45 protein-coding genes and 1 riboswitch (1 of these 46 cut by a window edge) are annotated in these 43,696 nt (G+C 75.1%); of the genes, 20 read left to right on the top strand and 25 right to left on the bottom strand.

The features are described 5' to 3' along the window. The 3 genes from ACFTZA_RS05995 to ACFTZA_RS06005 all read right to left on the bottom strand — a co-directional run. Positions 1 to 857: the 5' portion of a carbohydrate ABC transporter permease gene (locus ACFTZA_RS05995; protein ID WP_378191825.1), read on the bottom strand. It extends 124 nt beyond the left edge of the window; 857 of the gene's 981 nt are visible here — the first part of the coding sequence; the start codon lies at positions 855 to 857; the stop codon falls past the left edge of the window. 59 nt (positions 858 to 916) lie between these two features. Beyond that, entirely contained in the window at positions 917 to 2,179 is a 1,263-nt protein-coding gene (locus ACFTZA_RS06000) for an extracellular solute-binding protein (protein ID WP_378191827.1), read from the bottom strand. Positions 2,180 to 2,281: 102 nt separating this feature from the next. Beyond that, positions 2,282 to 3,313 carry a LacI family DNA-binding transcriptional regulator gene (locus ACFTZA_RS06005; protein WP_378191829.1) on the bottom strand — a complete coding sequence of 344 codons (1,032 nt, stop codon included), beginning with the start codon at positions 3,311 to 3,313 and terminating at the stop codon, positions 2,282 to 2,284. Positions 3,314 to 3,526: 213 nt separating this feature from the next. Here ACFTZA_RS06005 and ACFTZA_RS06010 point away from each other — a divergent pair, with 213 nt between their 5' ends. After that, on the top strand, positions 3,527 to 4,129 hold the full coding sequence (locus tag ACFTZA_RS06010) for a shikimate kinase (RefSeq protein ID WP_378191831.1): 603 nt from the start codon (positions 3,527 to 3,529) through the stop codon (positions 4,127 to 4,129). 3 nt (positions 4,130 to 4,132) lie between these two features. On the opposite strand, the gene ACFTZA_RS06015 is transcribed toward ACFTZA_RS06010, so the two are convergent. The 3 genes from ACFTZA_RS06015 to ACFTZA_RS06025 all read right to left on the bottom strand — a co-directional run bounded on the left by ACFTZA_RS06015 (position 4,133) and on the right by ACFTZA_RS06025 (position 7,101). Further along, on the bottom strand, positions 4,133 to 5,005 hold the full coding sequence (locus ACFTZA_RS06015; RefSeq protein WP_378191833.1) for an RNA polymerase sigma-70 factor: 873 nt from the start codon (positions 5,003 to 5,005) through the stop codon (positions 4,133 to 4,135). Further along, positions 5,002 to 5,640, bottom strand: a complete 639-nt coding sequence (locus tag ACFTZA_RS06020) for a carboxymuconolactone decarboxylase family protein (RefSeq protein ID WP_378191835.1) — start codon at positions 5,638 to 5,640, stop codon at positions 5,002 to 5,004. The genes ACFTZA_RS06015 and ACFTZA_RS06020 overlap by 4 nt, the downstream gene beginning before the upstream one ends. A 102-nt stretch (positions 5,641 to 5,742) precedes the next feature. Then, positions 5,743 to 7,101, bottom strand: coding sequence for a glycerophosphodiester phosphodiesterase family protein (locus ACFTZA_RS06025; RefSeq protein WP_378191837.1), 1,359 nt, complete (start codon positions 7,099 to 7,101; stop codon positions 5,743 to 5,745). A 167-nt stretch (positions 7,102 to 7,268) separates the two neighbouring features. Between ACFTZA_RS06025 and ACFTZA_RS06030 the strand changes: the two genes are divergently transcribed. From ACFTZA_RS06030 to ACFTZA_RS06040, 3 genes are all read left to right on the top strand, one after another. Then, positions 7,269 to 7,868, top strand: coding sequence for a sulfite oxidase-like oxidoreductase (locus tag ACFTZA_RS06030; protein WP_378191839.1), 600 nt, complete (start codon positions 7,269 to 7,271; stop codon positions 7,866 to 7,868). Continuing rightward, positions 7,861 to 8,688, top strand: coding sequence for a ferredoxin reductase (locus ACFTZA_RS06035; RefSeq protein WP_378191841.1), 828 nt, complete (start codon positions 7,861 to 7,863; stop codon positions 8,686 to 8,688). Before ACFTZA_RS06030 ends, ACFTZA_RS06035 begins: the two co-directional genes overlap by 8 nt. Before the next feature lie 235 nt (positions 8,689 to 8,923). After that, positions 8,924 to 10,261 carry a serpin family protein gene (locus ACFTZA_RS06040; RefSeq protein WP_378191843.1) on the top strand — a complete coding sequence of 446 codons (1,338 nt, stop codon included), beginning with the start codon at positions 8,924 to 8,926 and terminating at the stop codon, positions 10,259 to 10,261. Between the two features lie 15 nt (positions 10,262 to 10,276). Here ACFTZA_RS06040 and ACFTZA_RS06045 read toward each other — a convergent pair whose 3' ends face one another. Further along, positions 10,277 to 11,116 (bottom strand): NAD(P)H-binding protein, encoded by an 840-nt coding sequence (locus ACFTZA_RS06045; protein WP_378191845.1) that lies wholly within the window; start codon positions 11,114 to 11,116, stop codon positions 10,277 to 10,279. A gap of 49 nt (positions 11,117 to 11,165) precedes the next feature. Further along, on the bottom strand, positions 11,166 to 11,594 hold the full coding sequence (locus ACFTZA_RS06050; RefSeq protein ID WP_378191847.1) for a Rid family hydrolase: 429 nt from the start codon (positions 11,592 to 11,594) through the stop codon (positions 11,166 to 11,168). A 95-nt stretch (positions 11,595 to 11,689) separates the two neighbouring features. On the opposite strand from ACFTZA_RS06050, the gene ACFTZA_RS06055 reads away from it, so the two are divergent. Both ACFTZA_RS06055 and ACFTZA_RS06060 read left to right on the top strand, forming a co-directional pair. Continuing rightward, positions 11,690 to 12,199 carry a MarR family winged helix-turn-helix transcriptional regulator gene (locus ACFTZA_RS06055; RefSeq protein WP_378191849.1) on the top strand — a complete coding sequence of 170 codons (510 nt, stop codon included), beginning with the start codon at positions 11,690 to 11,692 and terminating at the stop codon, positions 12,197 to 12,199. Between the two features lie 156 nt (positions 12,200 to 12,355). Beyond that, the gene (locus ACFTZA_RS06060; RefSeq protein WP_378191850.1) at positions 12,356 to 13,000 is read left to right on the top strand and encodes a nucleoside/nucleotide kinase family protein; all 645 of its coding nucleotides are present in this window, start codon (positions 12,356 to 12,358) and stop codon (positions 12,998 to 13,000) included. 47 nt (positions 13,001 to 13,047) lie between these two features. On the opposite strand, the gene ACFTZA_RS06065 is transcribed toward ACFTZA_RS06060, so the two are convergent. Continuing rightward, on the bottom strand, positions 13,048 to 13,623 hold the full coding sequence (locus tag ACFTZA_RS06065) for a pyridoxamine 5'-phosphate oxidase family protein (protein ID WP_378191852.1): 576 nt from the start codon (positions 13,621 to 13,623) through the stop codon (positions 13,048 to 13,050). 83 nt (positions 13,624 to 13,706) lie between these two features. Between ACFTZA_RS06065 and ACFTZA_RS06070 the strand changes: the two genes are divergently transcribed. After that, entirely contained in the window at positions 13,707 to 13,910 is a 204-nt protein-coding gene (locus tag ACFTZA_RS06070; protein ID WP_378191854.1) for a DUF2945 domain-containing protein, read from the top strand. A 4-nt stretch (positions 13,911 to 13,914) separates the two neighbouring features. Next, a complete protein-coding gene (locus ACFTZA_RS06075; RefSeq protein WP_378191856.1) occupies positions 13,915 to 15,528 on the top strand; it encodes a phytoene desaturase family protein in 1,614 nt (537 codons plus the stop codon). Here ACFTZA_RS06075 and ACFTZA_RS06080 read toward each other — a convergent pair. Beyond that, on the bottom strand, positions 15,525 to 15,971 hold the full coding sequence (locus ACFTZA_RS06080; RefSeq protein ID WP_378191858.1) for an SRPBCC family protein: 447 nt from the start codon (positions 15,969 to 15,971) through the stop codon (positions 15,525 to 15,527). The two genes, ACFTZA_RS06075 and ACFTZA_RS06080, sit on opposite strands and share 4 nt — an antisense overlap. 109 nt (positions 15,972 to 16,080) lie before the next feature. Here ACFTZA_RS06080 and ACFTZA_RS06085 point away from each other — a divergent pair, with 109 nt between their 5' ends. Beyond that, positions 16,081 to 16,923, top strand: coding sequence for an SDR family NAD(P)-dependent oxidoreductase (locus tag ACFTZA_RS06085; protein ID WP_378191860.1), 843 nt, complete (start codon positions 16,081 to 16,083; stop codon positions 16,921 to 16,923). Here the strand turns inward: ACFTZA_RS06085 and ACFTZA_RS06090 are convergent. After that, the gene (locus ACFTZA_RS06090; RefSeq protein ID WP_378191862.1) at positions 16,890 to 17,339 is read right to left on the bottom strand and encodes a hypothetical protein; all 450 of its coding nucleotides are present in this window, start codon (positions 17,337 to 17,339) and stop codon (positions 16,890 to 16,892) included. The two genes, ACFTZA_RS06085 and ACFTZA_RS06090, sit on opposite strands and share 34 nt — an antisense overlap. A gap of 116 nt (positions 17,340 to 17,455) precedes the next feature. Between ACFTZA_RS06090 and ACFTZA_RS06095 the strand changes: the two genes are divergently transcribed. Both ACFTZA_RS06095 and ACFTZA_RS06100 read left to right on the top strand, forming a co-directional pair. Next, on the top strand, positions 17,456 to 18,538 hold the full coding sequence (locus tag ACFTZA_RS06095; protein WP_378191864.1) for an App1 family protein: 1,083 nt from the start codon (positions 17,456 to 17,458) through the stop codon (positions 18,536 to 18,538). A gap of 84 nt (positions 18,539 to 18,622) precedes the next feature. Beyond that, a complete protein-coding gene (locus tag ACFTZA_RS06100; protein WP_378191866.1) occupies positions 18,623 to 19,270 on the top strand; it encodes a hypothetical protein in 648 nt (215 codons plus the stop codon). A gap of 53 nt (positions 19,271 to 19,323) precedes the next feature. Here ACFTZA_RS06100 and ACFTZA_RS06105 read toward each other — a convergent pair whose 3' ends face one another. The 4 genes from ACFTZA_RS06105 to ACFTZA_RS06120 form a co-directional block, all read right to left on the bottom strand. Then, positions 19,324 to 20,508, bottom strand: a complete 1,185-nt coding sequence (locus tag ACFTZA_RS06105; protein ID WP_378191868.1) for a hypothetical protein — start codon at positions 20,506 to 20,508, stop codon at positions 19,324 to 19,326. A gap of 107 nt (positions 20,509 to 20,615) precedes the next feature. Continuing rightward, a complete protein-coding gene (locus tag ACFTZA_RS06110) occupies positions 20,616 to 21,059 on the bottom strand; it encodes a hypothetical protein (protein WP_378191870.1) in 444 nt (147 codons plus the stop codon). A 114-nt stretch (positions 21,060 to 21,173) separates the two neighbouring features. After that, complete coding sequence (locus ACFTZA_RS06115) at positions 21,174 to 21,833, bottom strand: response regulator (protein WP_378191873.1); 660 nt, start codon at positions 21,831 to 21,833, stop codon at positions 21,174 to 21,176. After that, entirely contained in the window at positions 21,830 to 23,134 is a 1,305-nt protein-coding gene (locus ACFTZA_RS06120; protein ID WP_378191875.1) for a sensor histidine kinase, read from the bottom strand. The genes ACFTZA_RS06115 and ACFTZA_RS06120 overlap by 4 nt, the downstream gene beginning before the upstream one ends. A gap of 147 nt (positions 23,135 to 23,281) precedes the next feature. On the opposite strand from ACFTZA_RS06120, the gene ACFTZA_RS06125 reads away from it, so the two are divergent. Next, positions 23,282 to 24,010 carry a ZIP family metal transporter gene (locus tag ACFTZA_RS06125; protein WP_378191877.1) on the top strand — a complete coding sequence of 243 codons (729 nt, stop codon included), beginning with the start codon at positions 23,282 to 23,284 and terminating at the stop codon, positions 24,008 to 24,010. 18 nt (positions 24,011 to 24,028) lie between these two features. Here the strand turns inward: ACFTZA_RS06125 and ACFTZA_RS06130 are convergent, their stop codons facing one another. Then, the gene (locus ACFTZA_RS06130) at positions 24,029 to 24,673 is read right to left on the bottom strand and encodes a lysophospholipid acyltransferase family protein (protein WP_378191879.1); all 645 of its coding nucleotides are present in this window, start codon (positions 24,671 to 24,673) and stop codon (positions 24,029 to 24,031) included. A gap of 99 nt (positions 24,674 to 24,772) precedes the next feature. Continuing rightward, positions 24,773 to 26,224 carry an amino acid permease gene (locus tag ACFTZA_RS06135; protein WP_378191880.1) on the bottom strand — a complete coding sequence of 484 codons (1,452 nt, stop codon included), beginning with the start codon at positions 26,222 to 26,224 and terminating at the stop codon, positions 24,773 to 24,775. Positions 26,225 to 26,421: 197 nt separating this feature from the next. On the opposite strand from ACFTZA_RS06135, the gene ACFTZA_RS06140 reads away from it, so the two are divergent. Then, a complete protein-coding gene (locus ACFTZA_RS06140) occupies positions 26,422 to 27,636 on the top strand; it encodes a cation:proton antiporter (protein WP_378191882.1) in 1,215 nt (404 codons plus the stop codon). Between the two features lie 47 nt (positions 27,637 to 27,683). Here ACFTZA_RS06140 and ACFTZA_RS06145 read toward each other — a convergent pair whose 3' ends face one another. Further along, the gene (locus ACFTZA_RS06145) at positions 27,684 to 28,013 is read right to left on the bottom strand and encodes a cupin domain-containing protein (protein ID WP_378191884.1); all 330 of its coding nucleotides are present in this window, start codon (positions 28,011 to 28,013) and stop codon (positions 27,684 to 27,686) included. 38 nt (positions 28,014 to 28,051) lie between these two features. On the opposite strand from ACFTZA_RS06145, the gene ACFTZA_RS06150 reads away from it, so the two are divergent. Continuing rightward, the gene (locus ACFTZA_RS06150) at positions 28,052 to 28,918 is read left to right on the top strand and encodes an AraC family transcriptional regulator (protein WP_378191886.1); all 867 of its coding nucleotides are present in this window, start codon (positions 28,052 to 28,054) and stop codon (positions 28,916 to 28,918) included. Here ACFTZA_RS06150 and ACFTZA_RS06155 read toward each other — a convergent pair. Further along, the gene (locus ACFTZA_RS06155) at positions 28,816 to 29,721 is read right to left on the bottom strand and encodes an NAD(P)-dependent oxidoreductase (protein WP_378191888.1); all 906 of its coding nucleotides are present in this window, start codon (positions 29,719 to 29,721) and stop codon (positions 28,816 to 28,818) included. The two genes, ACFTZA_RS06150 and ACFTZA_RS06155, sit on opposite strands and share 103 nt — an antisense overlap. 85 nt (positions 29,722 to 29,806) lie before the next feature. After that, the gene (locus ACFTZA_RS06160) at positions 29,807 to 30,370 is read right to left on the bottom strand and encodes a TetR/AcrR family transcriptional regulator (protein WP_378191890.1); all 564 of its coding nucleotides are present in this window, start codon (positions 30,368 to 30,370) and stop codon (positions 29,807 to 29,809) included. A gap of 114 nt (positions 30,371 to 30,484) precedes the next feature. Here ACFTZA_RS06160 and ACFTZA_RS06165 point away from each other — a divergent pair, with 114 nt between their 5' ends. Further along, on the top strand, positions 30,485 to 31,327 hold the full coding sequence (locus ACFTZA_RS06165) for an alpha/beta fold hydrolase (protein ID WP_378191892.1): 843 nt from the start codon (positions 30,485 to 30,487) through the stop codon (positions 31,325 to 31,327). A 45-nt stretch (positions 31,328 to 31,372) separates the two neighbouring features. Here ACFTZA_RS06165 and ACFTZA_RS06170 read toward each other — a convergent pair whose 3' ends face one another. Further along, on the bottom strand, positions 31,373 to 32,671 hold the full coding sequence (locus tag ACFTZA_RS06170; RefSeq protein WP_378191894.1) for an NYN domain-containing protein: 1,299 nt from the start codon (positions 32,669 to 32,671) through the stop codon (positions 31,373 to 31,375). Between the two features lie 110 nt (positions 32,672 to 32,781). Between ACFTZA_RS06170 and ACFTZA_RS06175 the strand changes: the two genes are divergently transcribed. After that, positions 32,782 to 33,615, top strand: coding sequence for an alpha/beta fold hydrolase (locus ACFTZA_RS06175; RefSeq protein ID WP_378191896.1), 834 nt, complete (start codon positions 32,782 to 32,784; stop codon positions 33,613 to 33,615). Here the strand turns inward: ACFTZA_RS06175 and ACFTZA_RS06180 are convergent. Genes ACFTZA_RS06180 through ACFTZA_RS06190 form a run of 3 tightly spaced genes read right to left on the bottom strand, consistent with a single transcriptional unit; the run spans position 33,603 to position 37,936 of the window. Next, positions 33,603 to 34,502, bottom strand: coding sequence for an SRPBCC domain-containing protein (locus tag ACFTZA_RS06180; RefSeq protein WP_378191898.1), 900 nt, complete (start codon positions 34,500 to 34,502; stop codon positions 33,603 to 33,605). The two genes, ACFTZA_RS06175 and ACFTZA_RS06180, sit on opposite strands and share 13 nt — an antisense overlap. A gap of 18 nt (positions 34,503 to 34,520) precedes the next feature. Continuing rightward, positions 34,521 to 35,159 (bottom strand): hypothetical protein, encoded by a 639-nt coding sequence (locus ACFTZA_RS06185; RefSeq protein WP_378191900.1) that lies wholly within the window; start codon positions 35,157 to 35,159, stop codon positions 34,521 to 34,523. Positions 35,160 to 35,182: 23 nt separating this feature from the next. Beyond that, entirely contained in the window at positions 35,183 to 37,936 is a 2,754-nt protein-coding gene (locus tag ACFTZA_RS06190; RefSeq protein ID WP_378191902.1) for a hypothetical protein, read from the bottom strand. 192 nt (positions 37,937 to 38,128) lie between these two features. Next, positions 38,129 to 38,231: riboswitch (SAM riboswitch) on the top strand. Between the two features lie 4 nt (positions 38,232 to 38,235). Between ACFTZA_RS06190 and ACFTZA_RS06195 the strand changes: the two genes are divergently transcribed. Together ACFTZA_RS06195 and metE are read left to right on the top strand one after the other, a co-directional pair. Beyond that, positions 38,236 to 39,294: a methylenetetrahydrofolate reductase gene (locus ACFTZA_RS06195; RefSeq protein WP_378191904.1), complete on the top strand. Its 1,059-nt coding sequence runs from the start codon at positions 38,236 to 38,238 to the stop codon at positions 39,292 to 39,294. Between the two features lie 32 nt (positions 39,295 to 39,326). Then, positions 39,327 to 41,870, top strand: coding sequence for a 5-methyltetrahydropteroyltriglutamate--homocysteine S-methyltransferase (gene metE, locus ACFTZA_RS06200; protein ID WP_378191906.1), 2,544 nt, complete (start codon positions 39,327 to 39,329; stop codon positions 41,868 to 41,870). Between the two features lie 89 nt (positions 41,871 to 41,959). Here metE and ACFTZA_RS06205 read toward each other — a convergent pair whose 3' ends face one another. Continuing rightward, the gene (locus ACFTZA_RS06205) at positions 41,960 to 42,214 is read right to left on the bottom strand and encodes a hypothetical protein (RefSeq protein WP_378191908.1); all 255 of its coding nucleotides are present in this window, start codon (positions 42,212 to 42,214) and stop codon (positions 41,960 to 41,962) included. A 96-nt stretch (positions 42,215 to 42,310) separates the two neighbouring features. Between ACFTZA_RS06205 and ACFTZA_RS06210 the strand changes: the two genes are divergently transcribed. Beyond that, entirely contained in the window at positions 42,311 to 42,703 is a 393-nt protein-coding gene (locus ACFTZA_RS06210; RefSeq protein ID WP_378191909.1) for a VOC family protein, read from the top strand. A gap of 435 nt (positions 42,704 to 43,138) precedes the next feature. Next, a complete protein-coding gene (locus ACFTZA_RS06215; RefSeq protein ID WP_378191911.1) occupies positions 43,139 to 43,645 on the top strand; it encodes an FBP domain-containing protein in 507 nt (168 codons plus the stop codon). Positions 43,646 to 43,696: the final 51 nt, after the last annotated feature.

The following is a 43,696-nucleotide window of genomic DNA, read 5'->3' on the forward strand; positions in this document are numbered from 1 at the left end:
TCGCGGTAGGACCACACGGCGAACGTCGTGGAGGCGTTGCCCGGCCCGCCGGTCGTCATGACCCAGATGACGTCGACGACCTTGAGCGTGTAGATGAGGCCCAGCAGGATCGTGATGGCCGAGACCGGGCGCAGCAGCGGCAGCGTGATGCTGCGGAACTGGCGCCACGCACCCGCGCCGTCGAGCGACGCGGCCTCGTAGACGTCCCCGGGGATGTTCTGCAGGCCGGAGTACAGGATCACGAGGTTGAACGGGATGCCGAGCCACACGTTCGCGATGGTCACCGCGAGGAGCGCCGTGTCGGGCGACGTCAGCCAGTTGATCTGCTCGACGCCGAACGCGCCGAGGACCGAGTTGACGATGCCGTTCTCGCTGCTGAGCATCCACGCCCACGTGGACGCGGACACGATGAGCGGCAGGAGCCACGGCACGAGGAACAGCGCGCGCAGCACGTTCGAGAGCCGGAAGCTCGACCGGAAGAACACCGCGAGCGCGAGCCCGATGACGAACTGGAACGCGATCGACACGAACGTGAAGACCACGGTGTTCCACAGGGCCGTGGGGAACGTCGACGACGCGAACACGTCGGCGAAGTTCTCGAAGCCCACGAACTCGGCGTTGCCCTGGACGAACGCCCGGATGTTGTAGTCGTGCAGGCTGAGGTCGATGTTGCGCCACAGCGGGTACGCGTAGAAGAGCACCAGGTAGACCAGCAGCGGGGCCGCGAAGCCCACTGCCGCCCACTGGCTGGCGTTCGGTCCCCGCCGGCGGCGGCGCCCCCTGGGGGCGGCGGGCGTGGTGCCCGCCGCTCCCAGGGTGCTGTCGCTCGTCCCGACGGCGGTCGGGATGGTCGTCATGACTCGTCCTTCACTGAGGTGGTGTGATCGCTCACATCACGCACGAGGTGCGCGTGAGGTCAGCTCGTGGCGGCCTCGGCCTCGGCCTGCGCGGTCTCGAGGGCCTCCTGCGGCGTCGCCGCACCGGAGAGCGCGTTCTGCACCGCGCCCCACAGGGCCTCGGAGATCATCGGGTAGTCCGTGCCGAGGTTGTCGCTCGTGCGGCCCTTGGCGCTGCGCACGGCCTCGACCCAGGTCTCGAGCTCCGGGTTCTCCTCGAGGAGCTGCTCCTGCCCGGCCTCCGTCGGCGGGATGTAGTAGGCGAACGTGGTCGCCGTCTCGACGAAGCCCTCGGGCGTCGTCATGCACTCGACGATCTGGCGCGTCACGTCGTAGCGGTCGGTGTCGTCCTGGACCGGGGCCACGATGAACTCGCCGCCCGTCGGCGCGGGCGCGACGCCGCCGTCCTGGGCCGGGAGCTGGATGACGCCGGTCTCGAACCCGGCCTCGGCCGCGCTGTTGACCTGCCACGTGCCGTTCTCCACGAACGCGAAGTTGCCCGTGAGGAACTCCTCCCACGTGGTGTTCTGCGAGTTCTGGATCACCGTGTTCGGCGCGTAGCCCGCGTCGAGCCAGCCCGTCCACAGCTCCAGCGCCTCGACGGCCTCGGGAGAGTCGAGCTGGGTGAGGTCGGCGCCCGCGCCCCAGAACCAGGGCAGGAACTGGAACGAGCCCTCCTCGGTGCCGATGCCGGCGAAGGTGATGCCCTCGTGCCCGGCCGCGGTGACCGCCCCGAGCGCCGCGTTGAGCGACTCCCAGTCCGTGATCGACGCCGGGTCGACGCCGGCGGCCTCGAGGATCTCGGCGTTGTAGTAGAGCGCGAGCGTGTTCGCCCCGATCGGGATGCCGTACGCGTCGCCGTCGACGACACCGGCCGCGAGCAGGTTCTCGTCGACGTCGCCCGTGTCGAGGCCGAGCTCGTCGACCGTGGTGAGCATCCCGGTGTCCGCGAGGGTCGAGACGGCCGGGTTGTCGATGAGGATGATGTCGGGCGACGTGCCCTCCTGCGCCGACAGCAGCGCCTGGTTCGTCAGCGCCGTCGTGTCGTACGCGGTGCGCTCGATGGTGACGCCGGCGTCCTCGCCGCACTGCTGGACGCGCTGCTCCCACTCCGAGGAGCCGTCGTGCTGGGGGTACGGGTCCCACCACGTGTACGTCGAGTCGTCGCCCGACGCGCTGTCGGTCGACCCGCCCGACGAGCAGGCCCCGACGAGCGCCAGCGTGGCGGTCGTGAGCACGGCGGTCGTCGCGAGGGCGACGGGCTTGCGCCTCGTGTTCTGCATCTGTGGTTCCTCCTTGAACGTGACCGTCCGACGTCGGGCGGCCTGGCGGTGCGAACGGCCCGCTCCCTGGTGTGGCGGACCTACCGGTCGGGGTGAGGGGGCCTAGGCCCCCGGGACCCGGGGCGGCGCCCCCGTGCTGCCCCGGTCGACCAGCTCGGGCGAGACGAAGCGCACGACGTGCGGTTCGTCGGGCCCCACCTCCCCCTCGATGCGTCGCACGAGCTGGCGCACGGCCATGCGGCCGAGCCGGTCGGGTGCGGACTCCACCGAGGAGAACGGCAGGGAGAAGGTGCGGGCGAACTCGTCCGAGTAGCGCCCGACGACGGACAGGTCCGCGGGCGCGGACAGGCCGCGCTCGTGCAGGACCGTGGGGAGCGCCGCGGCGGCGGCCTCGTTGTTCACGAGGAGGCCGGTGGCGCCCGGGTGGGCGTCGAGCAGCGCGTTGAGATCGCGCCCGACGTCGGGCTGGTGCGACGAGCCGAAGGCCGCGTGCAGCGTCACCCCGCGGGCGCGCGCCGCCTCGAGCGCGGCGTTCTGCAGACGCCACACGTACGCACCGCCGCGCTCGACGACGTGCTCGGGCTGCGACACGAGCACGAGCTCGCGGTGCCCGAGGCGGTGGAGGTGGTCGACCATGAGCCGGCCGGCCTCCTCGAAGTCGAGGTCGAAGACGTCGACGCCGGTGCAGTCGGCGGGCAGGCCGACGAGTGCGCCGGGCTGGGGCGCTGCGCGCAGGATGGGCAGGCGCTCGTCGTCCTCGGCGACGTTGAGGAGCACGACGCCGTCGACCATGCGCGAGTCGGTCATGCGGCGCAGCGCGCGCGTCCCGTCCGCGTCGGTGGCGAGCAGGATGTCGTAGCCGTGCTCCCGCGCGGTGTCGGAGACGCCGAGCATGTACTGGAGCATCGCGGGCGCGAACTCGTCGGGAAGGAACTGCGCGAGGAGGCCGATGACCATCGTGCGGGTGGTCGCGAGGGCGCGCGCACCGGCGTTGGGCGTGTACCCGAGCGAGCGCACCGCGTCCTCGACGCGCCGGCGCACGTCCGCCGAGATCGCCCTCTTCCCCGAGAGCGCGTACGACGCCGTGCTGCGCGAGACACCCGCGATGCGGGCGACGTCACCGATGGTGGCCACTGTGCCTCCTCTTTGCGAACCGGTTCGACAGTAGTGCGCTCTCTCGAGAGCGCGCAAGCATCGACCGGGCGAGGAAACATCACGATCTGGCAACTCCGGCGTCGAACGGGTTCGACGACTTCCGAACGGATCCGACGCCGAGCGAGCCCGTCGGCGGGACGACGACGCAGGTCACGGGCACTGACAGCGCCGGTCGCGTGGGAGCATCGGGCCGTGCCTCTCCGAACGCCCGCCGCCGTCCTCGTCGGGCCGCCCGCGGCAGGCAAGACGACGATCGGCGAGCTCGCCGCGGCGCGTCTCGGGGTGCCGTTCGTCGACGTGGACGAGGTGGGCGACCGCTACTACGCGGAGGTCAGGTGGAGCGTCGCCCGGCTGGTCGAGCGCGTCGGCGTCGTCGGCCGCCTCGCCGCGGAGCGCGAGTGGGAGCCGGCTCGCGCGCACGCGGTCGGCCGGGTCGTCGCGGAGCACCCCGGTGCCGTCGTCGCGCTGGGGGCCGGGCACACGAGCTACACCGACGCGACCCACCTCGCGACGGTGCGCGCCGTGCTCGCCGACGTCCCGCACGTCGTCCTCGTGCTGCCCTCGGCAGACCGGGACGCCGCTCTCGACGAGCTCCGGCGGAGATCGGTCGCGACGAAGGGCACAGACTGGGTGCGCGACGGGCACGACCTGCTCGCCGCGTGGCTCGACGACCCGGGTACCCGCTCGCTCGCGACCGCCACGCTCGTCACCCGCGGCCGGACGCCGGACGCGTCCGCCGCGCAGTTCGCGAGGTGGGTCGCAGCGCCGGCCGGAGACCGGCTCGACGACCGTTGACGGCTACCGCGCGAGCGGCGCCTCCGCGTCGAGCCGCGCCAGCTTGTCGGGGTTGGCGACCCCGAAGAGGCGCGTGATGCGGCCGCCCTCGACGACGAGGCCCACCGCGGCGGCGAGCGTGCCGTCGACCGCCACCCGCAGGCCGACGGCGCCGTTGAGCCACGTCGGCTCCATCGTGACGGCGCCACGGGCCTTGCCGAGACCACCGACGAGGTAGCGGGCGATGCGGTCCGGCCCGACGAGCGGGCGACGGGCGGCGCCCGCGATCCCACCGCCGTCGGGCACGAGCACGACGTCCGGAGCGAGCACGTCCATGAGCGACTGCACGTCACCGCTCTCGAGCGCGGCGACGAACCGGTCGACGACCTCCCGCTGCTGCGCGCGGTCCACCCGGACGCGCGGGCGCCGCGCCGCGACGTGGTCCCGCGCCCGGTGCGCGATCTGCCGGACCGCGGCAGGCGACCGGTCGACGGCGTCCGCGATCTCGTCGTAGGGCACGTCGAAGACCTCGCGCAGCACGAAGACGGCGCGCTCGGCGGGGCGGAGCGTCTCGAGCACGGTGAGCAGCGCGATCGAGACGCTCTCCGCGAGCCCGACGTCGTCGGCCACGTCGGGGCTCGTGAGCAGCGGCTCGGGCAGCCACTCACCGACGTAGTCCTCACGGCGGCGCGCGACGGTGCGCAGGCGGTTGAGCGCCTGCCGCGTGACGACCCGCACGAGGTACGCGCGGGCGTCGCGCACCTCGTGCTGGTCGACCACGGCCCACCGCAACCAGGTGTCCTGCACCACGTCCTCGGCGTCGGCGGCCGAACCGAGCATCTCGTAGGCGACGGTGAAGAGGAGGTTGCGGTGGGTGACGAACGGGTCGTCGCTCATGCGGCCAGCCTGTCACCCGCGCCGTCCTGCGCGCCGGTCGAGGGACGCGCGAGCGGCGCGAGACCGCACGACGCCGCGAACTCCTGCGACCGGATCCCGAGCGAGACGTTGGTGCGCGCGTTCATGTTCATCACGCCCACGCGGGCCGAGAGCTCGAGCAGCCCGGCCGCTCCGAGCTCGTCGAGCAGCACGGCCGACATCTCGTCGGTCACCGACGGCGGGGTCGTGCTCATCGCCTCGGCGTACTCCAGGACGTGGCGCTCCACCGGCGAGAACACGGCGGACTCGCGCCACCGCAGCACCTCGCGCGCCTTCTCCTCGTCGAGCCCGCGGTGGTGCGCGAGGAAGTAGTTGAGGTCGAGGCACGCGCCGCACCCGACGGTCGCGGCGGCCGCCATCACGGCGAACGTGCCGAGGTTCTTGTCGAGGTGCCCCCACCTCTCGCTCTTGCGGCCGATGCTCATGAAGTCCCTGAGCAGCGCCTTGTGGTGCCACATCACGCCCAGCGACTCGGGGACGTCCCCGAGCATCCTGCGGCTGAACGCTCTGACCAGCGCGCCGTAGAGCCCCGTGATCTCGGTCGCGGGCACCCGTGCGGCGCCGGTCGTGCTCGTCGTGCTGGCCGTGCTGGTCATCGTTCCTCCCGGTGTCCTGGTGCGTTCGGCATCAAGACACCGGGCGGGCCACGCGTGTGACACGCACGGGCCGCCCGGTCGAGGACGGCAGGTGGGTGGGGGTCAGCAGGAGACGCCGTCGTACGTCACGGTGCGCGCCACGTCGTGCCCGACGCCGCCGCCCGGCGACGCGGTGACCGCAACCTCGCCCGCGGGCACGCTCGTCGTGCGTGCGGCGACCGTGCCGTAGGCGGCTGCGTCCGGCCGCACGGCGGTCCGTCCTACCTCGCCGTAGGCGGTGTCGAGGCGGACGTCGACGGGCGCCGGCTCGCCGTTGACGGCGTGCACCGCGACGTACGCGCGCCCGTTCAGGCAGCGCGCGTCCGCGACGAGGTCCACGAGCTCCGTCTCGCCGGCCCAGGTGCGGCCCTCCGGGAGGTCGTAGCCGCGGTCGGCGAGGACGTCGCGCAGCACGTCCGGCCGGTCGGTGATGAGGCCGTCGACGCCGAGGTCGACGAGGTGCTCCATCGTCGCGCGGTCGTCCACGGTCCACGGCACGACGCGGATCCCGGCGGCGTGCGCGTCGGCGACGAGCTCCGCCGTCGTGAAGGGGACGTACCCGGGGTCCTCGATCGAGCCGTTCTGCGGGTCGCCGTGCACCGGGGAGAGCGCGTCGGCCCCGAACGAGTCGACGGCCGCGACGAGGTCGCCGTCGAAGTCGTCGATGTCGATGCCGCCGAGCCACGGCGACGCCCCGGGCATCCCCACCTGGAGGAACTGCTGGCCGTTGGTCAGCGCGACGACCGGCAGCTCGGGCATGACCTCGCGCACGCGCATGAGCGCGCCCCAGTCGAAGCTCTGGATCGTCACCTGGTCGGCCATGTCCCACTCGCGCACGAGGCCGGTGACGACCTGCACGAACTGCTCGCGCGGCGCCGTCTCGTGCGGCGCGCCGGCCTCGACCTTGGTCTCGATGTTGAGCATCACGTCCTCGGCGTCGTGGTCGCGCACGAGGTCGAACACCTCGGTGAGGAGCATCATCCGGGCCCCGGGCGACGGCTGCTGCTCCGGGAACTGCGGCTTCGTCACGGACCCGCAGTCGAGCGTGCGCAGCTGGGCGAGCGTGAGGTCCTTGACGTACCTCCCGACGTACGGGTACTCGGGGTCGCCCGGCGTCGCCGGCGCGGTGTCACGGCACACCGCGGCGTTCGTGCGCCGGTCGTGCGTGACGACCGCCTCGCCGTCCTGCGTGATCTGCACGTCGAGCTCGAGCGTCGTGACGCCCATGCGCAGCGCCTCCGAGAACGACGCGACGGAGCTCTCCACGTGGAGCCCGACGCCGCCGCGGTGCGCCTGCACGTCGAACGCCGGCAGGTCCGACCCGGGCGGCGGCGTGGCGGGTGCGGCGCTCGACGTGGCAGCGGTGCCGCAGGCGAGCAGGGCCGCCAGCGCGGCGGCCAGGGCGGGGGTACGACGGTTCACGGGTCCGTTCCTTCTCCGACGACGGGCACGCGACCGCGTGCCGCGCGAACGACGCTAGGACCGACAGGTGGCGCCCGGTCGAGCGGGAGCCGACGGACAGGTGAACACGGTGCTGGTCCTCCCGTCCGACCGGTGACGCGGCGCCGGGCGCGGGTCTACCGTGAGCCATGGCCACCCTCACCCCCGGCTTCCACGGTCGCCCGCGGCCCCAGGGCGTCGCCCTGCCCCCCGGGCAGTACGTCGAGACCGGCTTCCCGGTCCTCTCCGCCGGCCCCACCCCGCGCGTCGACACGGACACCTGGCGGCTCGACGTCGTCACGGAGTCCGGCGAGGCCCGCTCGTGGACGTGGGCCGACCTCATGGCGCTCCCGCAGGACGAGCCGACGGTCGACATCCACTGCGTGACCCGCTGGTCGAAGTTCGGCACGACGTGGCGCGGCGTCTCGCTCGACACCCTGCTGGCCGACGTCGAGTCCACCGCGGACTTCGCGATGATCGGCTGCTACGGCGGGTACACGACCAACCTTCCGGTCTCGGAGCTGCTGGGCGGCAAGGCGTGGATCGCGCACACGTTCGACGGCGCACCCCTGCACCCCGTGCACGGCGGTCCGGCCCGGCTGCTCGTGCCCCACCTGTACTTCTGGAAGTCGGCCAAGTGGGTCAACCGCATCACGCTCATGCCCATGGACGAGCAGGGGTTCTGGGAGCAGCTCGGGTACCACGACCTCGGCGACCCGTGGCGCGAGCAGAGGTACCAGGGTGACTGAGGCGGTGGTCCCCGGCTCCGGGACGGAGGCCGGTGCGGACACCGGCACGCGTCTCGGCGCGCGCTACACGATGCCGTCGGGCTGGCGGGTCGCCCGGCTCGTCGACGCGTGGTCGGAGAGCCCGACGGCGCGGACGCTCGTCCTCGAGGTGCCCGACTGGCCGGGGCACCTCGCCGGGCAGCACCTCGACCTGCGCCTGACCGCCCCCGACGGGTACACCGCCGAGCGCAGCTACTCGATCGCCGGGCCGGCGAGCGACGCCGCGGCGTCGGCCCGCGTGGAGGTCACGGTTCAACGGGTGCCCGACGGCGAGGTGTCCGGGTACCTGACGGACGCGTTCACCGTCGGCGACGCGATCGAGGTCCGCGGGCCCGTCGGCGGCTGGTTCGTGTGGTCGCCCGAGCGGCACGCCGGGACGCCCGTCCTGCTCGTCGCGGGCGGGTCGGGCCTCGCCCCGCTCATGGCGATGGTCCGCACGCGGCGCGACGACGGGGACCGCACGCCGTTCCGCCTCGTGTACTCCGTACGGACGCCGGACGACCGGTTGTACGTCGACGAGCTCGGCCGTCTGGCGCGCACGGGCGACGGCCTTGAGGTGCACGTGGCGTTCACGCGCGCGGCACCGCTCGACGCGCGGCGCGAGCCCGGCCGGCTCACCCTCGCCGAGCTCGCCGCATGGGGCTGGCCGCCCGAGCTCGAGCCGGCGTGCTTCGTGTGCGGCCCGACGGGCTTCGTCGAGGCGGTGTCGCGCACCCTCGTCGCGCTCGGGCACGACCCGGCGCGCGTCAAGACCGAGCGGTTCGGCCCGGCGTCGGACTGACGCCCCGTCCCGCCTCGGCCCACCCGGTCCCGCGAGGTAGAGGGTCTCCGTCGAGATAGAGGGTGATTCCCCTCTATCTCGACGGAGACCCTCTATCTCGGCGCGGGGCTGGACGGCGGCGCGGTCTGGCCGCGGGCCTCGCGCAAGACCTGCCCTGGTCGCCACACAGTCCGTGCAGAGCCGTGCCGACGAGACCCGCTCCGTCGGCGCGGGAGGCGCGGACGAGGGGACGGTCATGGCATCCAGGACGGAACCGGTCGCGCATGCCCGACGTGTACCGGCGGGGCGCGCACGGGAGGCCCTCGCGGTCGCCGCGGCACTCGCGCTGCTCGCCGCGTGCGGTGCGCCGCGGTCGACGCCGCCCGATCTGCCGATCGAGACGGCCGACGTCGAGCGGCACGTCGTCACGGTGTCCGACGCCGGGGCGGTGCCGGACGTCGTCGCCGCGACGGACCACGTGGGCGCCACGATGCTCGGGTCCGCGCCGCGTGAGGGGAACGTCGTCGTGTCGCCCGCGAGCGCCGTCGTCGCGCTGTCGATGCTGGCGGAGGGGGCGCGCGGGGAGACCGCCGCCCCGCTCGACGAGGTGCTGGGCGCCATCGGGCCGGAGCGCACGGCGGCGGTCGGCGCGCTCCTCGCCGCGCTGCAGGAGCACGACGGCGACCCGGCCGCCGTGCAGGCCACCGAGCTGCCCGAGGAGCCGCTCGCGCACGTGGCGAACCAGGTCGTCGTCGACGACCAGGCGGAGGTCCACGACACGTACCTCGAGGCGCTCGGCGCCGGGTACGGCGCGGGCGTGCTGCACACGGACCTGGGCACCGACGCCGGCGTCGCGCCGCTCTCCGACTGGGTCCGGTACCACACGGGCGGACTCATCGAGGAGTCCGCGATCGAGCCCGACCCGCTCCTGAGGCTCGTGCTCCAGAACGCGACGCTGTTCGCGGCGCGCTGGGAGGAGCCCTTCGAGGACTCGGAGACGTCCCCGCAGCCCTTCACGCTCGCGTCGGGCGAGGAGGTGCAGGCGGAGGCGCTGCGGCAGACGAACGACGCCCGGTACGCCGAGGTCGACGGGTGGCGCGCCGTCCGCCTGCCGTACGTCGACGCGTTCCACGCCGACGTGCTCCTCCCACCGCCCGGCACGGACCCGGCGTCGGTCACCGCGGAGACGCACGCCGCGCTGCGCGAGGCCCTGGACGGCGCGGCGTCCGTCCCGGTGGACCTCACGATGCCGACGCTCGACGTACCGGCCGAAGAGCCCATGGACCTCACCCCGGCCCTGACCGCACTGGGCCTCGGCGGGCTCTTCCGAACCGCGCCGACACCGGACCTGAGCGGCATCAGCGACCAGGAGCTCTACGTGTCCCAGGCGTGGCAGCAGTCGGTGCTGCAGGTCGACGCCGAAGGCACGGTCGCGGCGTCCGTGACGGAGATCGGCGTCAGCGAGGCCGCTGCCGCGGTCGACACGCTCGAGCCGGTCGTGCTGCGCGTCGACCGCCCGTACGTGTTCTCCGTCGCGCACTCGGACACCGGCTGGACGCTGTTCACCTCGGCGATCCGCGACCCCCGCCACTGAGGCCGGCGACAGCGGCTACAGGACGGACCAGGCCCCGGCCGCCGCCGCGTCCGCGAGGAACGCCTCCAGGGGACGCGCCGGCCGGCCCGTCAGGCGGGGCACGTCGTCGGTGACGACGGCGAAGTGCCCGGCACGCACCCGCTCGTACGTGAGAGCGGTCAGCTCGCGCTCGAACCCGGTCAGCCCGTCCAGGGCCTCCTGCGTGCCGAGCTCCGTGTACGTGACCGGCCGGCCGAGCGCCGCGGACAGGAGCTCCGCCGTCCGGGTGTGGAGCACGGCCTGCGGGCCGGACAGCTCGTACGTCTTCTCGGCGTGCTCCCGGTCGAGCAGGGCGAGCTCGGCGACCTCGGCGATGTCGCGCACGTCGGTCCACGCGACGGGTGCCTCCGCGTGCGGGAAGGCGAGCTCCCCGCCGGCGATCTGGTCGCGCAGGAACCGGGGATCGGTCATGACCTGCATGAACCAACCGGGGCGCAGGAGGGTCCAGGACCGCCCGCTCGACCGCACCGCCTGCTCGACGCGCGCGGACCAGCCCTGCGGCCCGGACTGCTCCGGGTCCCGCTCGGAGAGCAGGACGACGTGGGTCGACGCCGACGTCGTCGCGAGGTAGGCGGCGACGAGCTCGGGGGCGTCCGCCCGGAGCGGCACGACGACGAAGACGGCGTCGACGCCCGCGTTCGCGCGGGCCCACCCGTCCGGCCGGTCCCAGGAGAGCTCGACCGGGACGACGCCGTCACGCGTGACCCGCGCGGGGTCGGTGCTCCCGCCGAGGAGCTCGACGTCGTCCCGCGGCGCGAGCCGGTCGGCGAGCGCCGACCCGGTCTTCCCGCGGACGGAGGTGATGAGGATGCGCATCGTGCCTGTCCTTCCGTTCGGATCGTGGTGGTCGGGTGCGGCGGGGCGGTCAGGAGCCGGTGCCCTCCGGCACGATCGCCGTGACCCGGATCTCGACCCGCATGCCGACGGCGGCGAGGGCGGCGACGCCGACGGCGGTCCACACGGGCGCACGGTCGCCCATCCGCTGCCGGAGCTGGTCGACCATCGCGGCGGTGTGCTCGTCGCCGACCTCGTCGGCCCGGGTGGGGACGTGGAAGCTGTCGACGGCGACGACGTCGCGCCAGCCGGCGCCCGCCTCGGCGAGGGTGCGCTCGACGTTGTCGAAGGCGCGGGCGATCTCCTCCCCCAGGTCCTCGGGGAAGCGGAGCTCGTCGTCCCAGCCGCCCTGCCCGGAGATGTGCACGACGTCGCCGATGCGCACGGCCTGGTGGTAGTGCCGCTGCTCCCGGAACGCGTCGCCGTAGCCGGGGGTGCAGAAGAACTGGGGCGTGACCATGAGGAACTCCTTCGGTTGTCACTTCAGGCGTGAAATGACCGTAGCACCACATGACTTCATCTGTGAAGTGTCGTCGCGCTGCTAGAGTCGCCCTCATGGCGGATTCGACCCAGGACCTGGAGGTCGGCGCCGTCTCCGAGGACGAGCCGCGCTGGCTCTCGCCGAGCGAGAAGGAGGCGTGGACCGGAGCGGTCTCGCTCATGCTCCTGCTGCCGAGCCGCCTGGACTCCGCCGTCCAGCGCGCGGCCGGGCTGACGCTGTTCGAGTACCTGACGCTGAGCCACATGTCGGAGGCGCCCGACCGCCGTCTGGTCATGAGCGAGCTGGCCTACCTGACCAACGGCTCGCTGTCCCGGCTGTCCAACGTGATGAAGAAGTTCGAGGCCCGCGGCTGGGCCTACCGTCAGCCCGACCCGGCGGACGGCCGGCGGACGATCGCCGCCCTCACGGACGAGGGCTGGGCGAAGGTGGTCGAGGCGGCGCCCGCGCACGTGCGGTCCGTGCGCGAGCACGTGCTCGACCCGCTGACGGCCACCGACCAGCGGGCCCTCGCCCGGATCGCGGCGAAGCTGCGGACGCGGCCGGAGGACTTCGCGGCCTCCTGAGGCATCCCTTCGGCGGCCAGAGTGCCGAACCCGGGGTCGTACGTCAGGGGCGGCTCCGCCTGACGCACGACCCGGGGTTCGGCACGTGGCCCGCACGGCGCGAGACTGGACTCATGACCGCCCGCCCTGCCGACGCCGAGCACCCCGAGCCCCGCCGTGCCGCCTGAGGTCGCCGACCTGTCCGCGCTCGTGGCGCGCGTGCGCGCGCTCCAGGACGGGGCCGACGGCGGCCGGGTCGTCGTCGGGATCACCGGCAGCCCGGGCGCGGGCAAGACGACGCTCGCGGTCCGGCTCGCCGACGCCCTCGGACAGGAAGCCGTGCACCTGCCGATGGACGGCTTCCACCTCGCGAACGCGACGCTCGGCCGCCTCGGCCGCCACGACCGCAAGGGCGCGCTCGACACGTTCGACGGCTGGGGCTTCGTCGCCCTGCTGCGCCGCGTGCGCGAGGAGACCGGGCACACCGTGTACGCGCCGTCGTTCGACCGCGAGGTCGACGAGCCCGTCGCCGGGGAGATCGCCGTCGAGCCCGCGCACCGGGTGGTCGTCGTGGAGGGCAACTACCTCCTCGTGCCCGACGAGCCGTGGGGCCTCGTGCGCGACCTCCTGGACGAGGCGTGGTTCTGCGCCGCGGACGGCGACGAGCGCGAGCGCCGGCTCGTCGACCGGCACACCCGGCACGGGCGCACCGTCGAGGCCGCGACGGCCTGGGCGGCCGAGGTCGACGGCCGCAACGCGCTGGTCGTGGAGGCGACGCGCGCCCGCGCCGACCTCGTCGTCTCCGGCGCGATCCCGGTCTGACGACGCCGACGACGCCCCGCCGGCACGGGGCGTCGTCGGTCGCGTGCTCAGCCCGGCGGCAGGGCGCCGTCGAGCACCCACCGCATCGCCGCGTGCTCCGCCGTGCGCTCGTACGCGAACACGACGTCGGGCCGGACCGCGAACACGGACGCCTCTCCCCCGTCGCCGTGGTGGAACGACCCGTCGCGCACGGTGAACGCCCAGTCGTCGCCGTACTTGCAGCGCCACCGCTCGGCGAGGCGCAGCAGCGCGGCCTCCTCCGTGACGCGCTCGGCCGATCCCTCCACGACGACGTCGAGCGCGTCGACGTACGCGTTCGTGCCGGTGGTCAGCACGACGTGCGGGTTCTGCGCGAGGTTGCGCGCCTTGCGCTCCTGCGGCCCGGTCGTCACGTGCAGGCGGCCGTCCGCGACGACGGTCATCAGCGGCGTGACGTGCGGGCGGCCGTCGGGTCGGACGGTCGAGATCCACGAGATCTCGGCGCTCTCGAGCACGCGGCGCACGGTCGACCACGGCACTGGCCGCGCGCCGGGCGAGCTGTAGCCGGGGATCAGGGTCCCGGCGGGTCCGTCGGGCGCGGCCGGGGCGGTGGCCGGGGTGGCGGGCGTCGGGTCGGCGGTCATGTCCGGTCCTCTCGGGGTCGACGGTCGGTCGTCCCTGCTGCGACCGGCGCGCGAGCGCGAACTCATCGGCCTACGGTCGGGCGATGGGCATCTCTCGTGGGGACCACGTCTCGTGGAACACGTCCCAGGGCCGCACGACCGGCCGGGCCGTCGAGAAGCGCACGGAGCGCTTCCAGCACGACGGGCAGGCGTTCGTGCCGACCGACGACGACCCGTACTGGATCGTCGAGTCCGACAAGAGCGGGGCGCGCGCGGCGCACAAGGAGTCCTCGCTCGAGAAGGCCTGAGCCGGTGCGCACCGTCGACGCCGTCGTGATCGGCGCGGGTCCGAACGGGCTCGTCGCCGCGAACGCGCTGGTCGACGCCGGGTGGGACGTCCTCGTGCTCGAGGAGCAGGACACCCCCGGCGGCGCCGTCCGGACGGCTGAGGTCGCCGCACCCGGCTACCGCACCGACCTGTTCAGCGCGTTCTACCCGCTCGCGGCGGCGTCGCCCGTCGTGCGGGGACTCCACCTCGAGGAGCACGGGCTGGAGTGGACCCACGCACCGTCCGTGATCGCGCACGCGCTCGACGACGGCCGGGCCGCCGTCCTGCACCGCACCCCCGAGGACACCGCGGCCGACCTGGAGACCTTCGGCGCCGGTGACGGTGACGCGTGGCTGCGCCTCGTGGACGGGTGGGACCGCATCCGCGACCCGCTGCTCGACGCCCTGTTCAGCCCGCTGCCGCCCGTGCTCCCCGCCGTGCGCCTGCTGCGCCGGCTCGGCCTCGCCGGGTCGCTCGACCTGGCCCGGCTCGCGACGCTACCGGTGCGCCGGTTCTCCGACGAGACGTTCCGCGGCGAGGGCGGCGGCCTGCTGCTGACCGGCAACGCCATGCACGCCGACGTGCCGCCCGACGCCGGCGGCAGCGGCGTCTTCGGCTGGCTGCTCGTCATGCTCGCCCAGGACGTCGGCTTCCCCGTGCCCGTGGGAGGCGCCGGGGCGCTCGCCGACGCGCTCGTCGCCCGCGTGCGGGCGGGCGGCGGCGAGGTCGTCACCGGCACCCGCGTCGACCGCGTGCACGTCGCGAGGCGCCGGGCCGTGGGCGTGCGCACCGCCGACGGCGAGCACGTGCGCGCCCGTCGCGCCGTCCTCGCCGACGTCGTCGCCCCGTCCCTGTACCGCGACCTGGTCGGCACCGAGCGGCTGCCCGCCCGGCTCGTGCGCGACCTGGAACGGTTCCAGTGGGACCACCCGACGTTCAAGGTCAACTGGGCGCTCGACCGTCCGCTGCCGTGGACGGCCGACGGCGCGCGCGGTGCCGGCACCGTCCACCTCGGCGTCGACCGTGCGGGCTTCGTCGACGTCGCCACCGACCTGTCCCTGGGCCGGGTCCCCCGTCGGCCGTTCCTCGTGCTCGGCCAGATGACGACCGCCGACCCCACCCGCTCCCCCGCCGGCACCGAGTCCGCCTGGGCGTACACGCACGTGCCCCACGGGCTCGAGTGGACGCACGACGCCGTCGCCGAGGAGGTCGACCGCGTCGAGGCCGCGCTCGCACGCGTCGCGCCGGGCTTCCAGGACTCCGTCGTCGGCCGGCACGTCCAGAGCCCCGCGGACCTCCAGGCCGCCGACGCCAACCTCCAGGGCGGCGCCATCAACGGCGGCACGTCCGCCATCCACCAGGAGCTCTTCTTCCGCCCCACCCCGGGCTTCGGCCGCCCCGAGACCCCCTTCGACGGGCTGTACCTCGCGAGCGCCTCCGCCCACCCCGGCGGCGGCGCGCACGGCGCGTGCGGGTGGAACGCCGCCCGGGCGGCGCTCGCCGCGAACGGCCCCACGGGCACGGTGCGGCGCGCGCTCAACCGGACCGCGTGGGACCGGCTCCTGGGCGACGGCGGGCGGCCGCGGCCGGTCGCCTAGCGCCCTGCGCGGCCCTCGGCGGCGAACGCCAGCCGCCGGAGCGTCTCGGTGTTGCGCGGCGTGAGGGCCGCGCTGCGCAGCGGCTTCGGCACGAACCGTCCCGGCCCGCGGCTCGCGTCCTCGTCGAGTCGGACGGTGCACTCCGCGCCGGACGGGGACGGCACGACGGTCACGCGGACGCGCGCCTCGCCGAGCGGCCAGCCCCGGGCCTGCATCTCGATGCCGCGGTCCGGGTCCCACCCGCGCACCACCGTCTCGTCGTCGAGCAGGAACGGCCAGGCACCCACCGAGTGGTGGATGCGCGACCCGGGCGCCGGAAAGGCCTCGTCCACCGCGCGGATGCGGGACGTGCCCACGACCCAGGAGGCGTAGGTCCAGCCGTCCGCGAGCACGTCGAGGACGGCGCTCGCGGGGGCGTGGACGACGCGCGAGAGGCTCACCATGGCTCGACGGTAGCGACGCCGGGCGCGCTGGCAACCGGCGGGCACCTGCCGGGCGTGCGGGACGCTCCACGGCTAGCGTCGAGCAGCAGCCCGCCCCGGGAGGATCGTCATGGCCGTCGCCCCCAGCCGGCCGCTCGCCGTGCTCACCGGCGCGACGGGCGGCATCGGCCGCGCCCTCGCCGACACGTTCGTGCGCCACGGCTACGACCTGCTCGTCACCGCGCACGACGACGGCGTCCACGCGCTGCCCGCCGAGCTCACCGCTCCCCCGGCGCACCGCCTGTCCGTCGCGACCGCTGCTCGTGGCGACGCCGTCGTGACGGCGGTCCAGGCCGACCTCACCCGCCCCGACGGCGTCGCGCACCTGGTGGACGCCGTGCGCGCCGCCGGACGGCCCGTGGACGTCCTCGCGCTCAACGCGGGCGCCGCGCAGGGCGGGGCGTTCGTCGAGAGCGACCCCGAGGGCGACCTCGACGTCGTCGCGCTGAACGTCACCGCCACGGTCCGCCTCGCGAAGGCGCTCGTGCCGGCGATGGTGCGGCGCGGCGCGGGCCGGGTGCTCATCACCGCCTCCACCGCCGCGGCGATGCCCGGCCCCTGGTTCGCGACCTACGCCGCGTCGAAGTCCTTCCTCGTGTCCTTCGGGGCGGCGCTGCGCCACGAGCTGCGCGGCACCGGCGTCACGGTGACCACGCTCCTGCCGGGACCGACCGACACCGCCCTGTTCGTGCGCTCCGACATGGGGGGCACCCGCGTGGGGCGCGGTACGAAGGACGCGCCGTCGACGGTCGCGGACGCGGCGTTCCGCGGCCTGGTGGCCGGACGCGGGACGGTCCTGGTGCGGTCGTTCAAGCCCGTCCTGCAGGTCGTGGCGGGCGCGCTGGCCCCGCGGCGCCTCGCCGCGGCGGCACAGGCGCTCTACACCGCGCCGCCCCGCGGCCCCGCCTCGTGACCCGGCTCGCCGTGCGTGCGGCGCTCCTGCTTCATGCGAGCCTCGAACAGGTGCCGGACGCCGCCCGCCAGCTCGTCGCGCGCCCGGCGCTCGTGCTCGCGGAACGCCGACCAGTAGCCGTCGTCGTAGTCCTCGACCAGCTGGAACGTCCACCGGCCGCTCACCACGTTGCGGCCGACGAGCTCGCGCTCGACCCGGTCCGCGACCTCGCCGTGGCCGGCTGCCCGCAGCTTGTCGACCGCGTCGCCGAGCGCGAGGTCGGCCTCGCCGGTGAGCTGGTGGAACGTGTACAGGTGCCCGCGTGCCCGCTCCGTCGTCTCGAGCGCCTCGCTGAGGGCGCCGAGCGCCTCGACGGTCGCGTCGTCGACGCCCTCCGGGGTCGGGCGTCCGGGCAGGTCCTTCGCGTCGTCGGTCACGCCGTCACGCTAGGTCGGCGGTGCGCGCCGCGCACCCGGGCACGTCCCCGGCCGCGGGCCGCCACCGCCTGTGACAGGGTGGAGCCCCCGCCCCCGACCGGAGACCGCACGCCCCCATGACCGCGACCTCTACCCCTCCCGCGCCGACCGTGACGACGGAGCCGTCGCCGACCCAGCGACCGCACCGCGCCGCCCGTGTCGAGGACCGGGTGCGCGCCGTCGTCTCCCGGTTCCAGAAGGCGCGCGGGTGGCGCCCGCGCGTCGAGCCGTTCACCGGCTACGGCAGCGAGCGCCGCGTGCGGGTGCTCGGCCGGGCCCTCCTCGCGAACCCGGCGTACGACCCGGCCACGACCGCCGACCGCCGGGGGTGGCGCTACTTCTTCACGGCGCCCGCCCCTCGCGAGGAGGTGCGCGTGCACGTCGGCGACGTGACGGTCGACGTCGTCTCCGACCGGGGCGGCTACCTCGACGTGACGGTCGACGTCGCGCTGCCCCCGGGCTGGCACGACGTGACCTTCCGCCCCGCCTCGGGCGAGGTCGCGGTCGGGCGCGTGCTCGTCGTCGGGGACGGGCGGCGGCTCGGAGTGATCTCCGACATCGACGACACCACGATGGTGACGGCCGTGCCGCGTCCGCTGCTCGCGGCGTGGAACACGTTCGTGCGGCACTCGAGCGCGCGCGTGCCCGTCCCCGGAATGGCCGTGCTGTACCAGGGCATCGCGGCGGCGACCCCGGGGACGCCGTTCGTGTACGTGTCGACGGGCGCGTGGAACACGGCGGCGAACCTGCGCCGGTTCCTCCAGCGGAATGCGTACCCGCCCGGCCCGCTGCTCCTCACCGACTGGGGGCCGACGAACACGGGCTGGTTCCGCAGCGGGCAGCAGCACAAGAACACGTCGATCGACCGGCTGGTCCGCGAGCTGCCCGACGTCGACTGGCTGCTCGTCGGCGACGACGGGCAGCACGACCCGGAGATCTACACGCGCGCTGCGCGGCGTCACCCCGACCACGTGGCGGCGATCGCGATCCGCCAGCTCACGCCCGCCCAGCAGGTGCTGTCGCACGGGACGCCGATGCCGGCGCCCGCCGAGGACGCGGACCGCGTGCGCCGCGACGCACCCGTCCCCACGGCGCAGGGAGCGGACGGCGCGGCGCTCGCCCGGTCGCTGACGGAGGCCCTCGCCGGCTACCGCCGCTGACGCCCGGGACACCCCGTCCGCGTCCGGTCCCCCGCAGACGGCCGGACCCGTGCGACCAGCGGGGCGCGGTGGGACGCTGGTCGCATGAGCACCGGACCCGTCCGACGCAGCACCGAGGCGCTCGGCGACGACGCCGTCGCCGCCGCCACCGGCCAGCCCCGGGCGACGTGGTTCGCCCTGCTCGACGCGCAGGACGCGACGTCGTGGACGCACCAGGACATCGCGGTCTGGCTCGCGCGCGAGCAGGGCGTCGACGGCTGGTGGGCGCAGTCGCTCACGGTCGCGTACGAGCAGGAGCGCGGGATGCGCGCACCGGGCCAGCGGTCCGACGGGACGTACGAGGTCAGCCCCAGCCGGTCCGTCGCCGGGACGACGGCCGACGTCTACGCCCTGGTCGCGGACGACGGGTCGCGTGCGCGCTGGCTCGACCCCGCGCTCGCCCTCGTCGGCGCCGGCGAGCGCCTCGAGGTCCTCGGCGCGACCCCGCCGAAGACCGTCCGCCTCGCGTGGCCCGCCGGGGCGCTCGGCGCACCCGCGGACCGGGACGGCCGTGTCACGTTCACGCTCTACCGGCCCCGGCGGGCCGACGGCACACCCGCCGGCACCGTGCGCGTGACCGCGCAGCACGGCGGCCTGCCGACGGGGGACGACGTCGAGGCGCTCAAGTCGTTCTGGTCCGCGCGGCTGGAGGCGCTCGCGGCACTCGCCGCGCAGGCCGCCCCGCCGGGGTGATCCGGCAGGGTGGTCCGCGCGGGGCGGCACGGCGGAGCGCCGCGAGCGGGACGTCAGCCCCTGCCGCACACGGCGCACGTCCCGCGGCGGCGGAGCCAGTACGCGTACGTCGCGGCGCCGAGCGCCACGGACCACAGCGGCCACAGCAGCGCGGGCCCCACGGCACCCCACGAGTCGGCGGTGAGCGCGAGCTGCCCGCCCTCGAGACCGACCGCGACGAGCGACAGCCCGGCGGGCAGGACGGCGACCGCCACCACGGTCGCGGGGACGACGGCGAGCAGCACCGGGACCCGGCGCCCGGCCAGGCCGGGCATCCAGCGCGGGAACACCTCGCCCCAGCGCTGGTAGAGGCCGAGCGTGAGCACGGCCCCGACGAGCGCGAAGCCGCCCAGGCCGAGCGCCGCGATCCAGCCGTCGCCGCCCGCGAGCTCCGCGACGTCGTCGGGCGAGAAGCCGAGCGGGATGCCGAGCACCCACGCGATGCGCGTCACGGCGTAGAGCGTGGGCACCGCGGCCGCGACGAGCGCGGCGGCCCGCCCCCAGCGTGCGGCGGACGCGGGCGAGGTCCACGACGGGTCGTCGCCGTCCGGGTCGCGGCCGCAGGACCCGCACGCCCCCGCGCCGCGGCGCACGAACCGCGCCGTGGACGCCGCGAGCAGCGCGCCGCCGGCGAGGACGGCGACCTGGAGGACCGTCCCCGGCGTCACGAACTCCTGGAACGCGGCGCGCAGGCCCGGGTCGAACGGCGCCATGACGAGCGTGACCGGCAGGTACCCGAGGCGCGCGAGGATCGACGCGTCGACGAGCACGACGGCCCCGGCCAGGACGACCGCGACCGAGGCGACCGTCGTCGTCCTCGCGGCACGGGCCACGCGGTGGCGCCGGCCGCCGAGCCACGTCCAGGCCGCGAGCGCCGCGCCGACCAGGGCGAGGACGGCGACCCACGGAGTGAGCGTCTCGCCCGGCAGCGCGTGCAGCGCGCCGAAACCGGTGTCGCTCGCGGCACCGACGGGGAGGGTGCCCCCGAGCAGCGTCACGACGAGCGTGAGCGCGCCGCCGACGGCCCACCACGCGGCGGCCGAGGGCGCGACCCACCTGCCACGTCCGCGGTGCGGGTGCGGCGGTGCGTCGCCGGGCAGGTGGGAGTCGGTCGTGCGGGAGCCGCCGGGGGCAGGCGCGGCACGGCCGGCCGCACGGTGAGGGATCGGGGGTGTCGGGGGTGGGGTTCGAGTGCTCATGGTCCGACCCTCGCGTCGTCGAGCGTCGCGCGGATCCCCCGGGCCGGTGACGGACCTCCTCCGCGCGGGTGAGGTGCACTCTCACCCGCGGGTCGCGGCGCAGACCGTCAGTCGCGCCGGCGTGCCCGGCGCAGCGCGGCGAACGCGCCCGTGGACCACAGGGCCCACGCCACGAGCACCGGCTGGAAGAACAGGCGCGCAAACCGCTTCTCGTCGGTGTCGAGCCCGAACCCGTCCTTGCCCTCCGCCCACTGCGCGAGGTTGCCGGGGAAGATCGCGACGAAGAACGCGGCGGCGACCAGGCCGACCACGACCTTCCACCGCGGCAGCACGACGAGCGCGCCGCCCAGGACGATCTCGACGGCTCCCGACGCGAGCACCGTGACGTCCTCGTCGAGCGGGAACCAGCCCGGCACCTGCGCCTGGAACTCCTCGCGCGCGACGGTGAGGTGGCTCGTCCCGGCGCCGACGAGCGCGAGGCCGAGCGCGACCCGTGCCAGCGTGGCGGGCACGGACGTGCGGGCGGGGCGGGTCAGCGTGGTCAGGTCCATCGCCCGATCGTCGCACCGCGGGGCCGGGCCGTCGACGTGTGCGCGGGGACGGACCCGTCGTGCGCGACCGCGACGCAGCTCGACGCGCGACTCCGTCCCGGGCGAGCAGGATCGTCAGCCGGCCCGGACGAACCCCGACTCGTACGCGCGGACCACGGCCTGCGTGCGGTCCCGCACGCCCAGCTTGGCGAGCACGTTGCCCACGTGCGTGCGCACGGTCTCCACGCCCAGGTACAGCTCTCCGGCGATCTCGGCGTTCGACAGCCCGGTCGCCATGAGGCGCAGCACCTCGCCCTCGCGCTCGGTGAGCCGCGCGGCGCGCAGCTCGTCGCCCGCGGGCGGACGCGCGGTCGCGAGCCGGCGGACCGCGTCGGGGAAGAGCAGCGACTCGCCCAGCGCGACGACGCGCACCGCCTGCACGACCTCCTCCGGCCGGGCGCGCTTGAGGAGGAACCCGTGCGCGCCGGCGCGCAGCGCGTCGAGCACGTGGTCGTCGTTCTCGAACGTCGTGACGACGAGCACGCGCGGCGCGCGCTCGCGCGCGAGCAGCGCCTGCGTCGCGGCGATGCCGTCGATCCGCGGCATGCGCACGTCCATGAGCACCACGTCGGGCCGTGACGCCGCCACGAGCGCCGGCACCTCGGTACCGTCCCCCGCCTCGCCCACGACCGCGAGGTCGGGCTCCGCCTCGAGGATCGCGCGCAGGCCGGTGCGCACGAGCGGCTCGTCGTCGACGAGCAGCACCCGGATCGCCGTCTCCCCCGCCGTGCTCACGGACCCGATGCTCCCAGGGGGAAGGTCGCCCGCACGACCCACGTGCCGGCGTCGGCCCCCGGGCCGGCGACGAGCTCGCCGCGCAGCAGCCGCACACGCTCGCGCATCCCCGGTATCCCACGCCCTCCACCGGGTGCCGGACGGCGCACGCTCGCCCCGACCGGGTTCGTGACCTCGACCCGCAGCCGCGCGGGCGGACCGCCCCCGACCGCGACGGCGACGGTCACCACCCCGCCCGGCGCGTGCCGCAGCGCGTTGGTCAGCGCCTCCTGGACCACCCGGTACGCCTCCTGCGACGTCGCGCGCGGGACGTCGTCGAGCCCGCCCGGCGCCGGGACTCGGCGCACCTCAGCCCCGGCCCGGCGTGCGTCGTCGAGCAGCGCGTCGAGGTCGCCGAGGGTGCACGCGGGCGCCCGGCCGGACGCGCCGGCACCGGGCGGCCCCGACCCCGCCCGCAGGAGACCCAGCACGTGGTCGAGGTCCGCCATCGCGGACCGGCCGGTCTCCTCGATCGCGGCGAGCGCACGACGCGCGCCGTCGGGGTCGGTCGCGAGGAGCCGCGACGCGGCCGCGGCCTGCAGCGTCGTGACGGTCAGGGCGTGACCCACCGAGTCGTGGAGCTCGCGCGCGAGCCTCCCGCGCTCGGCCTCGCGGTCCGCCGCGGCCTCGAGCTCGGCGATCCGCTCGCTCTGGTCCGGCCCGAGCAGCGGCCCGGCGGCCTGCCGCAGGAGCGCACGCGCCCCGACCGTCACGTACGGGAGCGCGACGAGGAGCAGGACCGCGACGACGGCCCACGCCCAGCGCGGCACCACCTCCCACGGCCGCCAGTCCGTGAGCAGCACCGGCTCGACCCCGGCCGCGGACAGCACGAGCTGTGTCGCGACGGGCACGGCCAGCAGCACCACGACGAGCACCACCGCGCCGAGCGCGAGGTGCAGCCCGTACCAGGCGGCGGCCCGCCAGCGCGTGGGGGCGGTCGGCGACGACGCGGCGTCCGGCACGGGCACGTCGACGTCGAGGAACGTGCGCACCGCGGCGATCTCGAGCGCCCGCACCGGCGCGAGGAACGGCGGCGTCGCGGCGATGGCCGCGGAGACCACCGCGAGCACGGTCGTCGCCACGCGCGGCGTCTGCGCCGAGGCGAACATCTGCACGAAGCCGGAGACCAGGACCAGGTACGCGCCCGCGACGACGCCACCGATGACGAGGTAGACACCCGCCCGGACCGTCGCGGCGCTGCGCAGCGGTGCGACGACCGCCCGCCAGGCGCGGCGCGATCCTGGCCGTTCCCCGCGCGTCATGCCCCCCATCCTGGCGGGACGGCGCTGCGGGCGCCTCCCCCTCCCGGGTGAGCGGGCGACGTCGGACGCTGCGGCGTCCCGCTCCCGGCCACCGTGCGGTCCCGTACCACCGTGCGGTCCCGCCGTGGTGCTGCTCCACTGGGGTGCGTGGAGGGCTTCTGGTGGGGACTGCTCGCGAGCTCGTCGCTGCTGCTCGGCGCCGCGCTGGTGCTGTGGCGACCACCGGGCAAGCGGCTCGTCGGGCTCGTCATGGCGTTCGGCGCGGGCGTGCTCATCAGCGCGGTCGCGTACGACCTCGTCGAGGACGCCTCGGGCCGGGCCAGCGGCTGGGTGCTGCTCGGTGGCCTCGCGGCCGGCGCGCTGACGTTCTTCGTCGGCGACCTGCTCATCGACCGGCTCGGCGGCGCGGGCCGCAAGCGGTCGACGGGCGTCCAGGCGCAGGGGCAGGGCGGCGCGATCGCGCTCGGCACGGCGCTCGACGGCGTCCCGGAGTCCGTGGTGCTCGGCTCGACGCTCGTGGGTGGCGGTGGCGTGAGCGTCGCGATGCTCGCGGCCGTGTTCCTGTCGAACCTGCCGGAGGCGATGTCCGCGACGTCCGGGCTCGTGCAGGCCGGCACGTCCAGGCGGCGGCTGTGGCTGCTGTGGGGCGGCACGACGGCGGTCTCGGCGCTCGCGGCCGGCGTCGGCTACCTCGCGCTCGGCTCGGCGTCGGGCGCGACGGTCGCCGTCGTGCAGGCGTTCGCGGCGGGCGCGCTGCTGACGATGCTCGTCGACACGATGATCCCGGAGGCGACGGAGTTCGGCGGGCCGGTCACGGGGCTCGTGACCGTGCTGGGGTTCGCGACCGCGTTCGGCCTGAGCGCGGTCAGCGGCTGAGCCGCGCGGGGCACCCGGTCAGGCCGCGAGCTCCTGGCCGCTCATGCGGTGGATCGAGGCCATGACCTCGTCGGTCAGCTCGCGCCGTGCCTGTGCGGGCGTCGCGCCGGCGGTGATCTGGCGCGCAGGGTCGATCGGCCGCCCGAAGTGCACCTGCACCCGGTGGATGCGCGGCAGTCGCGAGCCGACCGGCTGCACCTTGTCCGTGCCGCGCACCGCGACGGGGACGACGGGCGCGTGGCCGGCGAGCGCGAGCCACGCCACGCCCGTGCGGCCCTTGTGCAGCCGCCCGTCGCGGGAGCGCGTGCCCTCGGGGTAGATGCCGAACGCCCCGCCGTGCGTGAGCACCGCGAGCGCGTCCTCGAGCGAGCGGGTGCCGGCGCGCGGGTCGTCGCGCTGCACGGGGATGTGCCCCATCTTCGTGAAGAACCACCGGGAGAGCCGGCCCTTGATCCCGCGCCCCGTGAAGTACTCCGCCTTGGCGAGGAACGTCACGTGCCGCGGCGCGACGATCGGGATGATGAGCGAGTCGATGAACGACAGGTGGTTGCTCGCGAGGATGACCGGGCCGCTGCGCGGCACGTTGTTGCGGCCCGTGACCTGCGGACGCAGCAGCACGAACGCCAGCAGCGACAGGACGAGCTTGAGCACCCGGTAGGTCATCCGCACATTGTGCACGACCCCGTGTCAGCACCACACGTCGCCCCGGTGCCCTCCCGTGCTGACACGTCGCCACTGCGCGCCGCGTGTCAGCACCACAGGTCACCCGGGCGGCGCGGAGTGCTGACCGTTCCGGGCCAGACGCCGGGCGCGACCGCCCCGCGTCAGGGCGTAGAGCGCCAGGAGGACCACCACGAGGCCGGCGGTCGAGAAGAGCTGGGCGCGCGCGGCGTCGTCGGTGAGCATGAGGACGGTGAGCGCGGCGAGCGCCACGAGCACGGCCCACGTCAGCCACGGGTAGCCCCACATGCGCAGCGCCATCGGCTCGCCCGCGGCGCGCGCCTGCGCCTCGAGCCGGCGGCGCAGGCGCAGCTGCGACACGGCGACGAGCACCCACACGACGAGGAGCGCGGCGCCGACGGCGTTGAGCAGGATGCCGAGCAGCGCCTCGGGCAGCAGCCGGTTGAGCCCGACGGCGACCAGCGAGAAGAACACCGAGACGAGCACCGAGACCCACGGGACGTCGCGGCGCGAGACGCGGCGCAGCGCCGTCGGGCCGTCGCCACGGCCGGCGAGCGAGTACGCCATGCGCGACGTCCCGTACACGTTGGCGTTGAACGCCGAGAGCAGCGCGACGACGACCACGACCTCCATGAGCCGGGCCGCGCCCGCGAACCCGGCGACGTCGAGGACGGCGACGAAAGGGCTCTCGGCGAGGGCCGGCGAGTCCCACGGGAGCACGAGCACCATGACGGCGACGGAGCCCAGGTAGAACACGAGGATGCGCCACACGATGCTGCGGGTCGCGCGCGCGACGGCGGTGCGCGGGTCGCGCGCCTCCGCGGCGGCGATGGTGACGATCTCGATGCCGCCGAACGCGAAGACGACGACGAGCAGCCCGGCCGCGACGCCGCCCCACCCCTCGGGCGCGAAGCCGCCCTGGCCGAGCAGGTTGCTCGTGCCGACGGGGTCGGTGCCGGGCAGGAGCCCGAGCACGAGCAGCACCCCGACCACGAGGAACCCGACGATGGCGGCGACCTTGACGAACGCGAACCAGAACTCGAACTCGCCGAACTGGCGCACGCCCCACAGGTTCACGACCGCGAACACGACCACGACGGCGAGCGCCACGCCCCACTGCGGCACGTCGGGGAACCAGCCGGTGACGATCTGCGCGGCGCCCGTGATCTCCGCGCCGAGCACCATGACGAGCATGAACCAGTAGAGCCAGCCGAGCACGAACCCCGCCCACGGCCCGAGTGCCTCCTCCGCGTACACGGAGAACGAGCCGCTGGCGGGCCGCGCGCTCGCCATCTCGGCCATCATGCGCATGACGAGGATGACGAGGAGGCCCGCGATCGAGTACGAGACGAGCACCGCCGGCCCGGCGGTGGCGATCCCGACGCCCGAGCCGAGGAACAGCCCGGCCCCGATAGCGGAGCCGAGCCCCATCATCGTCAGGTGCCGGGCTCGCAGGCCGTGGCCGAGGTGGTCCCGGGAGTCGCCGGCGGGCCCGGCGGCGGACTCCGGCGGCGTGGTCGAGGGGCTTGTCATGGTGCGGTCCTGCGTCGGGGGGCGTGGCCGGTCGGCCGGCGCACGACGCTACCCGACGCCGTGACCGCCCCGGGTCCGCTCCCTGCGTCCGTGGGACCACCGGCGGCACGTCCGGAGCGGCGCCGGGCGCCGGGCGACGCCGTGCGGGATGCTGGTCCGGCAACGCCGCGCCCGCACCCGGCCGATCGGAGGCTCGTGTGAACCCGTACGCCGAGCTCGTCCCGGTCTTCGTCGTGGCTCTCGCCGCGCCGCTGCTCACGGGCCTCATGCCGGTGCGCAGCCGCGTGCCGCAGGTGGTGCTGCTGCTCCTGGGCGGCGTCGTCATCGGGCCGCAGCTCCTGGACCTGGCGGGGCCGGACTCCGTGACGCTGCTCGCCGACCTCGGCATGGGCTTCCTGTTCCTCCTGGCCGGCTACGAGCTCGAGCCGGACCTCCTGCGCCGGCGCGTCGGCCGTCGGGCGGGCGGGGCGTGGCTGACGTCGTTCGTGCTCGGGGCCGCGGCGCTCCTGCTGCTGCCCGGTCACCAGCCGCCCGAGCTGCTCGCGGCGGGCGCGATCGCGCTGACCACCACGGCCCTGGGCATCGTGCTGCCGATCCTGCGGGAGGACGGCCGGCTCGGCGGCCGGCTGGGCCGGTCGGTGCTCGTGCTCGGGGCGTTCGGCGAGCTCGGCCCGATCGTCGCGATGGCCGTGCTCCTGGGGACACGGAACTCGGGGACGGCGGCGCTGCTGCTCGGCGCGTTCGTCGTGCTGTCGCTCGCCCTCGCCGCGCTCCCCGACCGGATCGGGACCGGTCTCGGAGGCACGCTCATGCTGCGGTCCGAGCACGGCACCGGGCAGAGCACCCTCCGGCTGACGGTCCTCCTGCTCGTCACGCTCCTCGCGACCGCGCAGTCCATGGGCTTCGACGCCGTGCTCGGCGCGTTCGTCGGCGGGATGGTGCTGCGCCGCTGGGCGCCGGGCGACGTCGAGGCGCTGGAGCGCAAGCTCGACGCCGTCGCGTGGGGCGTGTTCGTCCCCGTGTTCTTCGTCAGCTCGGGCATGGGTCTCGACGTCGACTCGATCATCGCCGAGCCCCTCGTGCCGCTCGTCTTCCTCGCGGCGATGCTCGTCGTGCGCGGCGGGCCCGTGCTGCTGTGGTTCCGCCAGGAGCTGCCCCGGACCGAGCGGGTGCAGGCCGCGCTGTACTCGACGACGACGCTGCCCCTGCTCGTCGCGCTCACGGAGATCGCCGTGGAGGACGGCTCGATGCCCACCGACATCGGCGCCGCGCTCGTCGGAGCGGGCGTGCTGTCGGTGGTCACGCTGCCGCTCATCGCGAGCCGGATGGGCGCACGCCGCGCCCCCGCCGCGCCGGCGCGCGACGACGGGACGGCGGAGGACCCGCCGGAGGACGTCGTGCGCACGGTGTGACGCCGCCCGGGTCGGCCCGTCCGGGCGGACGGCTCAGGCGGAGCCGCTCAGGCCGCGGGACCGGGTCGCGTCTCGGCCGGGGAGAACACCACGACGACGGTGAGGTCCTCCACGACGTCGACGAACCGGTGCTCCTCGCCGACGGGGACGAACAGCACGGAGCCTGGCACGGCGTCGACCGTGCGGGTCGGCGTCCAGAGGCGCCCGCGCCCGGCCAGGACGACGTAGACCTCGTCCTCGCGGTGCGGGCCCTGCGGGTCGTGCCCCCCGGCGGGGATCACGTACGTCCCGACGCTCATCGCCGGCACGCGCAGCGTCTCGACGTAGCGCGCGGCCTCCGGCACGGCGGCGGTCCGGTCGGGCGTCAGGTCCTGCACGTCTCCTCCTCGGGGTCGTCCTCGCCTAGCGTGGGCGCGTGGACACGGTAGCGACCGGTGTGCGGCTGCGGTTCGGCGGCGGTGCACCCGGGATCGAGCGGATGGAGGCCGCGCTGCGCGGCGAGGCCTTCTCGCCGCACCGCCACGACACGTACGCGATCGGCACGACGCTCGCCGGGGTGCAGACGTTCCGCTACCGCGGACGGCTGCGGCACTGCCTCGCCGGTCAGTGGCACGTGCTGCACCCCGACGAGACCCACGACGGCGCGCCCGGCACCGACGACGGGTTCGGCTACCGCATCCTCTACGTCGACCCGGCGCTCGTGCAGGCGGCGCTCGGTGGACGGCCGCTGCCGTTCGTGGCCGACCCGGTGGTGCGCGACCCGCTGCCCGGGCTCGCCGCGCACCTCGCGCGTCTCGACGAGCCGCTCGACGACCTCGCGTCCGCGGAGCTGGTCGCGGCCGTCGCCGACGAGCTCGAGCGGCGTGCCGACCGCGCTCCGGCGGACCGCCGCCCTCCGCGGATCGACCTCCCCGCCGTGACGCGCGTGCGCGTGCGGCTCGCCGACGACCCGGCGGCCGCGCACACCGCGGCGGACCTCGAGCGCGTCGCGGGCACCGACCGCTGGTCGCTCGCCCGCCAGTTCCGTGCGGCCTTCGGCACGAGCCCGAGCCGGTTCCGCACCCAGCGCCGGCTCGACCGCGCACGGTCGCTGCTGGACGCCGGTACCGGGCTCGCCGAGACCGCGGTGCTCGCGGGGTTCGCCGACCAGAGCCATCTGACCCGGGCCTTCCACGGCGCCTACGGCCTGCCGCCGGGCGCCTGGCGGGACGCGACCCGCAGCGCCTCCAGCGTCGCCACCATGTCCGCGCGCCCGAGGCCTGCGGCCGACGTCGCGCCGTAGACCTCCTCGGCCGCCGCGAGCACGGGCGTCACGGCACCGGCGCCGCGCGCGACGGCGACGGCGAGCCGCGCGTTGCGCCACGCGTCGTCGACCGCCGCCTGGACGCTGCGGTCCTCGCGCACCAGCTTGTCGGCCTTCGTGCGCGACACCGCCGAGGCCATGGGCCCGGCGTCGAGCACGCGCTCGAGCACGCGCGGGTCCACACCGGTGCGCTCGGCGACGTGGAACGCCTCCACGAGCGCCGTCACCATCCCCACGAGATAGGTGTTCACGGCGATCTTCGTGCGCGTGGCGGCGGGCACCGACCCGCACCGCACGACGGCGCGGGCCAGGGGCGCGACCAGACGTTCCACCCTGGCGAGGGCGGCGTCGTCGTCACCCGCGAGCATGACGACGAGCTCACCGTCCTCCGCCGGTCCCCGCGACCCGGAGACGGGTGCCTCGACGAGGACGCCACCGGCGGCGCGCACGTCGCGTGCGAGGCTCGCCGACCAGTCGGGCGCGACCGTGCCGACCTGGACGAGCGTCGTCCTGGCCACGCGCCGGGCGAAGGCGGGCGTGCCGCGGCCGAGGACGTCGTCGACGGCGTCCTCGTCGGTGAGGACGAGCACCACGGTCGCGGCCCGCGCGAACACCTCGTCGAGATCGGCCGCGCGCGACGCGCCGGCCCGGACGACGGCGTCCGCCCGGCCGGGCGTCCGGTTCCAGACGACGAGATCCGTCCCTGCCTCGAGCAGACGCAGCGCCACGGGCTCCCCCATCGTGCCGAGCCCGACGAGTCCCGTCGCCGACCGTCCACCCATCGCGTCCCGCTCCTCCCGCGGCGCACGGTGCGCCGAGGACGGTCTATCGCGCGGCGGACAGCGTGGTCTTGAACGATCGTGCGCGTCAGGCGGCGACGGCGGCGGCCAGGAGCGCCGCGGCGGCGCTGCGCGCCTCGCGGGCGACGTCGGCGTCGTGCGTGATCGCCGCCGTGGTCTGCGCGCCCTCGGCGAGGAGCACCACCTGGAGCGCGACGGCGTCCGGCAGGCCGGCGTCTCGGACGAGGCTCAGCACGTACCGCTGGAACGACTCCTTGTGCTCGCGCACGGCGTCCGCGACGCGCGGCGACGTGGCGCCGAGCTCACCGAACGAGTTGATGAACGCGCAGCCCCGGAACCCGTCCTCGCGGAACCACGTGTCGAGGAAGTCGAACACGGCGAGGACCCGGTCCCGCGGCGTGGCCGCGGTGGCGGCCGACCGTTCGAGGCCGTCCGACCACTGTCGCGTCCGGCCCTCGAGGACGGCGACGACGAGGTCCTCCTTGGACGGGAAGAGCGCGTAGATGCGCTTGAGCGACACGCCCGCCTCGGCGCGCACCGCGTCCATGCCGACGGACTGCACCCCGCGGGCGTAGAAGAGCCGGTCGGCCGCGGCGGTCACCGTGGCGCGCGCCGTCGTCTCGTCGAGCATCGTGCACCTTCCGTTCATCCCCGGCCCCTTGCGCGGAGAACCATCGTTCTCTAGTGTAGCGACCACGCGGAGAACGACCGTTCTCTGCCAGGTTTCCGGACAAGGGAGCACGCCATGGGGTACATCACCGTCGGCCAGGAGAACAGCACCGACATCGAGCTGTACTACGAGGACCAGGGCTCGGGGCAGCCCGTCGTCCTGATCCACGGATACCCGCTCGACGGCCACAGCTGGGAGCTGCAGACGCGCGAGCTCCTCGCCGCCGGTCACCGCGTGATCACGTACGACCGCCGTGGCTTCGGCGGGTCGAGCAAGGTCGGGTCGGGCTACGACTACGACACGTTCGCCAAGGACCTCGACACCGTCCTCGAGACGCTCGACCTGCGCGACGTGATCCTCGTCGGGTTCTCCATGGGCACGGGCGAGCTCGCCCGGTACGTCAAGAACCACGGCCACGACCGCGTCGCCAAGCTCGCGTTCCTCGCCTCGCTCGAGCCGTTCCTCGTCGAGCGCGACGACAACCCCGAGGGCGTGCCCCAGTCCGTGTTCGACGGCATCGTCGAGTCCGCGCGCACCGACCGCTACGCGTGGTTCACGCAGTTCTACTCCGACTTCTACAACCTCGAGGAGAACCTCGGGACGCGCATCAGCGAGGAGGTCGTGCGTGCGAGCTGGAACACGGCCGTCGGGTCGGCCCCCGTGGCCGCGTACGCCGTCGTGCCGTCCTGGATCGAGGACTTCCGCGCCGACGTCGAGGCCGTCCGCGCGGCCGGGAAGCCGACGTTGATCCTGCACGGCACGAAGGACAACATCCTGCCGATCGACGCCACGGCCCGCCGGTTCCGCGACCTCGTGCCGGACGCCGAGTACGTCGAGGTCGAGGGCGCTCCCCACGGCCTGCTGTGGACGCACGCGGACGAGGTCAACAAGGCGCTGCTCGGGTTCGTCGGTCGCTGACGCGGGCTGCCGCGCCGGGGGACGGACCCCCGGCGCGGCGGAGCCTCACGGCACCGTGACGAGGTAGTCGTCGGCGTCGTCGTCCCACGCGAGGGCGACGGCGCCGGCCGACTGCGCGGCCTTGCAGAACTGGAGGAAGCCGCGGTAGCCGAGCGCCTTCTCGCTGAAGTCGGGCCGCCGCTTGCGGATCGCGTTCTTGAGCCCCGACAGCGCCGCCGAGCCGCCCTCGTCCTGGACGACCGAGCGCAGCAGCTCGAACGTCGAGTCGGTGTTCTGGGCGGGCAGCGCCACCTCCGGGTCGCCGGTCGACGGTCCCGTGGCGAGCTCCACGAAGCCCCGGTCGGCGAGGAACCGCAGGAACTCGCCGAACGTCCGGAACCCGTAGTCGGCCTCGCTGAACGTCGGGTCCTTGCGCAGCAGTGTGCGCTTGAGCACCGACGCCGTGACCGCGCCGCCCGTGGACGACTCGAGGTCGGCGAGGGTCTGCGCGACCCGCACCTCCATGGGCACGTCCTCACCGGCCGGCGCGTCGTCGTCCGACCCGGCGCCGGTCGCGTCGTCCTGGCCGCCGGGCGCGGCCCCCGCGGGCGTGGTCGTGGGCACGACGCCCTCGGCCGACGCCTCCTCGGCAGCCTCGTCCGGGCGCGCGACGTCACCGGTCGTGGGCTCCTGCTCCGCCGCGCCCGACCCGACGAGCGCCGCAGCCGCCTCGCGCGCCGACTGCTCGCGCGTCGGCTCCGGCTTCGCGGCCTTCTCCGGCGTGCCCGACGTCGCGCGGCGCCGTCCCCGGGGCGCGTTGCCCCCGCCACCGGGACGCCCCGACGGCCGGCGCGACGCACCGCGGGCCTCGTCCGGCTCGTCGGGCACGTCGACGCCCTCCAGCCGGTCGTAGAAGAGGAACTCGTCGCACGCCGGCGGCAGGAGCCGGGACGTCGACTTCTCGACACCGACGCCGATCACCCGCTTGTTGAGCTCGCGCAGCTTGTGCACGAGCGGGGAGAAGTCCGAGTCGCCCGTGCACATGACGAACGTGGAGATGTAGTCGCGCTCGAACGCCATCTCGATCGCGTCGACCACCATCTTGATGTCGGCCGCGTTCTTGCGCGACGCACCCATGCGCTGCGGCATCTCGATGAGCTCGACCTGGTGGCGCGTGAGCGAACGGCGGTCCTCGTCGAAGTACGACCAGTCGGCGTACGCGCGGCGCACGACCACCCGCCCCCGCACCGCGAGCGCGTCCGCGATCGGCCCGAAGTCGAACGCCATCCCGCCCAGGTGCTCGCGCGCGCCGAGCGCGAGGTTCTCGTAGTCGATGAAGACGGCCAGACGTTCCTCGAGATCCATGCCCCCGAGCCTAGGGGGCGCCCCGCCGACCTGCTGCGCCGATGAGTCGCGCGGCGCCGGCGGGTCTCACCCTCGACCCGGCGTCCGCCGGGCGGATCGGAGGGAGCACCATGACGGAGCACGTGATGACGAGCCGCGGCGACACGATCGCCTACGACCGGTACGGCGACGGTCCCGGGCTGGTGTTCGTCGCGGGCGCCGGGCCGTTCCGCGCGGTCGACCCGGTGACCACCGGCACGGCCGAGCGGGTGGCGCAGCGCGGCGTGCGGACCATGGTCTTCGACCGGCTCGGGCGCGGCGAGAGCCCGGCCGACGGCGTGCTCGACCTCGAGCGCGAGCTCGCCGCCGTCGCGGCGGCGATCTCCGTCGCCGACGGCGGGTCGGGCGACGGCGCCGTCCTGTGCGGACACTCGTCGGGCTGCTCCATCGCGCTCGCCGCCGCCCACGCGGGGCTGCCCGTCACCGGCCTCGTGCTGTGGGAGGCTCCGCTCGGCGACGACGCCGCGACGACGAAGGAGTGGATCGACGAGTTCGAGCGCCGGCTGGACGCGGGCGACCACGTCGGCGCGACGGAGCAGTACATGAAGGACATGCCGCCCGAGTGGCTCGACGGCATGCGGGCGTCGCCTGACTTCGAGCAGCTGGCACGGGCGTCGGCGAGCCAGCGCGCCGACGGCCAGTCGCTCGTGTGGGCCACCGCGGCCCTCGAGGACGGCTCGCTCGGCAGCGTCGACGTCCCGGTGCTCGCGGTCTACGGGACCAGCACCTTCCCGGAGATGCCGCCCGCGGCCGAGGCGATCGCCGCGGCGGTCCCGCACGGCGCGTCGCGCGCCGTCGCGGGGGCGCAGCACACCTGGGAGCCGGACGCGATGGCGGACGAGCTCGTCCGGTTCGTCCGCAGGGTCCGCGCCGCAGGCGACGGGCCCGTGGGTCACGCCGAGTAGTGCCCGCGCAGCGTCTCGACGTACGTGTCGAACGGCTTGGCCGGTGGGCCGCCGCGCGCGGCCGTGAGCCGATCGAGGTAGTACTCCCACCCGGGCCCGATGTCGCCCGGGTCGTCCTCGGGGCCGAGCCGGTGACGCAGCTCGAGCTCGGTCGTGCGGCCGCGGCGCGGCGTGAGCGCGACGGACACGCGCCAGCCGCCCTGGTCGACGGAGAACGAGCGCGGCGGGTCGCACGCGAGCACGTTCGCCTCGTCGACCGGCTCGCCGTCCTCGGCCGTCATGCGCAGGCGGACGGTCGTGCCCGCGCGCGGGTCGCCCTCGACCACGCCGTACCAGCGCGCGAGGCCTGCCGGCTCCGCGACGTCCGGCCACAGGTCCGCGGCGGACGCGCGGAACCTGCGGCGCAGGACGAGGTCGCGCGCGCCGTCGTCCGCCACCTCGAGCTCGCCGGTCGGCTGCGGCGTCGGGTCGACCTGGGCGGCCGCCCGCGCGACGAGCCGCAGGAGCGCGTCGAGGTCCACGCGGTCGAGCGACCGGAACGTCACCGCTGCCTTGCCGACCTTCACGTCCCCGAGCTCCGGCCCGTACGTCTCCGCGAGGTACCGCCCGTCCTCGACCGCGTTGACGTAGAGGCTCACGTGCTCCTGCTGCGCCGCGAGCCCGACGACGAACCACTCGACGGGCTCGCCGCGCGACCGCTGCTGCACGAGGTCGCCGTAGCCGATGATCCGCTGCGCGGTGCCGCCCCAGAACACCCCCTCCCACAGGACCCGCGAGTGGCCGGCCATGACGCGCGAGATCTCCGCGTCGAGCCGGGCCACGTCGTCCCGGAACCGGTCGGGCACCGACGCGACGAGGTCGCCGGGGTCGGTGGTCGTGCGCTCCATCGCGCCTCCTCGCGCAGGTCAGAGGATCTTCGGGAAGGCGAGCAGGAAGCCGACGCCCACGACGAGCAGCACGCACGCCGCCCCCACCATCGTCCACGACGCGCGCTCGGAGCGGAACCGCCCTGCGAACGCGCCGAAGAACAGGACGAGCGCGAACAGCACGGTGACCAGGGTGTAGTCGTCGCCGCGCTGGTTGTTGACGAGCGCCTGGGCGAAGTAGGCGTCCGCCCGGGCGTCGGCCTCCGCGGCTTCCACCTCCCCGGGCGGGACGTACGCGTCGAGCGCGAACGGGCTGCGCGCCGCGTCGGGGTTCTGCAGCGGCCGCTGCGCCGTCCACTCCTCGAACGCGGGGGCGAAGTGGTCCGTGAACCGTGCGCGGGTGAACTCCTCGAGCTCGGTGTCGTCCGTCGCGTACGCCTCGAGCCACAGGCTGAAGACCTGGAGGTCCACCGCCCGGGCGGCGTCCGCTGTCGCGGCCTCGCGCGCCGCCTCGATGCGCTGCGACGAGGCCCGCGAGAAGGCGATCGACATCTCCCCGCCCCACTTGCTCGCCTCGAAGCCGCTCCAGGCGGTCAGCACCGCGGAGACCGACAGCACGACGACCGTGACGGTCTCGCGCAGCGACCTGCGGCGCGGAGGTGCGTCGTCCTCGGCCACGTCGCCGCCCACGTCGCCGGCCCTCAGCCCGCTCGCCGGCGCAGGGCGAGGAGCACGGCGCCGACCGCGAGCGCCGCGAACGCGGCCGCGACGAGCGCGGCGACGCTCGCGCCGGTCGCGGCCATGGCGCCCGTCCCGCCGTCGTCCGCGCCGTCCTCCGTGCCACCCGGCCCGTCGTCCGTGCCGGTGCCCGGGTCGTCCGGGGTCGGGCCGTCCGTCGGCGGCGTCGTCGGGTCGGTCGGGGTGGGCGTCGGCGGGGGCTGGACCACGGTGTTCGTCACCGTGCACACGACGGCGGCGCCGTCGTCCACCTGGACGGTGTCGGCGTCGACGAGCTCCCCGCCGTCGCACACCCAGTCCCCCGCCGTGTAGTCGACGGCGCCGCCGGTCTCCGACAGGTCGTACGTGCCCTCGGCGACGGGGACCGCGGTGACGTCGGGGCTGCCGTCGAACCCGGAGACCGGGCTGGGGCCCGCAGCGGTGAGCTCCCAGTCGTCGGCGGGTGCGGCGTCGTCCACGACGGCCTTGTGCAGGGTGAGGGTGCCCGCCTGCCAGTGGTTCGTCACGGTGCACGTGACGTCGTCGCCCGGCTCGACGACGACCGTGGAGACCGCGGTGCCCGGGACCGTCGTCGACAGCGAGCGCACGACGCGCGCGTCGTCGCACGACCAGCGCAGCGCGGTCCAGCCGTCCGGCCCGCCCGACTCGGTGAGCACGTAGCGGCCGGGCTCGACCGCGACGTGCGACACCTCCGGGCTGCCCGTCACCCCTGCGATGGTGCGGCCTTCGCCCGTGGCGCCGAGCGTCCAGTCGGTCGGCTGCGCGTCGCCGGTGTAGCCGCGGTCGTCGAGCTCCTTGACGAGCGTGAGGTGCGGTGTCTCGGCACGGTTCGTCACGACGCACGTGACGTCGTCGCCGGGCACGAGCGTCACGGTGGACCCGTCGAGCGTCCCGCCGTCGCACGTCCACCCCTCGGAGACGTAGCCGCCGAACCCGCCCGTCTCGGCGAGGTCGTAGCTGCCCGTCGGGACGGGGACGGACGTGACGGCGTCGCTGCCGGCCGGTCCCTCGAGGACGGCGACGTCGTCCGCGGACCTCGCGCTGAGCGTCCACGCGGCCGGGTCGGGGGAGCCTCCGACCACGACCTTGCCGAGCGTGAGCGTCGCCTCGACGTAGGTGTTGGTCACCGTGCACACGACGTCCTCGTCCGGACCGACGACGACGTTCGCCCCCGCCTGGAGCAGCCCGCCGACGCACTCCCACGCGCCCTGCTCGTAGCCCGGCGGTCCTCCGGACTCGGCGAGCGCGTGCACGCCCTCGCCGACGTCGACCTGGGTCACCGCGGTGCTGCCGGACGGCCCCGAGATCGTCGCGTCGGCCCCGTCCGGTCCCGGCCCGGTCGCCGACAGCGTCCAGTCCTCCGGGGCCGCGGGCCCGCCGTCGACCTCCTTGACGAGCGTGAGCAGGGACGGCAGCGGCGTGTTGGTGATCGTGCACGTGACGTCGCCGCCCTCGGGCACGGCGACGACGTCGCCCGTCACCGTCGCGCCCGTGCACTCCCACGGACCGGCGGCGAAGCCGCTCCAGCCGTCCTCGGCGAGCGTGTAGTCACCCGCGGGGACGTACGCGTCCGTGACGGCGTCCGACCCGGACGGCCCGCTGACCGTCGTCGCCGCGCCGGTCGCGGTGAGCGTCCAGTGCTCCGGCACGGCGAACCGCTCGCCCTCGAGCAGCTTGGCGAGCGTGAGCGTCGCGCCGGTCCACGTGTTCGTCGCCGTGCACACGACGTCCTCGCCCTCGGCGACCGTGACCGCGCCTCCCGAGCCGTCGCCGGCGGCCGCCCCCGTGCACGCCCACGCGACGTCGTACCCGGGCGGGCCGTCCTCCGTCAGCGCGTACGTCCCGGTCGCGACCTCGACGGCCGTGACGTCGGCCGAGCCCGTCGTCCCGGAGAGCGTCTGCGGGCCGGCCGCGGCGAGCGTCCAGTCCCCCGGGGACGCCGGGCCCCCGACGACGTCCTTGACCAGGGTCAGCGTCGGCGCGGTCGGCGCGACCGGTCCGACGTTCGTCACCGTGCACGTCACCGAGGCCGCGAGGTCGATCGTCACGACGTCGCCGGCGAGGTCGGCGCCGTCGCACGCCCACCCGTCGCTGCGGTAGCCGTCGGGACCGCCCTCCTCGGAGAGCGTGTACTGCCCGATGCGGACCTCCTGGCGCGTCACGGCGTCGGAGCCCGAGGGACCCGCGATCGCGGAGGGCCCCTGCGCGCGCAGGGTCCAGTCCTCGGGCGACGCCGTCCCGCCCACGACGTCCTTGACGAGCGTGAGCGTCGGGAAGATCGCCTCGTTGTCGACCGTGCAGGTCAGCGTGCCGCCCGGGGGGACGACGACCTCGGGCGTCGGGTCGAGGATGTCGTCGCCCCCGCAGCTCCAGCTCTGGAACCGGTAGCCGTCGACGCCGCCGGACTCCCAGATGCGGTAAGTCCCCGCCGGCACCTCGAGGGACTGGACGCCGTTGAGCCCGTCCCCCTCGATCACCTGCCCGGTGTCGAGGTTCCGCGCGTGCATCGTCCACAGCTCGCGCCGGCCCTCGGACGAGCCGGTGTCGAGGTTCTCGATCCGCTTGAACAGCGAGAGGCGTCCCGTCTCGACCTGCGCGGCCGCGGACCTGCCGGCGGGCACGACGAGTGCGACGAGGAGCGCGACGGCGAGCAGCGCTGCTCCGAGGACGACGATCGGACGTGACGCGCGCGGGGCGCGGGACGAGCGGTTCGGCACGGGTCGGCACCTCCGTCGCAGGATCGGACCGACCGTAACCCGTGGGGGGGCAGGACGCCCGCCGACCGCGGGAGCGGGGGCAGGGCGCCCGCTCCCGCGGGAACTCGGGCCTGCCGCATCTCACCCGTCGTCACGTCGTCTCATCAGGCGGGCGCTCTCGACCGCATGGCGGATCGCCTCTACGATCGAGGGCAACCATCCAGAGCGGTCGAGAGTCCTGGCTCGACGACACCGCAGCAACCCGCCGACGGAAGCCTCCCGAGGACAAAGGTGCTAACGCCAGGGTCGATGGAGTGACTATGGTCCACGAGGCATCCTTCACGCACGGTCCCACCGTGTCGTTCGAGCTCATGCCGCCCCGGCGCCCCGACGCGGCGCCGAAGTTCTGGGAGACGGCGCGCCGGCTCGTCGCGACGCACCCCGACTTCGTGTCCGTGACCTACGGTGCCGCCGGCACCGACCGCGCGACGTCGCGCGAGGTCATCGCGCGCCTGGTCCAGGGCACGCCCGTGCTGCCGATCGCCCACCTCACGTGCGTGGGCGCGTCGCGCGAGGACGTCGAGGAGGTCATCGCCGACTTCCTCGACGCCGGCGTGCGCAGCTTCCTCGCGCTACGCGGCGACCCGCCGAAGGACCAGCCCGACTGGCGGCCCGCGCCGGACGGCGTCCGCTCGAGCATCGAGCTCGTCGCCCTGCTGCGCGAGGTCGAGGCGTCGCGCTGCGCGGCGAACCCGTCGTCGGCCCTGCGCGGCGCGGCCCGGCCGCTGACCATCGCCGTCGCGACCTTCCCCGACGGCAACCGGCCCGCCGGCACGACGCGCGCCCAGGAGGTCCGCCGCCTGTGGCAGAAGCAGCAGGCCGGCGCGAGCTTCGCGATCACCCAGCTGTTCTACGACGCGTCGTCGTACACCGACTTCGTCGCCGAGGCCCGCGCGGCCGGCGTGACGATCCCGATCCTCGCCGGGCTGCTGCCCACGACGGAGCCACGACGGCTCCGCCGCGTCGAGGAGCTCATGGGCGTCCCCGCTCCCCGGCACCTGCTGGAGGCGCTCGACGCCCTGCCCGACCCGCAGGCGCAGCACGCCTACGGGATCGCGTACTCGGTCGACCTCGCGCAGCGCGTCCTCGACGCCGGCGCCCCCGGTCTGCACGTGTACACGTTCAACAAGCACCACGCCGCACTCGACCTGCTCGAGGGTGTCCACCTCGGCGGCGGGACGCGCGGGACCGACGGTGGGAGCCCGAACAGCTCGGGCGCCGTACCGTCCCCGCTCGTCCCGGACCTGGCCAGCGGGCCGTGGGTCACCGGCACCTCCCTGCCCACGACGGGCGCCGCCACGCACGGCAGCCCCGTCTGACCGGTCCCCGGGACCAGCAAGAGGTATCGATCATGACCGTCTCCGTACCCTCCCCTACCCACTTCCCGGCCGACGGGCCCGTGCCGTTCCCCGCCGGGACCGTCCTCGGCTACCCGCGCATCGGGCGCCGCCGCGAGCTCAAGAAGGCCGTGGAGGCCTTCTGGGCCGGGCGGACGAGCGCCGACGAGCTCGAGTCCACGGCACGCGAGCTGCGCCTCGCGACCGTGCGGCGCCTCGTCGAGCTCGGGCTCGACGCCGACGACGCGTCCGTCCCCGGCTCGTTCTCCTTCTACGACCAGGTGCTCGACGTCGTCGCGACGCTCGGGGCCGTCCCGTCACGGTTCGCGTCGCTCACCGACGCGGACGGTCGTCTCGATCTGTCCGGCTACTTCACCGTGGCCCGCGGCCAGGGCGAGGACGCGCCGCTCGAGATGACCAAGTGGTTCGACACGAACTACCACTACCTCGTCCCCGAGATCGGGCCGGACACCCCGGTCCGCTTCGTCGACGACCTCGTCGTGCGCGAGTTCGTCGAGGCGAAGGAGGCGGGCGTCGTGACCCGGCCGGTCGTCGTCGGGCCCGTGACCTTCCTCGCGCTCGCCAAGGTGGACGACACCGTGGGCCCGGACTCCGGGTTCCGCCCGCTCGACCGCCTCGACGACGTCGTCGCCGCCTACGCCGACCTGCTGCGCGCGCTCGCCGCGGCCGGCGCGCCGTGGGTGCAGCTCGACGAGCCGGTGCTCGTCACCGACACGGTCGGCGTGCCGCCCGCCGACCTCGCCGCGGCGGTGGAGCGGGCGTACCGCGTGCTCGCGACCGATCTCCGCCCTGTGCCGAACCCCGGCTTGGACGGCACGCAGGCCGCCGGGAGCCACACAAGCCCGGGTTCGGCGGGCGGGGTGCGCCCGGCGATCCTCGTCGCCGCGCCGTACGGCGGGCTCCAGGGCCGGGCGTCCGACGACGCGGGGGCGGGCACGGGTGCGGCGCCGCTGGACGGGCTCGCCCTGCTTGCGCGGACCGACGTCGACGCGATCGCCGTCGACCTCGTCAAGGGCGCGGTGCCGACGGGGTCCGCCGCGGACGGCACCGTGTCCGGGCTGGCGACGAAGACGCTCGTCGCGGGCGTGGTCGACGGCCACAACGTCTGGCGCGCGGACCTGGCCGCGCGGCTCGAGGTGGTGGACGCCGTGCGCGGCCTCGGGGCCGGCGCGCTCGCCGTCGGGACCTCGACGTCGCTCCTGCACGTGCCGCACGACGTCGAGGACGAGACGTTCGCCGAGCCGGGGACGCCGGGCGCGCCGCGCACCGCGCTGGACCCGCGCCTGCGCGAGTGGCTCGCGTTCGCCGACCAGAAGGTGGGCGAGGTCGCGACGCTCGCCCGTGCGCTCACCGCGGGGCGCGACGCCGTGGCCGAGGAGCTGGCCGCGTCGAGCGCGGCCGTCGCGTCCCGCGCGACGGCGACCGGCGTCGTCGTGCCGGCCGTGCGCGAGCGGGCGGCCGCGCTGACGGACGCGGACGTCGCGCGCGAGCCGTACGCCGAGCGCGCCGCCGCCCAGGCCGGGCGCCTCGCCCTGCCGCCCCTGCCCACGACGACCATCGGCTCGTTCCCGCAGACCCCGGAGATCCGCCGCGCCCGGGCGCAGTGGACGAAGGGCGAGCTCGCCGACGCCGACTACACGGCAGCCATGCGCGAGGAGGTGGCGCGCGTCGTCGCGCTGCAGGAGGAGCTGGGCCTCGACGTGCTCGTGCACGGCGAGCCGGAGCGCAACGACATGGTCCAGTACTTCGCCGAGCACCTCGACGGGTTCGCCGTCACCGCGAACGGCTGGGTGCAGTCGTACGGGTCGCGCTGCGTGCGTCCGCCGGTCCTGTGGGGCGACGTCGTGCGCCCGGAGCCCATCACCGTCGAGTGGTCGGCGTACACGGCGTCGCTCACCGACAAGCCCGTCAAGGGCATGCTCACCGGCCCGGTGACGATCCTCGCGTGGTCGTTCGTGCGCGACGACCAGCCGCTCGGCGACACCGCGGTCCAGGTCGGGCTCGCGCTGCGCGACGAGATCGCCGACCTGGAGGCCGCGGGGATCGGGGTCGTGCAGGTCGACGAGCCGGCGCTGCGCGAGCTGCTGCCCCTCCGGCGCGCGGACCAGCCGGCGTACCTCGACTGGGCCGTGGGCTCGTTCCGGCTCGCGACGTCGGGCGTGGACGTGGCGACGCAGGTCCACACCCATCTGTGCTACTCGGAGTTCGGCGAGGTCGTCGACGCGATCGACGGCCTCGACGCCGACGTGACGTCGGTCGAGGCCGCGCGGTCCCGCATGGAGATCGTGCCCGAGCTCGCCGCGGCCGGGTACCACCGCGGGATCGGGCCGGGCGTGTACGACATCCACAGCCCGCGCGTGCCGTCGGTGGAGGAGGTCACGGAGCTCCTCGGGCTCGCGGTGAGGTCCATCGACCCGCGCGTCGTGTGGGTCAACCCGGACTGCGGGCTGAAGACGCGCCGCTACGAGGAGACGGTGCCGTCGCTCGAGCACCTCGTCGCGGCGGCACGGGCGGTGCGCGCCACCCTCCCGGCGTAGACCGTCCGCGGCGCGCGGCCGTGCCGGGGGTCAGGACCTCGGCACGGCCGCGCGGTCGCGCTCACCGCCGCGGCGCGGTGATCCGCGGGTCAGCGCTCGGTCGAGCCGGTGCCCATCATCGGGATCATGAAGGCGAGCGTCGCCGACGCGATGCCGCCCACGAAGAGCCACGGGGCGGCGGCGCCCGCGTCCGACGCGCCCGCGCCCATGAGCACGAGCCCGCCGACGAAGAGCGCGAAGGTCAGGACGAAGCGCAGCACCGCACCGGCGTGGCCGGGGATGTCACGGCCCTCGGTCCCGGTGGGGAGGGGGCTGTGGGCGGCCTGCTCGCTGGTCGTCGTCATGGGACTGGCTCCTCGCTACGTTCCGTCAGACGTGCGGTGCACGCCCGGTAGGTCCCACGGTACCGGCGTCGGGCGCGGTCGCTACGCTCGGGGCGCATGACGACGACGATCGGCCGCACGGTCCTGCTCTGCCACGACCTGGACGCGAGCGCGGCGTTCTGGGCGGACGGCTTCGGCTTCGGCACCCTGTTCCGCGGCGAGACGGACGGCTTCCCGCTCCTGCACGTCGGCCCGGGGCGCGTCGACGAACCGGGGCTCTGGCTCGTCCCCCTGCCCGACGGCGCGGCGCCCCTCGTGCGGCACGGCCTGCCCAACCTCGTCCTCTACGTGGACGACGTCGACGCGACGCTCGACCGGCTGGCCACCCTCGGCGTGGAGCCGTTCGTCGGTCCCGAGACCGACCCGGGCTCGGGCGACCGGTACGCGCACGTGCACGACCCGGACGGGCACCGGATCGTCGTCGTGCGCCTGGGCAGCGCACCGTCCTGACCGTCGCCTCGCCATCTCGGTGGACCATCTCGGTGGACCTCGGCGCCGCCGCGAGGCACCATGGTGAGGTCGGTCGGACGTCGACCACCCGTCCCGTCACGCAGGTGAGCGTGTCGCAGGGCGGTCCGGAGCGAGGAGTCAGCGGATGCAGATCGCCGCAGGGTGCGAGGTGGCCGCCACGGCCTGCTCGGGCGACCCTGCGCGCCGCGCACCGTCGTCCTCCCCCGCCGGCCGCTGACCGCGGCCGGCCCGCGTCGTCGACCCCGCGCGGCACACCCGCTGCCACGCCGCCCGTCGCCCCTGCTGAGCGCTGCGCTCTGCTCGCGTCGCGACCGCGCGCCGTCGTGCCCGCGTGCGGTCGTCCGCGCGCGGACCGCCGGCGCTCGTCGTCCCGCGCCGACGGCGGCCCCGACCGACCCGGAAGCCGAGCACCTCATGAACCCCTTGACCGAGAAGCAGATCCGCGCGTCCTTCGTGAACGCCTCCCGCCGTGAGGCCGCCCAGGCGACGCTGCCCGACCTCGACGCCCTCGACTGGGAGCGGCTGGACTACCTCGGGTGGCGCGACCGCAAGGCGCCGCTGTCCGCGTACGCCGTCGTCCCGCTCGACGGCGAGCCCGTCGGCGTCCTGCTGCGCTCCACGGACGCGAAGTCGGGCGGCAGGCGCCGTCGCGCGCTGTGCGCGTGGTGCGAGGACGTCGTCGTGACCGACGACGTGAGCCTGTACGTCGCACGGCGTGCCGGGGCGTCCGGCCGTCGCGGCAACACCGTCGGCACGCTCATCTGCACCGACTTCCGCTGCTCCGCGAACGTGCGCCGCACCCCGACCCGCACCGAGCTCGGCGACGACGACTCGATGCGCGACACGATCGTCGAGCTCCGCGTCGACGGCCTGCGCGAACGCTCCTCCCGCTTCGTCGCCGAGGTCCTCCGCGACGCCTGACCGCGAGATAGAGCCTCCGGCGCCGAGGTAGAGCCCCCAGGGCTCTACCTC

The organism is Cellulosimicrobium sp. NPDC057127 (assembly GCF_042670945.1).
GTDB lineage: Bacteria > Actinomycetota > Actinomycetes > Actinomycetales > Cellulomonadaceae > Cellulosimicrobium.

Excerpts from the sequence above, each read along its gene's own strand:
- ACFTZA_RS06000 (WP_378191827.1), bottom strand. The coding sequence starts at position 2,179 with ATGCAGAACACGAGGCGCAAGCCCGTCGCCCTCGCGACGACCGCCGTG.
- ACFTZA_RS06040 (WP_378191843.1), top strand. The coding sequence starts at position 8,924 with ATGGCATCCAGGACGGAACCGGTCGCGCATGCCCGACGTGTACCGGCG.
- ACFTZA_RS06180 (WP_378191898.1), bottom strand. The coding sequence starts at position 34,502 with ATGGAGCGCACGACCACCGACCCCGGCGACCTCGTCGCGTCGGTGCCC.
- ACFTZA_RS06100 (WP_378191866.1), top strand. The coding sequence starts at position 18,623 with ATGAGCACCGGACCCGTCCGACGCAGCACCGAGGCGCTCGGCGACGAC.
- ACFTZA_RS06135 (WP_378191880.1), bottom strand. The coding sequence starts at position 26,224 with ATGACAAGCCCCTCGACCACGCCGCCGGAGTCCGCCGCCGGGCCCGCC.
- ACFTZA_RS06020 (WP_378191835.1), bottom strand. The coding sequence starts at position 5,640 with ATGACCAGCACGGCCAGCACGACGAGCACGACCGGCGCCGCACGGGTG.
- ACFTZA_RS06170 (WP_378191894.1), bottom strand. The coding sequence starts at position 32,671 with ATGGATCTCGAGGAACGTCTGGCCGTCTTCATCGACTACGAGAACCTC.
- metE (WP_378191906.1), top strand. The coding sequence starts at position 39,327 with ATGACCGTCTCCGTACCCTCCCCTACCCACTTCCCGGCCGACGGGCCC.
- ACFTZA_RS06065 (WP_378191852.1), bottom strand. The coding sequence starts at position 13,623 with ATGACCGCCGACCCGACGCCCGCCACCCCGGCCACCGCCCCGGCCGCG.
- ACFTZA_RS06050 (WP_378191847.1), bottom strand. The coding sequence starts at position 11,594 with ATGGTCACGCCCCAGTTCTTCTGCACCCCCGGCTACGGCGACGCGTTC.
- ACFTZA_RS06160 (WP_378191890.1), bottom strand. The coding sequence starts at position 30,370 with ATGCTCGACGAGACGACGGCGCGCGCCACGGTGACCGCCGCGGCCGAC.
- ACFTZA_RS06110 (WP_378191870.1), bottom strand. The coding sequence starts at position 21,059 with ATGGACCTGACCACGCTGACCCGCCCCGCCCGCACGTCCGTGCCCGCC.
- ACFTZA_RS06030 (WP_378191839.1), top strand. The coding sequence starts at position 7,269 with ATGGCCACCCTCACCCCCGGCTTCCACGGTCGCCCGCGGCCCCAGGGC.
- ACFTZA_RS06120 (WP_378191875.1), bottom strand. The coding sequence starts at position 23,134 with ATGACGCGCGGGGAACGGCCAGGATCGCGCCGCGCCTGGCGGGCGGTC.
- ACFTZA_RS06195 (WP_378191904.1), top strand. The coding sequence starts at position 38,236 with ATGGTCCACGAGGCATCCTTCACGCACGGTCCCACCGTGTCGTTCGAG.
- ACFTZA_RS06070 (WP_378191854.1), top strand. The coding sequence starts at position 13,707 with ATGGGCATCTCTCGTGGGGACCACGTCTCGTGGAACACGTCCCAGGGC.
- ACFTZA_RS06210 (WP_378191909.1), top strand. The coding sequence starts at position 42,311 with ATGACGACGACGATCGGCCGCACGGTCCTGCTCTGCCACGACCTGGAC.
- ACFTZA_RS06175 (WP_378191896.1), top strand. The coding sequence starts at position 32,782 with ATGACGGAGCACGTGATGACGAGCCGCGGCGACACGATCGCCTACGAC.
- ACFTZA_RS06215 (WP_378191911.1), top strand. The coding sequence starts at position 43,139 with ATGAACCCCTTGACCGAGAAGCAGATCCGCGCGTCCTTCGTGAACGCC.
- ACFTZA_RS06130 (WP_378191879.1), bottom strand. The coding sequence starts at position 24,673 with ATGACCTACCGGGTGCTCAAGCTCGTCCTGTCGCTGCTGGCGTTCGTG.
- ACFTZA_RS06055 (WP_378191849.1), top strand. The coding sequence starts at position 11,690 with ATGGCGGATTCGACCCAGGACCTGGAGGTCGGCGCCGTCTCCGAGGAC.
- ACFTZA_RS06105 (WP_378191868.1), bottom strand. The coding sequence starts at position 20,508 with ATGAGCACTCGAACCCCACCCCCGACACCCCCGATCCCTCACCGTGCG.
- ACFTZA_RS06015 (WP_378191833.1), bottom strand. The coding sequence starts at position 5,005 with ATGAGCGACGACCCGTTCGTCACCCACCGCAACCTCCTCTTCACCGTC.
- ACFTZA_RS06205 (WP_378191908.1), bottom strand. The coding sequence starts at position 42,214 with ATGACGACGACCAGCGAGCAGGCCGCCCACAGCCCCCTCCCCACCGGG.
- ACFTZA_RS06155 (WP_378191888.1), bottom strand. The coding sequence starts at position 29,721 with ATGGGTGGACGGTCGGCGACGGGACTCGTCGGGCTCGGCACGATGGGG.
- ACFTZA_RS06165 (WP_378191892.1), top strand. The coding sequence starts at position 30,485 with ATGGGGTACATCACCGTCGGCCAGGAGAACAGCACCGACATCGAGCTG.
- ACFTZA_RS06085 (WP_378191860.1), top strand. The coding sequence starts at position 16,081 with ATGGCCGTCGCCCCCAGCCGGCCGCTCGCCGTGCTCACCGGCGCGACG.
- ACFTZA_RS06080 (WP_378191858.1), bottom strand. The coding sequence starts at position 15,971 with ATGGTGAGCCTCTCGCGCGTCGTCCACGCCCCCGCGAGCGCCGTCCTC.
- ACFTZA_RS06095 (WP_378191864.1), top strand. The coding sequence starts at position 17,456 with ATGACCGCGACCTCTACCCCTCCCGCGCCGACCGTGACGACGGAGCCG.
- ACFTZA_RS06045 (WP_378191845.1), bottom strand. The coding sequence starts at position 11,116 with ATGCGCATCCTCATCACCTCCGTCCGCGGGAAGACCGGGTCGGCGCTC.